At 34.2% G+C, this 57,671-nt stretch carries 49 protein-coding genes, 2 tRNA genes and 1 pseudogene (2 of these 52 cut by a window edge); 31 read left to right on the top strand and 21 right to left on the bottom strand.

All coding sequences use genetic code 11. From position 1 onward, the window contains the following. Positions 1-552, top strand: the end of a protein-coding gene (locus LNP81_RS09700) for a L,D-transpeptidase family protein (protein WP_230035373.1). The gene continues 1,035 nt to the left of window position 1, outside the view; the window shows 552 of its 1,587 coding nt (coding positions 1,036-1,587); its start codon lies beyond the left edge, outside the window; its stop codon occupies positions 550-552. Here LNP81_RS09700 and LNP81_RS09695 read toward each other — a convergent pair. Continuing rightward, positions 541-1,263: a murein L,D-transpeptidase catalytic domain family protein gene (locus tag LNP81_RS09695; protein ID WP_230035371.1), complete on the bottom strand. Its 723-nt coding sequence runs from the start codon at positions 1,261-1,263 to the stop codon at positions 541-543. The two genes, LNP81_RS09700 and LNP81_RS09695, sit on opposite strands and share 12 nt — an antisense overlap. A 649-nt stretch (positions 1,264-1,912) precedes the next feature. Between LNP81_RS09695 and gpmI the strand changes: the two genes are divergently transcribed. After that, the gene (gene gpmI, locus LNP81_RS09690) at positions 1,913-3,430 is read left to right on the top strand and encodes a 2,3-bisphosphoglycerate-independent phosphoglycerate mutase (RefSeq protein ID WP_230040896.1); all 1,518 of its coding nucleotides are present in this window, start codon (positions 1,913-1,915) and stop codon (positions 3,428-3,430) included. Between the two features lie 102 nt (positions 3,431-3,532). On the opposite strand, the gene LNP81_RS09685 is transcribed toward gpmI, so the two are convergent. Next, positions 3,533-4,786, bottom strand: a complete 1,254-nt coding sequence (locus LNP81_RS09685; protein ID WP_230035369.1) for a DUF445 domain-containing protein — start codon at positions 4,784-4,786, stop codon at positions 3,533-3,535. Between the two features lie 266 nt (positions 4,787-5,052). Between LNP81_RS09685 and map the strand changes: the two genes are divergently transcribed. From map to pruA, 7 genes and pseudogenes are all read left to right on the top strand, one after another. Beyond that, complete coding sequence (gene map / locus LNP81_RS09680) at positions 5,053-5,871, top strand: type I methionyl aminopeptidase (protein ID WP_230035367.1); 819 nt, start codon at positions 5,053-5,055, stop codon at positions 5,869-5,871. Between the two features lie 63 nt (positions 5,872-5,934). Continuing rightward, positions 5,935-6,311 (top strand): annotated as a pseudogene (locus tag LNP81_RS09675) (GxxExxY protein). Positions 6,312-6,392: 81 nt separating this feature from the next. After that, complete coding sequence (locus LNP81_RS09670) at positions 6,393-7,166, top strand: class I SAM-dependent methyltransferase (RefSeq protein WP_065452128.1); 774 nt, start codon at positions 6,393-6,395, stop codon at positions 7,164-7,166. A 127-nt stretch (positions 7,167-7,293) separates the two neighbouring features. Beyond that, positions 7,294-10,197: a DEAD/DEAH box helicase gene (locus LNP81_RS09665; protein ID WP_230035365.1), complete on the top strand. Its 2,904-nt coding sequence runs from the start codon at positions 7,294-7,296 to the stop codon at positions 10,195-10,197. Between the two features lie 86 nt (positions 10,198-10,283). Further along, positions 10,284-11,552, top strand: coding sequence for a type IX secretion system plug protein (locus LNP81_RS09660; RefSeq protein WP_230040894.1), 1,269 nt, complete (start codon positions 10,284-10,286; stop codon positions 11,550-11,552). 79 nt (positions 11,553-11,631) lie between these two features. Beyond that, positions 11,632-12,018 carry a Co2+/Mg2+ efflux protein ApaG gene (apaG, locus tag LNP81_RS09655; RefSeq protein WP_065452127.1) on the top strand — a complete coding sequence of 129 codons (387 nt, stop codon included), beginning with the start codon at positions 11,632-11,634 and terminating at the stop codon, positions 12,016-12,018. A 158-nt stretch (positions 12,019-12,176) separates the two neighbouring features. After that, entirely contained in the window at positions 12,177-13,802 is a 1,626-nt protein-coding gene (gene pruA / locus LNP81_RS09650; protein WP_230035363.1) for an L-glutamate gamma-semialdehyde dehydrogenase, read from the top strand. Positions 13,803-13,886: 84 nt separating this feature from the next. On the opposite strand, the gene LNP81_RS09645 is transcribed toward pruA, so the two are convergent. The 3 genes from LNP81_RS09645 to LNP81_RS09635 all read right to left on the bottom strand — a co-directional run bounded on the left by LNP81_RS09645 (position 13,887) and on the right by LNP81_RS09635 (position 17,542). Beyond that, complete coding sequence (locus LNP81_RS09645) at positions 13,887-15,626, bottom strand: CocE/NonD family hydrolase (RefSeq protein ID WP_230035361.1); 1,740 nt, start codon at positions 15,624-15,626, stop codon at positions 13,887-13,889. A gap of 138 nt (positions 15,627-15,764) precedes the next feature. After that, positions 15,765-16,484, bottom strand: a complete 720-nt coding sequence (locus LNP81_RS09640) for a LytR/AlgR family response regulator transcription factor (protein WP_230035359.1) — start codon at positions 16,482-16,484, stop codon at positions 15,765-15,767. Beyond that, positions 16,481-17,542 (bottom strand): sensor histidine kinase, encoded by a 1,062-nt coding sequence (locus tag LNP81_RS09635; protein ID WP_230035357.1) that lies wholly within the window; start codon positions 17,540-17,542, stop codon positions 16,481-16,483. Before LNP81_RS09635 ends, LNP81_RS09640 begins: the two co-directional genes overlap by 4 nt. A 484-nt stretch (positions 17,543-18,026) precedes the next feature. On the opposite strand from LNP81_RS09635, the gene LNP81_RS09630 reads away from it, so the two are divergent. Continuing rightward, positions 18,027-18,695 carry a hypothetical protein gene (locus LNP81_RS09630; protein ID WP_230035356.1) on the top strand — a complete coding sequence of 223 codons (669 nt, stop codon included), beginning with the start codon at positions 18,027-18,029 and terminating at the stop codon, positions 18,693-18,695. A gap of 139 nt (positions 18,696-18,834) precedes the next feature. Here LNP81_RS09630 and LNP81_RS09625 read toward each other — a convergent pair whose 3' ends face one another. Beyond that, positions 18,835-20,250, bottom strand: a complete 1,416-nt coding sequence (locus LNP81_RS09625; RefSeq protein WP_230035355.1) for an alkaline phosphatase — start codon at positions 20,248-20,250, stop codon at positions 18,835-18,837. 165 nt (positions 20,251-20,415) lie between these two features. Beyond that, on the bottom strand, positions 20,416-21,045 hold the full coding sequence (rsmG, locus tag LNP81_RS09620) for a 16S rRNA (guanine(527)-N(7))-methyltransferase RsmG (protein ID WP_230035354.1): 630 nt from the start codon (positions 21,043-21,045) through the stop codon (positions 20,416-20,418). A gap of 107 nt (positions 21,046-21,152) precedes the next feature. On the opposite strand from rsmG, the gene LNP81_RS09615 reads away from it, so the two are divergent. Further along, complete coding sequence (locus tag LNP81_RS09615; RefSeq protein WP_230035353.1) at positions 21,153-22,247, top strand: fatty acid desaturase family protein; 1,095 nt, start codon at positions 21,153-21,155, stop codon at positions 22,245-22,247. Positions 22,248-22,320: 73 nt separating this feature from the next. Beyond that, on the top strand, positions 22,321-23,511 hold the full coding sequence (locus LNP81_RS09610; protein WP_230035352.1) for a pyridoxal phosphate-dependent aminotransferase: 1,191 nt from the start codon (positions 22,321-22,323) through the stop codon (positions 23,509-23,511). 55 nt (positions 23,512-23,566) lie between these two features. Here LNP81_RS09610 and LNP81_RS09605 read toward each other — a convergent pair whose 3' ends face one another. Continuing rightward, entirely contained in the window at positions 23,567-24,622 is a 1,056-nt protein-coding gene (locus LNP81_RS09605) for a serine hydrolase domain-containing protein (protein WP_230035351.1), read from the bottom strand. 365 nt (positions 24,623-24,987) lie between these two features. Between LNP81_RS09605 and LNP81_RS09600 the strand changes: the two genes are divergently transcribed. The 3 genes from LNP81_RS09600 (at position 24,988) to LNP81_RS09590 (ending at position 28,126) form a co-directional block, all read left to right on the top strand. Next, the gene (locus LNP81_RS09600) at positions 24,988-25,446 is read left to right on the top strand and encodes a ferritin-like domain-containing protein (RefSeq protein ID WP_230035350.1); all 459 of its coding nucleotides are present in this window, start codon (positions 24,988-24,990) and stop codon (positions 25,444-25,446) included. 123 nt (positions 25,447-25,569) lie between these two features. After that, complete coding sequence (locus LNP81_RS09595) at positions 25,570-26,115, top strand: dihydrofolate reductase family protein (RefSeq protein ID WP_230035348.1); 546 nt, start codon at positions 25,570-25,572, stop codon at positions 26,113-26,115. Between the two features lie 136 nt (positions 26,116-26,251). Then, a complete protein-coding gene (locus LNP81_RS09590; RefSeq protein ID WP_230035347.1) occupies positions 26,252-28,126 on the top strand; it encodes a peptidase U32 family protein in 1,875 nt (624 codons plus the stop codon). 44 nt (positions 28,127-28,170) lie between these two features. On the opposite strand, the gene LNP81_RS09585 is transcribed toward LNP81_RS09590, so the two are convergent. Next, positions 28,171-28,965 (bottom strand): hypothetical protein, encoded by a 795-nt coding sequence (locus tag LNP81_RS09585; protein ID WP_230035346.1) that lies wholly within the window; start codon positions 28,963-28,965, stop codon positions 28,171-28,173. Between the two features lie 638 nt (positions 28,966-29,603). On the opposite strand from LNP81_RS09585, the gene LNP81_RS09580 reads away from it, so the two are divergent. The 4 genes from LNP81_RS09580 to LNP81_RS09565 are packed head-to-tail and all read left to right on the top strand — an operon-like array spanning position 29,604 to position 32,145. Further along, the gene (locus LNP81_RS09580; protein WP_230035345.1) at positions 29,604-30,092 is read left to right on the top strand and encodes a hypothetical protein; all 489 of its coding nucleotides are present in this window, start codon (positions 29,604-29,606) and stop codon (positions 30,090-30,092) included. Further along, on the top strand, positions 30,089-31,249 hold the full coding sequence (purT, locus tag LNP81_RS09575) for a formate-dependent phosphoribosylglycinamide formyltransferase (protein ID WP_230035344.1): 1,161 nt from the start codon (positions 30,089-30,091) through the stop codon (positions 31,247-31,249). The genes LNP81_RS09580 and purT overlap by 4 nt, the downstream gene beginning before the upstream one ends. A gap of 3 nt (positions 31,250-31,252) precedes the next feature. After that, a complete protein-coding gene (locus LNP81_RS09570; protein WP_230035343.1) occupies positions 31,253-31,570 on the top strand; it encodes a DUF6370 family protein in 318 nt (105 codons plus the stop codon). Further along, positions 31,570-32,145, top strand: a complete 576-nt coding sequence (locus LNP81_RS09565) for a Crp/Fnr family transcriptional regulator (RefSeq protein ID WP_230035342.1) — start codon at positions 31,570-31,572, stop codon at positions 32,143-32,145. The genes LNP81_RS09570 and LNP81_RS09565 overlap by 1 nt, the downstream gene beginning before the upstream one ends. A 212-nt stretch (positions 32,146-32,357) precedes the next feature. On the opposite strand, the gene aceA is transcribed toward LNP81_RS09565, so the two are convergent. After that, positions 32,358-33,638: an isocitrate lyase gene (gene aceA, locus LNP81_RS09560; RefSeq protein WP_230035340.1), complete on the bottom strand. Its 1,281-nt coding sequence runs from the start codon at positions 33,636-33,638 to the stop codon at positions 32,358-32,360. A gap of 226 nt (positions 33,639-33,864) precedes the next feature. Further along, positions 33,865-35,466: a malate synthase A gene (aceB, locus tag LNP81_RS09555; RefSeq protein ID WP_230035339.1), complete on the bottom strand. Its 1,602-nt coding sequence runs from the start codon at positions 35,464-35,466 to the stop codon at positions 33,865-33,867. A 196-nt stretch (positions 35,467-35,662) separates the two neighbouring features. Between aceB and LNP81_RS09550 the strand changes: the two genes are divergently transcribed. The 4 genes from LNP81_RS09550 (at position 35,663) to LNP81_RS09535 (ending at position 39,487) form a co-directional block, all read left to right on the top strand. Further along, positions 35,663-37,144, top strand: coding sequence for a helix-turn-helix domain-containing protein (locus LNP81_RS09550; RefSeq protein ID WP_230035337.1), 1,482 nt, complete (start codon positions 35,663-35,665; stop codon positions 37,142-37,144). Between the two features lie 7 nt (positions 37,145-37,151). Beyond that, positions 37,152-37,511 (top strand): hypothetical protein, encoded by a 360-nt coding sequence (locus tag LNP81_RS09545; RefSeq protein WP_230035335.1) that lies wholly within the window; start codon positions 37,152-37,154, stop codon positions 37,509-37,511. Between the two features lie 468 nt (positions 37,512-37,979). Beyond that, the gene (locus tag LNP81_RS09540) at positions 37,980-38,696 is read left to right on the top strand and encodes a pirin family protein (RefSeq protein ID WP_230035332.1); all 717 of its coding nucleotides are present in this window, start codon (positions 37,980-37,982) and stop codon (positions 38,694-38,696) included. 257 nt (positions 38,697-38,953) lie between these two features. Further along, positions 38,954-39,487, top strand: coding sequence for a YceI family protein (locus tag LNP81_RS09535; protein WP_230035330.1), 534 nt, complete (start codon positions 38,954-38,956; stop codon positions 39,485-39,487). A gap of 155 nt (positions 39,488-39,642) precedes the next feature. On the opposite strand, the gene LNP81_RS09530 is transcribed toward LNP81_RS09535, so the two are convergent. Beyond that, the gene (locus tag LNP81_RS09530; protein WP_230035328.1) at positions 39,643-40,503 is read right to left on the bottom strand and encodes a helix-turn-helix domain-containing protein; all 861 of its coding nucleotides are present in this window, start codon (positions 40,501-40,503) and stop codon (positions 39,643-39,645) included. Positions 40,504-40,719: 216 nt separating this feature from the next. On the opposite strand from LNP81_RS09530, the gene LNP81_RS09525 reads away from it, so the two are divergent. Beyond that, the gene (locus tag LNP81_RS09525) at positions 40,720-41,082 is read left to right on the top strand and encodes a DUF983 domain-containing protein (RefSeq protein WP_230035325.1); all 363 of its coding nucleotides are present in this window, start codon (positions 40,720-40,722) and stop codon (positions 41,080-41,082) included. A 71-nt stretch (positions 41,083-41,153) separates the two neighbouring features. Continuing rightward, positions 41,154-42,029 carry an ACP S-malonyltransferase gene (gene fabD / locus LNP81_RS09520; protein WP_230035323.1) on the top strand — a complete coding sequence of 292 codons (876 nt, stop codon included), beginning with the start codon at positions 41,154-41,156 and terminating at the stop codon, positions 42,027-42,029. A gap of 276 nt (positions 42,030-42,305) precedes the next feature. Here the strand turns inward: fabD and LNP81_RS09515 are convergent, their stop codons facing one another. The 4 genes from LNP81_RS09515 to LNP81_RS09500 all read right to left on the bottom strand — a co-directional run bounded on the left by LNP81_RS09515 (position 42,306) and on the right by LNP81_RS09500 (position 45,292). Continuing rightward, positions 42,306-42,557 (bottom strand): hypothetical protein, encoded by a 252-nt coding sequence (locus LNP81_RS09515; protein WP_230035321.1) that lies wholly within the window; start codon positions 42,555-42,557, stop codon positions 42,306-42,308. A 128-nt stretch (positions 42,558-42,685) separates the two neighbouring features. Then, entirely contained in the window at positions 42,686-43,699 is a 1,014-nt protein-coding gene (galE, locus tag LNP81_RS09510; RefSeq protein ID WP_230035319.1) for a UDP-glucose 4-epimerase GalE, read from the bottom strand. A gap of 16 nt (positions 43,700-43,715) precedes the next feature. Next, a complete protein-coding gene (locus tag LNP81_RS09505) occupies positions 43,716-44,156 on the bottom strand; it encodes a nuclear transport factor 2 family protein (protein WP_230035317.1) in 441 nt (146 codons plus the stop codon). 2 nt (positions 44,157-44,158) lie between these two features. After that, positions 44,159-45,292 carry a DegT/DnrJ/EryC1/StrS family aminotransferase gene (locus LNP81_RS09500; protein ID WP_230035315.1) on the bottom strand — a complete coding sequence of 378 codons (1,134 nt, stop codon included), beginning with the start codon at positions 45,290-45,292 and terminating at the stop codon, positions 44,159-44,161. Positions 45,293-45,427: 135 nt separating this feature from the next. Here LNP81_RS09500 and LNP81_RS09495 point away from each other — a divergent pair, with 135 nt between their 5' ends. Together LNP81_RS09495 and LNP81_RS09490 are read left to right on the top strand one after the other, a co-directional pair. Beyond that, positions 45,428-46,657, top strand: coding sequence for a 3-deoxy-D-manno-octulosonic acid transferase (locus tag LNP81_RS09495; RefSeq protein WP_230035313.1), 1,230 nt, complete (start codon positions 45,428-45,430; stop codon positions 46,655-46,657). 348 nt (positions 46,658-47,005) lie between these two features. After that, positions 47,006-47,218, top strand: coding sequence for a PG1828 family lipoprotein (locus LNP81_RS09490; protein ID WP_055095081.1), 213 nt, complete (start codon positions 47,006-47,008; stop codon positions 47,216-47,218). Between the two features lie 121 nt (positions 47,219-47,339). Here LNP81_RS09490 and LNP81_RS09485 read toward each other — a convergent pair whose 3' ends face one another. The 4 genes from LNP81_RS09485 to mutS form a co-directional block, all read right to left on the bottom strand. After that, complete coding sequence (locus LNP81_RS09485; protein WP_230035312.1) at positions 47,340-47,720, bottom strand: DUF1508 domain-containing protein; 381 nt, start codon at positions 47,718-47,720, stop codon at positions 47,340-47,342. A gap of 425 nt (positions 47,721-48,145) precedes the next feature. After that, positions 48,146-48,231 (bottom strand) — tRNA-Leu (locus LNP81_RS09480). A gap of 14 nt (positions 48,232-48,245) precedes the next feature. After that, positions 48,246-48,318, bottom strand: a tRNA-Gly gene (locus LNP81_RS09475). 149 nt (positions 48,319-48,467) lie between these two features. Next, a complete protein-coding gene (gene mutS, locus LNP81_RS09470; protein WP_230035311.1) occupies positions 48,468-51,074 on the bottom strand; it encodes a DNA mismatch repair protein MutS in 2,607 nt (868 codons plus the stop codon). Positions 51,075-51,231: 157 nt separating this feature from the next. On the opposite strand from mutS, the gene LNP81_RS09465 reads away from it, so the two are divergent. The 3 genes from LNP81_RS09465 to LNP81_RS09455 all read left to right on the top strand — a co-directional run bounded on the left by LNP81_RS09465 (position 51,232) and on the right by LNP81_RS09455 (position 54,590). Then, positions 51,232-51,666: a DUF1573 domain-containing protein gene (locus LNP81_RS09465; protein ID WP_065452097.1), complete on the top strand. Its 435-nt coding sequence runs from the start codon at positions 51,232-51,234 to the stop codon at positions 51,664-51,666. A gap of 78 nt (positions 51,667-51,744) precedes the next feature. Next, positions 51,745-52,287, top strand: a complete 543-nt coding sequence (locus LNP81_RS09460; RefSeq protein ID WP_230035310.1) for an RNA methyltransferase — start codon at positions 51,745-51,747, stop codon at positions 52,285-52,287. Between the two features lie 215 nt (positions 52,288-52,502). Next, on the top strand, positions 52,503-54,590 hold the full coding sequence (locus tag LNP81_RS09455; protein ID WP_230035309.1) for a T9SS type B sorting domain-containing protein: 2,088 nt from the start codon (positions 52,503-52,505) through the stop codon (positions 54,588-54,590). 55 nt (positions 54,591-54,645) lie between these two features. On the opposite strand, the gene folK is transcribed toward LNP81_RS09455, so the two are convergent. Next, positions 54,646-55,779 (bottom strand): 2-amino-4-hydroxy-6-hydroxymethyldihydropteridine diphosphokinase, encoded by a 1,134-nt coding sequence (gene folK, locus LNP81_RS09450; RefSeq protein WP_230035308.1) that lies wholly within the window; start codon positions 55,777-55,779, stop codon positions 54,646-54,648. A 269-nt stretch (positions 55,780-56,048) separates the two neighbouring features. Here folK and sppA point away from each other — a divergent pair, with 269 nt between their 5' ends. After that, positions 56,049-57,671, top strand: the 5' portion of a protein-coding gene (sppA, locus tag LNP81_RS09445) for a signal peptide peptidase SppA (protein ID WP_230035307.1). Its footprint extends 135 nt past the window's final position; 1,623 of the gene's 1,758 nt are visible here — the first part of the coding sequence; it begins with the start codon at positions 56,049-56,051; the stop codon falls past the right edge of the window.

The raw sequence follows: 57,671 nt of genomic DNA, 5'->3' as shown, positions 1-57,671 counted from the left end.
ACGGTTGTTTTTAACCCTACATGGACCGTTCCGCCAACGATATTAAAGGAAGATGTTGTTCCGGCAATGAAACGAAATCGAAATTACTTAGCCAATAAAAACATTACTATATATGACACTGCCGGAAATGCAGTTGACCCAAACAACTGGAACGAAAACAAACCCGGAAATTATCGTTATGTACAAAGCCCAGGTTACAACAACGCTTTAGGGTTAATGAAAATTCTATTCCCAAATCATCATAGTGTGTATTTACATGATACCAATCATCGTAATAATTTTGGAAGAAACAATCGTTCGTTGAGTTCAGGATGTGTTCGTGTAGAGAATCCTCTGGAATTAGCAGAACATATTTTAGATGATTCTGAGAAATGGTCAAAAGATAAAATCGATACTATAATTGCTTCAAAAAAGACAACGAGCATTAGAATTACAAAAAAGTACGCTTTATATCAATGGTACTGGACAGCATGGAGCAAAAAAAATCAGCTCATTTTCAGAGCTGATGTTTATAATCTGGATTCGGATTTGTATGCTAAATTAAGAAATTAATCTTTGTTCCATCGCAAAACTTCTTGACGGATGATAGATATACAAACACGATTTGTCTTTTATAAGTTCAATTATTTCATCCGTCAACTCGATTGGAAGAGCTGGACAACCCTGGCTTCTGCCTAATCTTTTATGATCTCTGATAAAAGATTCAGAAACATAATCGGCGCCATGCATTACAACTCCCCTTTGACGGGCATTACTGTTAATTCCGTTTTCTAAACCATCTAAACGCAAAGAAGCTCCGTGTTTTCCCTGATAAATTTCTCCTGTTGCATAAAAACCTAAACTGCTTTTGAAAGATGAATTTGAATTTGAAAAATTCGATGCAAATTCTTCTCCGGTATTTCTTCCGTGAGCAACTAAAGAATTAAACAGGATTGTATTTGTTGTCAAATCAATTACCCAAAGGCGTTTTGTATTTGATGACAAACTAAAATCAATAACAGTTAAAATATCTTTCTGGATAACTCCTTTTTCTTTTAATAAATAAAACCCTTTTAAGGCCTCAGAAAAAGTTTTAAGTCCCGGCAAATTAAAATTGTTAGAATTTAGCATATGATAAACACTTTCAATTTTTGCTTCGACAGTAAATTTTTCGACTTTAGCAATACTTTTTGTAGTTGCTTCTTTAATTTCGGGAGTGTTATTTGAATCTTTACCAAAAGATAATAGCAAAAACACTAGCAATGGATAAATTTTGTAAATCATTGAATTTCTTTAGGTTAATAAAAAATCTGGGTAAGGCAAAAGTATAAATATTTTTATGTTCTCAAAATATTAGCCTGAAAATCAGGCCTTTTTTGCCGAAATTTTAACATTATTAACATAAAACTGTTATTTCTGTAAGATTTTTTCTTCTGCATACAATCTTAAGATTTATAGCAATTTTCTTAATAAAAACAAAATTTAATGGTAATTTTGAAACTTATTCTTTCATAAATAAAACAATAAACTATCTGTTTTATTGTATCTTATGGAAGTTTCATCAAAAAAAAGTCTTTTTATTCTTTTGAAAATGCTGTTTATGCGAATCGAAAAGATCACCCTAAAATGCCTCCGATAGTTTTTCAGTTTTATATAAAGATCATTTCAATTTCCGAACTTAAAAAACAGATAAAAATCTCAAACACAACACGACTGTTTACCCGAGAATAATGTCGTAAATAATGCTTTATCGAATAAAATGCTGCTAAAAATAAGATTAGAAAAAGAGCTTAGCATGAATTTATTTTAAAAAATAAAGAATTCTTTAATTAATTTATTATTTTTTAATACACTTCATTTTATTAAACATAATTGTACAAATGCTTTCGTGCACATTTTAGAAATGACTTATCTTTGTAAAAAACTAAAAATGATGAATAAAAAAGTAATACTTATGATTTTAGATGGTTGGGGAAAATCTCCTGACCCTAAAGTATCTGCAATAGACAATGCAAAAGTTCCTTTTATAAACAGCCTTTACCAAAACTACCCAAGCGCACAACTTAGAACCGACGGATTGAATGTTGGTTTACCTGAGGGACAAATGGGAAACAGTGAAGTAGGTCACATGAACCTGGGTGCAGGAAGAATTGTATATCAGGATTTAGCCAAAATAAACTTAGCTGTAGCACACCAAACACTTGCCAAAGAACAAGTTCTTGTTGATGCTTTTACTTATGCTAAAGAAAACAATAAAAAAGTTCACTTTTTAGGATTAGTTTCTGATGGTGGTGTTCACTCTCATACTTCTCACCTACGCGGATTAATTGATGCGTCGCAAGAATATGGGTTAGACCAGGTATACATTCATGCTTTTACAGATGGTCGTGATGTTGATCCTAAATCAGGCGCAAAATATATTCAGGATTTAGAAGAACATATCAAAGATACCCCTGTAAAAATCGCTTCAATCATTGGTCGTTATTATGCAATGGACCGTGATAAACGTTGGGAACGTGTAAAATTAGCTTACGATTTAGTTGTTAATGCAATAGGAACTCCGTCTAAAAGTGCAGTTGCAAGCATGCTTGACAGTTACTCACACCATGTTACAGATGAGTTTATTGAACCAATTGTAATGGTAGATGAAGAAGAAAAACCTTTAGCTACAATTGTTGAAGGTGACGTGGTGATCTTCTTTAACTTTAGAACTGATAGAGGTCGCGAACTTACAGAAGCACTTTCACAACACGATTTTCATGAGCAAAACATGCACAAGCTAAACTTGTATTATGTAACGCTTACCAATTACGATGAAACATACCAAAACGTAAAAGTAGTTTACAATAAAGATAATATTACCGAAACTCTTGGTGAGGTGCTTGAAAAAGCTGGCAAAAAACAAATTCGTATTGCCGAAACAGAAAAATACCCACACGTAACATTTTTCTTCTCTGGCGGTAGAGAAACTCCTTTTGAAGGTGAATCCCGTATTTTGAGAAATTCTCCAAAAGTAGCCACTTACGATTTACAGCCAGAAATGAGTGCTCATGAACTTACAGCAGCTCTTGTTCCTGAATTGAATAAAAAAGAAGTTGATTTTGTTTGCCTAAACTTTGCAAACGGAGACATGGTAGGTCATACCGGAATCATGAGCGCGGCAATTCTTGCCTGTGAAGCGGTTGATGCTTGCGTAAAACAAGTTATAGAAGCGGCTCTTGCCAACGATTATACCACGATTGTAATTGCCGATCACGGAAATTGCGAAACCATGATCAATCCTGATGGAAGCCCAAATACTGCACACACAACGAATCCTGTGCCGATTATCTTGGTTGATAAAGAATTGAAAAATATCGAAAATGGTGTTCTTGGCGACATTGCTCCTACTATTTTAGAACTAATGGGAGTTCAGCAGCCAAACGCAATGACTTGTCATTCGTTGTTGTAGAAACACTTCATTTTTTTTAAAACCATATAAGTGATATAAGTTCATTTAATAAGCTGCCTAAAGCTTATAATAACTTATATTACTTATATGGTTTTATTTTTTTTACACAAAATAGTGATACGTCCATTCGACGCAATAAATTAGAATTCCTATTAAACCTCCAACAAGCGTCCCGTTGATTCTAATGTATTGAAGGTCCTTCCCTATTTCTAATTCTAATTTTTCTGAAACTTCTTTACCATCCCAACTTTTTACGGTAGAAGAAATTAAATCTCCAATCACTTTTTTATTGTTTAAAAGAATAGACAGTAAATCGTTCTTGATAAAATTATTGATCTTATCGATCATCACGGGATCTTCTTTTATTCCGTTTCCAAAACCCTGAATCAAATTCGAAATACTATTTTTAATAGAAGATTGATCTCCTTTGTCTAAATCATTCGAAATTGATAGTTTTATTTCATCCCAAATTCCGTTGATATAATCCTGAACTTCTTTTTTGCCTGCAAAACCCAAAATCATATTATTGATCTTGATTCGCATTTCTTCGGAGTTTTTTACTTTATCCAGAAAATCATAAACATATTCGTCTATTTTTATTCTTACTGCGCTTTCCGGATTTTTAGCTTCATGTAAAAACTCCGCCAATCCATTAAAAACACCTTCAGAAATCTTTTTATCGGCCAGACCAAAACTTAAGAACGGCGTAGATTCTTTTACTTTTTTACGAATCAGATCTTTGTTATTACTCAGTTCCGTACTCATTACATCCAGAAGATTGGTAAGCAATTCATCTTTTACATTCCCTTTTTGCAAAGGTTCTAAAGCCAATGCTACCCAATCTCCAAAATTGATTCCTTCCAGTTTTTCCTTAAATTGATATTGAATAAATCGCTTTATATCTTCATCTTTTATTGTTTTTAAAATTCCGGGGATAATATTCACCGCCACCAGATTGGCAATTTTATTAGCATTTTCTTGTTGGGACAACCAATCTGACGCTTTTGTAGCAAAGTTGAATTCTTCTAATTTAATTTCTAATTTTTCACGATTCAGAAATTCTTCCGAAACAAAATTCCCGAGATTTTCACCAATCTCATTTTTCTTGGTCGGTATAATTGCCGTATGCCAAATTGGGATTCCTAACGGATGACGAAATAATGCCACAACAGCAAACCAATCGGCAATTCCACCCACCATTGCCGCTTCGCTAAAAGCCTGCAACATGGGAATTTTAAAATAAATTGCAATGATAAATAAAAGCACTGCGACACCTAAAAGTGCCAAAGCGCTGCCTTTCATTTTATTTAAAGCTTTCTTTTTTGATATATTTTCCTGATCTATAGACGTTTCCATAACTTATTATTTTTTAACACTTACTAATTTACGTTTTTTTTCTGTCAACCCGAAACGTTATTCATTGTCGTTTCTTCACGAATTTCACGAATTAACACTACTTGTATGTGCTTTAAAACTAATTTTTAATAATTTCATTCGTTTTGAGCTGATTATAAAAATTAATTCGTGCCAATTCGTGAAATTCGTGGCGAAAAATTTTAAACTTCTCAACCTAAAAAAAATAATATTAAAGTCGTACTTTTGCCAACTGAAAATCCGAAATTATGATTATAGTAAAATCACGTGAAGAAATCGAATTAATGCGCGAAAGTGCTTTGATCGTATCTAAAACATTAGGAATGATTGCTTCTGAAATTAAAGAAGGAGTTACCACATTATATTTAGACAAATTAGCTGAGGAATTTATCCGTGATCACGGTGCTGTACCAAGCTTTTTAGGATTATATGATTTTCCGAATTCACTTTGTATGAGTCCAAACTCACAAGTTGTACACGGAATACCTAATAATACACCTTTGAAAAGCGGTGATGTTATCTCGGTAGATTGTGGCGCTTTCAAAAACGGATATCACGGTGATCACGCGTATAGTTTCGAAATTGGAGAAGTTGCTCCTGAAGTTAAAAAACTTTTGCAGGTAACGAAAGAATCTCTTTACGTAGGAATCAGAGAATTTAAAGCTGGAAATCGCGTTGAAGATGTTGGAAATGCGATTCAGAAATATACTGAAGGACACGGTTACGGAGTTGTTCGCGAATTGGTAGGTCACGGTTTAGGGCAAAAAATGCACGAAGAACCAGAAATGCCAAACTACGGAAAACGTGGTCGCGGAAAGTTATTTATCGAAGGAATGGTTGTTGCAATCGAGCCAATGATTAATATGGGAACAAAAAACATCAAACAACATAAAGACGGCTGGACAATTACCACTGCTGACGGAAAACCAAGCGCGCATTTCGAGCATGATGTAGCTTTAATTGATGGAAAACCAGAATTGTTATCGACTTTTCAATACATCTACAAAGCTTTAGGAATCGTAAGCAATGAAGAAGATGAATTCAGAAAAGTTCCGTTGGTACTATAACACGAATTGCTCGAATTAGCACGAAATAATATTTTGTCGAAATTTCACTGATGATTGATGATGATGAGCGAATTGTATTTAAAAAAAGAATCTTATAAAATTATAGGAATCTGTATGGAAGTCCATAAAATTTTAGGCAAAGGACATAGTGAAAAAGTTTATGGTGATGCTTTGGAATATGAATTTCAAAAAAATGGCATACCCTATAGCCGCGAATTGAAATACAATATCGCGCATACAAAGACATCATTTTATCAAGCTATTATTTCGCCGATTTTGTGGTTTTTGATCAAATCATTTTAGAATTAAAAGCAATTGTAGCTCTTTCGACCAGCGAAATAAAACAAACATTAAATTATCTGGCAGCATCAAAAAACAAACTAGGTTTACTAGTAAATTTTGGAGAAGATAGCCTTAAATATAAAAGAATAATACTTTAACCCAAATCTAAGATTCGTGAAATTTCACCGTTACATTAATCCGTGTAAATTTGTGAAATTCGTGTTCAAATCTATTAAACTGTGAAGAAACTTTTTAAACTCGTACTCAATACAATACCGCGTCCATTATTAATTCGTTTGAGCTATGTGGCTCGTCCGGTTTTGGCATTTTCATTAAAAGGAACAAAATATACCGATCCTATTGATGGGAGAAGTTTCAAATCGTTTTTGCCTTATGGATATGGAAAACAACGTAACAATGTACTTTCGCCAAGTACACTTTCGTTAGAAAGACACCGTTTGCTTTGGTTGTATTTAAACGATCAGACAGATTTTTTTACAGCTCCAAAAAAAGTATTGCATTTTGCTCCGGAACAAGCTTTTTACAAAAGATTCCGTAAGCAAAAAAACCTTGATTACACGACAACAGATTTGTTTTCGCCTTTGGCCGATGTAAAAGCAGACATTTGTAATTTACCTTTTAAAGACAATGAATACGATGTGATTTTGTGTAATCACGTTCTGGAGCATATTCCGGATGACACAAAAGCCATGCAGGAATTATTTCGCGTGCTAAAACCAGGCGGAATGGCGATTCTTCAAATTCCGCAAGATTTGTCGAGAGCGGTAACTTTTGCTGATGATACTATTACAGACCAAAAAGAACGCGCTAAAATATTTGGACAATACGATCACGTTCGTATTTACGGCCGCGACTATTTTGATAAATTACGAAGCATTGGTTTTATCGTAATCGAAGAAGATTATACCAATAAAATTACACCTGAATTAGTAGAGAAATATTGTTTGGCAAAAGGAGAAATTATTCCGCTTTGCTTCAAACCAGAAAACTAAATCGTTCGGATTTTTCACCACATAAGTGATATAAGTTCATTTAAAAAAGTTTTCAGAATAGCAGTATTTTGAAAACTTTTTTAGTTTAAGCCACTTCCCAAATTACAACCAACCTAACCGCCTTATCTTGGATCTTTCAAATTCATTTCAATTTTGTTTTGATATCAGTTTTGAAAAAAATCTGAATCATTATATTCCAACTGCTTACATCGTTGAGAGTACCGATGACATTAAATATTTAAATAAAAAAGCAACTAAAGACGTACTTGAAAGTTTTTTTATTGTTTTTGATCAATTAGATCCTGACACAAAAAAAATATTGACGGCTTGCGAATCTTTAAAACCTGACTTTATTTTTAAAAAATTCAGTACAAAAGTCAAATCGGCAAAAACAATTGCTGATTTGCAAAAAGATTCTAAAATTGAATTTGCCATTCGTCAGCATTTGCAATTAAATTTAGGCTCTTTTTATAGTCTTATTGTACAAAAACAATTTCCGTTATCCCTAAATATGAGTGCTGAAAAGGATTTTTACAGATCCAGAGTCAACACCGCTCCGCTGCATTTTGAACCTCAAATTGAATTTAACAAACATGCTGAAGGGATTACGTATACTTTATCTTTAAAAGAAAACGAAACTTCATTTTTACCCATGAACAGCAGTGTCGAAATACTGCTGGATCAGCCAAGCTGGTTAATTATCGATAAAAAATTAGGACAGTTAAAGGATCTTAATTCTAAAAAACTTACGCCGTTTTTAAAGAAACAGTCAATTGAAATACCTTCAAAATTAGTTGATGATTATTTTAAAAGTTTCATTCCTGAAATAGCAAAAAAAATAGACATAGACGCTACTGGTTTTGAAATTGAACATCGTGATCAAATTGTTACAAGCACGATTCAGCCTGTTTTTGATTTCTTTAAAAACTGCTATTACCTCAACCTTTATTTTGATTATAACGGTTATTCATTTGATAGTAGTAAAACCAAAAAAACACATTCGTTTGTTGATTTTAGTGTTGCCAACGAACCTAAAATTATTCAGTTTAAACGCAGTGCTGATGAAACTTTATATACAAACAAATTACTTGAGCTTGGTTTAATAAAAATCAAAAACGAATTGTTTGGATTAAATTCTGATGCAGAAAATCCAGATCCTTATGTAAACATTCAATTTGTTATTGATCGCAAGGAAGAGCTTGAAAATTTAGGATTTACGATCTGTAATTTAAAACTGGAAAGCAAAGAAATCATTACAGAAAACCATACTGTTTCTGCTTCGAAAGAAGAAACAAAAGAAGATTGGTTCGATATCAGAATAGTTATTACGATTGGCGCTTATACGATCAATTTCAGTGAAATTATTCCGAACATAAAAAGCAAAGAAAGACTCTTTTTATTGCCTGACGGAAACTATTTTCTGATTCCGTTAGAATGGTTGAGTAAATATGGTTCGCTGGCAAAGTTGGCCAAAACAGAGAATGGAAATTTACTTCTGCGTAAAAGCAACTTTGCTGCTCTGGATGCGATTCCGGAAATCAAAGATGATATCATTCACAAGGCCGAGTACGTATCTTCTGATTTATTAAAAGCAGCTTTACGACCTTATCAAATCGATGGTGTAAAATGGCTTCTGGGTCATTTTAACTCCAATTTAGGTGCTTGTCTCGCTGATGATATGGGACTTGGTAAAACATTACAAACTCTTGCCGTTCTGGTTGCCGTACAGGAACAACTGGGATTTACGACTAAAACCACCAATTTTGATTTGTTTCAGAATGAAACTACTATTGAAAGAGAACCTTTAAAAGCTTTAATTGTTTTACCTTCTTCATTGGTTTTTAACTGGTACAATGAAGCGGCAAAATTTACACCGCATTTTTCGAAAATGCAATATGTGGGCAATGACCGAAAATTATTGGCCAGCAGATTAGCTTCAACTGATTTGATTTTTACGAGTTATAGCATTGTTCACCGTGATATCTCAATTTTAGAAAAATACAATTTCCGTTATTTAATTTTAGACGAAAGTCAATACATTAAAAATAAAAACTCTAAGATTTTTAAAGCAATTACTAAAATAAATACGTCTCATAAAATTGCCTTAAGCGGTACTCCTATCGAAAATTCGTTAGATGATTTATGGTCGCAAATGCAATTTATAAATCCGGATATTTTGGGTAGTTATGATTTTTTTGCTCAGAATTTTAAAATTCCGATTGAGAAAAAACAAGACGAAAACAGTTTATCTGAACTAAAAAACATCATTCAGCCTTATATTTTAAGGAGAACCAAAGAACAGGTTTTGAAAGATTTACCTGAATTAACCGAGCAGATTTATTATTGTGATATGGATCCTGAACAGGAAAAATTATATGAAAAAGAAAAATCTAAAGCACGGAACTTTTTACTAAAAACAGACGGATCGAGCCCGGACAAAATTAGTATTATAAATACGCTGATGAAGTTAAGACAACTGAGTAATCACCCAAAAATGGTGGATCAGGAATCTGAAATTGATTCGGGAAAATATAATGCCGTCACTAATTATCTGGAAACTTTAGTAAAAGAGAAACAAAAGGCGATCATTTTTAGTTCGTTTGTGACTAATTTGCATTTTTATACAGATTGGTGTAAGGAAAACAAAATAGACTTTTGCGAGATTACCGGAGAAACTCCTGCTAGTAAAAGAGAACAACAGGTAAAATTGTTTCAGGAAAAAGAAAAGCCTTTGTTATTCTTTATTTCGCTCAAAGCGGGCGGCGTTGGTCTTAATATTACCAAAGCTTCGTATGTTTTATTTTTAGATCCGTGGTGGAATCCTTTTGCTGAAAAGCAGGGAGTTGGGCGAGCGCACCGAATTGGACAATTGAACAAAGTAAATGTTATAAGGTTTATTTCGAAAAATACGGTTGAAGAAAAAATTATCAAACTACAGGAAAACAAAAAGTTATTATCTGATTCGCTTTTAGAAGAAAGTTATATTAATGACGAAATCGAAGTGAACTTAGAATACATTTTGAGCTCTTAATAAATTTGTTTTCGAAAGCAGTAAAAGCGGCATCTTATTACATTATATAATAATTCTTATATTTACAATCTTACAATTGTAATATGATGCCAAAATTTTTGTTTAGAAATCTTCTTCTTATTTTCATTTTTGCTTCGGCCACAGCCCTGGCGCAAGGAATACAAACCGAGATTGATCCTCCATACAATATCAAAACTGTTTCGTTTGTTCAAAACGGCAGTAATGTAGTACCTATATTTGAGTTAGGCGACAATTTTACCTTTCAGTTTGATGATTTGTTTGGTAATGAAGCCAATTATTATTTTGAAGTTATCCATTGCGATTATAACTGGAAACCAACTGATATCCCAAAAACAGATTACATTAGCGGTTTTGATAACCAAAGAATTACAGATTACTCTAATTCTTTTAATACGCTTCAGGTATACTCTCATTATCGACTTTCTTTTCCTAATCAGTTTACATCTCAATTACGAATTTCGGGAAATTATATGCTGAGGATTCTAAATGAGGACAGAGAGCTCATTTTCTCCAGAAAATTTATTTTATATGAAAATCATGCTACAGTTTCGGCTCAGGTAAAACGAAGTCGTGATGTTACGAATATTGATTACAAACAAAATCTTGACTTTGCCGTATTATCGAATGATATTACTTTTCAAACTCCGTTACAAAATGTAAAAATCTTATTATTACAAAACGGCAATTTTAATACCGCTATCAAAAATGTTCCTCCTCAATACACAATAGGGAATCAATTGGTTTACAAATACAATCAGGAAACTCAATTTTGGGGCGGAAATGAATTTTTATATTTCGAAAATAAAGACATTCGTGCAGCAAGCAATAATGTGGGAAGAGTTGGCGCCAATAACGACATTTACAATTCGTACTTATATACAAATCAGGCAAGAGCCAACCAAATTTATACCGTGTATCAGGATGTAAATGGAAATTTTGTGGTGAAAAACATCAACGCTTCAAGCAACGACATTGAAGCCGATTATGCCTGGGTTTATTTTACTCTTTCGGCCCCGACCTTCAGATCAACAAACAAAGACATTTATATTACAGGAATGTTCAACAACTATAGTTTATCGCCAGAATACAAAATGGAATATAATACTGAGAAAGCTGTTTTTGAAAAAGCGGTCATGATTAAACAAGGTTTTACTAATTTTCAATATACAATTGCCGATAAAAAAGGTGTTATTGATTATGAAAATGCGATTGATGGAAACTTTTATCAAACTGAAAATGAGTATACCATATTGGTTTATTACAAAGAAAGTACAGATCGTTATCAGAGAGTTATAGGAAAAGGAAATGCCAACTCGATAAACATCGTAAATTAAAACATTGTTAAGGATTTAGATTGAAAGATTTTTTTTTGTAGCTTTGCAACTATAACCCACACATATTTACTACTTTAGTATGGTTTCTCAGATAACAAGAGGCATAAAAATATCTGTTTTGACTAGTTTTGAAGGTACTTACTTCAAGAACTACAAGATCCACTTTGCTTTTAGTTATGTAGTTACAATCGAAAATCACAGCAAAGATTCAGTTCAGTTAACTTCTCGTCACTGGGAAATATTTGATTCTTTAAACGATCTTGAAGTTGTAGACGGAGAAGGCGTTATTGGTAAAAAACCGGTTTTGAAACCTGGAGAAAATCACACTTATAGCTCAGGTTGTCTATTGTCATCTCCTTATGGTGCAATGAAAGGTTATTTTAATATGATCAATTTTACCTCTACAAAAACATTCAAAGTAATTGTTCCTACTTTTAGAATGTGTGCTCCTTTTGCTTTAAACTAAAAAAAGTTTAAAAAAGCCTGCTCTTTTTTATCGTTATCTTAATCATAAATTTGTCAAATTATTAATTTATCCTTTGTACTTTTGTGCAGCGTTAGATTATTCGTAACAAATCAAATCATCTAACCCTTAAATTGTCTAATTATCTAATTTTAAATAAAATGCTAAAAGGATTCTTTCATGTACCAAAAGCGGTAAACGAGCCAGTAAAAAGCTACGCACCTAACTCACCAGAAAAAGCAGCTGTTCAGGCAGCTTACACAACATTGTGGAATTCTAAAATTGACGTTCCGTTATACATTGGAAGCGAAGAAATCAGAACTGGAAATACAAGAACAATATCAGCTCCTCACGATCACAAACACATTGTAGGAACTTATCACTTAGCTGAAAAACAACATATTGAAAAAGCAATTGCTAATGCTCTTGAATCAAGAACTGCATGGGCAAATATGGCATGGGAACAACGTGCTGCTATTTTCTTAAAAGCTGCTGAACTTATTGCAGGACCATACAGAGCGCGTATTAACGCTGCTACAATGATTGGACAATCTAAAAATATTCATCAGGCAGAAATTGATGCTTCTTGCGAATTGATCGACTTTTTACGTTACAACGTAGAATTTATGACGCAAATTTACGGAGATCAGCCTAAGTCTGATTCTACTACATGGAATCGTTTAGAATACAGACCTCTTGAAGGTTTTGTTTATGCGATTACTCCTTTTAACTTTACTGCTATTGCTGCCAATCTTCCTGCAAGTGCTGCAATGATGGGTAACGTTGTGGTTTGGAAACCAAGTGATAGCCAGGTTTTTTCTGCAAAAATCATCATCGATATTTTCAAAGAAGCGGGTGTTCCTGATGGCGTTATCAACGTTGTTTTTGGAGATGCTTTAATGATTACTGATACTGTTTTAGCAAGCCGTGATTTTGCCGGAGTTCACTTTACAGGATCAACTCATGTATTTAAAGATATCTGGGCTAAAATTGGTGCTAACATTCACCACTACAAGACATACCCAAGAATCGTTGGTGAAACTGGTGGTAAAGATTTTATCATTGCTCACCCAAGCGCTAATGCAAAACAAGTTTCTACAGGAATTACTCGTGGTGCATTTGAATTTCAGGGGCAAAAATGTTCTGCAGCTTCAAGAGCTTATGTTCCGCAAAGTTTATGGCCAGCTGTAAAAGAGCAATTAATTGCTGATGTAAAATCGATGAAAATGGGTTCTCCGGAAGATTTCGGAAACTTCATTACTGCAGTTATTAACGAAGGTTCTTTTGATAAATTGGCTGGTTTTATCGATCAGGCTAAAAAAGATGCTGATGCTGAAATCATTGCTGGTGGAAATTACGACAAATCTGTAGGTTACTTTATTGAACCAACAATTATTGTAACAACAAATCCTAAATATACTACAATGGAAACCGAATTATTCGGACCAGTTATTACTATATATGTTTACGAAGATGCAAAATGGGAAGAGACTTTAGAATTAGTTGATACTACATCTGAGTATGCTCTTACAGGAGCTGTATTTAGCCAGGATCGTTATGCTATTGAAGTAGCTACTACGAAATTGCAAAATGCTGCAGGTAACTTCTACATCAACGACAAACCAACAGGAGCTGTTGTAGGTATGCAGCCTTTTGGTGGTGCAAGAGCTTCAGGAACTAACGATAAAGCAGGTTCTGCATTGAACTTATTACGTTGGGCTTCTCCTAGAACGATTAAAGAAACTTTTGTAACTCCTGAAGATTACAGATACCCTTTCTTAGGATAATTTCTGATTTTAGAGTTCCGATTTTAGATTTATAAAAAAGCCGCAAACTTCATTTTGAAATTTGCGGCTTTTACTTTTGTTGTTTTACTTCCAAATCGGGATTTTTACAAAACTATCATTATACCATTTTACTTTTAAGGGTTCTTTGGCATCTTTAATGGTTTCATCGATAACTGTTTTTCCTGTTCCGTAATTGAGTTCTGAAAAAGGGTTTTTATTTACGTTTAATACCACCACTAAACGACTTCCTTTACTTAATTGTTTACTGACCAAATGTGTATTCGAAAAAGGAATCGATTCTATTTTATTGGGTTTTAATAAATTTCTTGTTGTACTATCTTTGGCATAACTCGCACGGCCCAAAAAATAAGACAAATGAAAATATTCTCCATTTGGTGTTAATTCATATAAAGTAACACCAATATCCATATCTTTTTTATTGATGCTTGCCTTTATTTCTCCTAAAAATGATCCGTTTACCAATATCGACTCTCTAAAAGGATCACTTATAAAAATATATCCGTTTGTTGTATCAATTTCTTTTTTGATAATAGGATCCGGGTAATATTCATTGTTTTGAGTTTGTCTGTCGGCAAAATCTACTTCCTGCGATAAATAACTACTTTTAGTTGGCCTTTTAGCATTCAAAGCATAAAATTTTCCGGATTTATTATTCGTTAAATACAGCTTCAGGAAACCATTATTCATTTTATCTAGAGACGCAGCGCTTCTCCATTCATTGGCTCCCATTACCTGATAGTTAATCCTGTCTTTTAAAATTTCTGGTTTTGGTCCGTTTTTTAAAATGTAATCGAACCATTCATACGTTATTTTTTTGGTATTAATTAAAGCATCTGCATCAACCTTATAACCATTTATTACAGGAGAACCGCCTTTTTGTGCCCCAAAATGACTGTACGGACCAATGACTAAATAAGAATTGGCTTTAGGATTGTATTTTTGAAGTTCTCTTAAATAATACAAACTCGAATTTTGGGAATCGTTATAATAACCGTCGATAACTAAAATCGGAATATTTATTTGGGCAAAGTCCTTTTTGTATGGCGACATTTTCTGCCAATATTCATCAAACGAAGGGTGTTGTATCCATCGCTGAAATAGTCTGTTTGGAGTTCCGTCAATGCTGTCCATTTTTTTGTAGGCAAGTCCGGTTTCCCACCATTTAAACTGCATATTTCTAAATCGCTGCCTGTCATTTCCTGCCACTGTATCGAGATATTTGTTACTGCCCACATAAAAAGACCATTCGTAATTGGGATTTATAAACACATTGTTTTCCATTGGCAAACCCATTCCGGCTCGATTAGCAACATAAGGAACTATCGTTTTAAGCGCAGGATGCATTTTTTTGCACGCTGCCCATTGCGTCATTCCATTATAACTGCCACCAAACATTCCGATAATTCCGTTACACCATTCTTGTTTGCTAATCCAATCGATAACATCATAAGTATCATTGGCTTCATTTTCATAAGGAAATATTTCATCAGGACTAAATCGTTTACCTCGCGAATAGGTAATAACACCCACATAATCTTTATCTGCTGCCTCTTTCAAAGATTTGATCCCTTTTCCTTCTTCTGCATAAATCGTATGTTGAAGTATAACGGGTTTAGGAACCCAAATTCCTTTTTTATGCACTACAATTGCCGATATCAAAGCGCCATCACTCGTTTTGATCATTACACTGTCCTGAATATCATAAGCACTTTTTAGATCTTCGGATTTGGTTTTATTAGTTTGCTGAGAAAATGTATTTGATATCATGAGAATAAGAAATACAAAATTTAAAATTGTTTTCATGGAAATAGTTTTATTAGGAAGCTTTATTTTAAGCTTGGTTGTTTATAATAAACTGATTCATTAAATCTAAAAAAAGCATACAGAAGCCCTCAACTAATAGCATTAGCTGTACGCATTAAAATAATTTTGAAAGATGATTTAAATCCCGTTCCTATTTTTGAACCTCACGGATTGGCGGTTTGACACTTCTAATAGTTCTCCGGTTTTTAGTTTTACTTCTAACCTGCCGCTATCTGTTGTATTGATTGCCTGGATGTATTTTATATTTATAATCTCGGTTCTGTTTATTCTAAAGAAAATAGTTTCGTCTAAAATTTCTTCCCATTGACGAAGAGAACGTCTTTGAAGTGCTTTTTTGTCCTGAAAAAATAATCGGGTATAATTCTCTAAAGATTCAATTAAATAAATTTCATCTAATTGAATAAAGAACCGCTTTTCTCCATCTTTTATAAAAATCTTTCGATCTTTTGCGACAGCATCATTTAAGGAAGATTTTAGCTGGATCGTATCTCTTATTTTTTGAATTGCTTTTGCAAAACGTTCTTCTCTTATAGGTTTCATTAAATAATCTAAAGCATTTACTTCAAACGCCTGTATTGCATATTGATCATAAGCGGTAATAAATAAAACTGCCGGAACGTGATCTAAAGATTCTAACAAATCGAAACCGGATTTTTCAGGCATCTGGATATCAAGAAAAATTAAATCAGGCATTTCTTTTTCGATCAATATCTTAGCATCATCGGCATTTTCAGCTTCACCAATAAGCACAAAGTCTTCATAGTTTTTTAAAGCTATTTTTACTTCTTCTCTAGCTAAACGTTCATCATCTATTATAATTACTTTTATCTTTTTCATTTTGATGGTATTAAAATAGTGCACAAAACCGTTTCATCTTCCATCTGAATAATCTCAAAAGAAGCATTTCCGTTATATTGCAACAACAATCTTTCCTTTAGATTATTTAACCCAATACCTGAATTTGTAATTTCATTACTTAGTTTTCCTGAGTTTTGAACAGTAATCTTTATAAAATCGTTTTCCATTTCAACTTTTACAGTAATAAAACCTCCGCTTTTTCTTTTTTCGATGCCATGTTTTATGGCATTTTCAACTAATGCTTGAATACTAAAAGGTAGAATTAAATGTCTGGATAAGTCTAAACTGGTTTCAATCTTAATCTGCAAACGTTCCTCAAATCGTATTTTTTCTAATTCCAGATAATCCCGCACCAGATTAATTTCGCCATCTAGTGATATCAATTTCCCAATGTTGCTATTTAGAGAATTTCTTAAAAGTTCAGACAATAGATCAATAGCTCTTCTGGCGGCATCCGGATTTTCTATGACCAGGAATTTTATATTGTTTAATGAATTAAAAAAGAAATGAGGATTGAGCTGTGCACTCAGATTATTAAGTTGTGCTTCTTTTATTATAATGGATAACCGGGCATTTTCTTTTACTGTTTCTAATTCGAGTCTTGAATAGTGATAAAGATGGTACGCCAATACCCAAATAGACATTAATCGTGTACCGGTGATAAAAACCTGTAATTGTACTGATTGAAAAAACGTTAAAAAAGAAACAGTTTCATTTTTAAAAATTAAAAGACGTACCAAATAAAGCTTACCAACAATCAACGCCATATACAATAAGGAAAGCACTAGAATACTGAATATAATTCTTGGCAACAGCATTTTCAGATTCAGTTTATTCCATCCGTTTTTTAAGGCGAAATTTCGATAAATATGAGTTAGCGTAATACCAATTGACACATCAAGTATTAAATCTATTACGCCCATTTTCCATATAAAATTACCTGTCAGGAAAGCCGATAATCCCCAATATAAAGAAGCAGTAATCCAACCTATGAGTTGAATTTTCCAATATGTCGATAGTATAGTCTTTGTTTTCAAAGGTAAAATTTGTTAGTGCTGTAGTAAAGGTATTCCTCTAATACAGATTGACCAAATAAAAGTACAGGAACGAAAAATAATAGTGGATGAGTGCATATCGATTCTTTAATTTGATACAATATCATGATTAGTCATTATTACACTCTCTTTTTTTTGACCAAATCCAAAAAAACAACAAACTACTAAAATACAATGACTTATAATTAAATCATAAAAGCCAAAAGCAATTTATCGTCCCTCTTACATTCTTAAAATATTTAAATTTGTAATACTTTTCTTATTATATTGATTATCAATAGTATAGAGCTTAAAAAACCCTATTCTGTTATTTTTAAAACTTTTCGTTACACTCTAAAAATATATCTCAACATACTTTTACATCAGATTTAAAGCGGAAGAATTTACAGAGAAATAAACAAACTCAGGACAAGCTTTACAAATCAAATTTTACAACAATTTAGAAAAAAACATAAAAAAACAAACGATGAGAAATTTACAAAACACACCTCCTGTAATTGTACAGGCAAAAAGTATTGGGCATCCAATTGACTTTAAATGGAGTAAAAACAAGATAGAACAATTTTTAGATCCTTTAGAAGGAAATGACGAACTTGAACATGCTTTAATGCAAATTAATCATAAAGCTTCTGTGGGACTTACAGCAGCTTTACTCGAATGGATATATTGGAGATATACAGGATACACCAAAATGAACAATGATACGCAAAAGAGAATCGAGGCTTTATGGTGTTCTATTGGTAATATCGAAAATACAAAACCTTTAGTTTTTGATGCTAACTTTGATATTTCGGCTTCCGGAACTGTAAACGGACCTTTATGGATAGCCCTTATGAATGTAACAATGATCGATGTTATGTATAGAAAAGGATCATATGCTATTCAGAACGAACTTATTGGACTAGTATTATTAGCGCGTCACATTACACCAAGAAAAAGAGTTTTTGACAAATGGCTCAACAGAACACTAGCCGTTTTAAAACGTGATTATCCATGTCAATATAACAATGATGATTTAGAACAAAACTTTGAAGCAGTTTACGATTCATCACACGAACCTGTAATTTGCCGTGATTTTTTCTTTAACCCAGAGTTTGAAAATTCTACCGAGGCAACAGAAAAAGCAATAAACTAGCTCATTCATAATTTAGATACTAAATCCAATCAATTTTTGTGCTTTCCAAAAAGAGCATCTTAATTGATATTCTTTTAAAAACTAATCCCACAAACTTCAACTATTTTTGAAATTTGTGGGGTTTATTATTTTAAATCAACTAAAACTTATTTTCGACTTCCGCAGCCTGCAACATGAGGTAATGCAAATCGGTATTTTTTACGAAAGGTTTCAAAAGTTCACTTCCGGGACCAAACATGGCCAACTCTACATAATCAGCAGAATGATCCATACTAATCCATCCTACAGAATTTATTTTTCCCTGCATTTCTGCAAAAGCTTTATAGGGTAATTTTTTATAATTATATAGTCCGTCTTCTTTATGCAATCCGTCGTAATAGCTTAGTACCGTTTTTGCCTCTTCGTCTGAAACCGAATGTCCATTTGCTTTTTCGATAATTTCCTTTACTTGTGCAACAGAAGATTGAGGCTTTATCTGATTCAAAATCCATTCATTTGTCTGAGTATATTTCTGGATACTATCAAAATTATCATTGGCGTCTTTACCGTAAATAATCCCAGGATTAGCATTTCCGTGATCTGTTGTAATAATTACCAATGTTTCTTTGTCTTTTTCAGCAAAATCTATGGCAATTTTCACAGCCTCATCAAACTCAATCTGATCATGAATTAAACCAGCAATATCATTTCCGTGAGCCGCCCAATCGACTTTTCCGCTTTCTATTTGCAAAACAAAACCATTTTTATGATTTTTCATTCTGTCAATAGCTTTTTGCGCCATCTCGGCAAGACTTGGAACGGTTTTTTGTAAATTTTGATCACTATTTCTATCTACATAATAAGGAACACCATCTTCTGCAAACACACCCAAAATAGGCTGAGAATTCGAAGCCGAATCCATATCTGCGCGATTTTTCACCACCTGATATCCTTTTGCTTTAAAAGCAGCAAACATATCTTTTTTATCTTTTCTGGATTCAGCACTAAAATAGTTTGAACCTCCGCCCATCATAACATCAAAACCAAGATCTAAATATTGTTCAGCGATATCGTCCTGTGCGTTTCTGCTTTTACTGTTTACGCAAAAACCCGCCGGAGTAGCGTGAGTAATAGGAACTGTTGTAACGCAACCCGCCATTTTTCCTGCCTTCTTGAACTTTTGCCAAATGGGTAAATGAGGTTCTCCCTGCGGACTCACATTAAGGACTCCGTTGTTGACCCTAAAACCACCACCCCATGAAGAACTCGCAGCCGAAGAATCTGTAACAATAGAACTCGCAGAAGCAGTATCCATCAAAGCTCTGGAAACTCTGTTCTCTTTATACAACTGAATCCAGTTAGAACCTTTTCCTGTTTTTCTGTTCAGGAACAAATCGGTCATATTAAGTGTTCCGGTACTCATTCCGTCACTAACGAGTAAAATAATATTTTTGGCTTTCTTATTTTTATTTAACTCTTCTAAATCTAAAATATTTGCAGAACCCTGAAACGGATTCATAACCGCGGCTCCGATCGTTAATAAAGAACCATTTTTAAAGAACTTCCTTCTATCCATTATTACTTTATTTATAAGTATTTTCAAAGATAATTAAATACGCTCAACCACAAAATTATCATTGTGTTATGATAATTACTCAAAGGCATCTTAACTAATGGCAAACAAAAAACCGACAGAACGCTTATTAAGCACGCTGTCGGTTTTCTTATTTTTTAAAGAATATTAAACGGTAAACTTCAAAGGCAAATGCACTACTTTTTTGGTTTCAAAAAACTCATCTTCAAAAATCGTAGACAAATCGTATAAAGTTGCTTTAGGGAAATCCTTTAATTCCTCTGTCAAATCTCCGCCTTTTAGGTATAGAATTCCGTTTTTCAACGTATGCTTTTGCTGCTTTTTGATTTTAGTTTTAATCCAGGAAACAAAATCCGGCATATTGGTTACGGCACGGCTTACAATAAAATCGAAATCACCTTTTACCAATTCAGCACGCAATTGTTCTGCTTTTACGTTCTTTAATTCTAATGCATCAACAACACCCTGAACTACTTTTATTTTTTTGGCAATAACATCAATTAAATAAAAACGCGTTTCAGGAAAAAGAATCGCCAATGGAATTCCGGGAAATCCTCCGCCTGTTCCAACATCAAGAACAAATGTTCCTGGTTCGAATTTCATAATTTTTGCAATTCCAAGCGAATGCAAAACGTGTTTTGTATATAATGCATCAATGTCTTTACGCGAAATAACATTGATTTTTTCATTCCAATCGTGGTATAAAAAGTCTAATTTTTGAAATTGTTCGATTTGAATGTCGGTCAAATCAGGAAAATATTTCAATATCTCATCCATTGCTCTAATTTTTTAACAAAAGTACTACTTTAGAGTTGAAATATTTAACTCAATTTTGCAAATTGAAAATTTATAATAATTACCTTTGAAAACTATTTAAATTAATTATGAATAACACTGCGCCTACATTTGCTAAGCAAGACAATCTGAAGTTCTTCAGAACACTTAACTCACGAGTAAACAATTACTTCAAGGAGAACAACATTCAGAAAACCGGAAACTGGAAGCTGCACTTAAAAGCAATTATTCTTTTTGCAGTTTTTCTAACGCCTTACTTTTTAATTCTAACTCTTCCTATGCCATTTTGGGCACAATTGTTATTAAACATTTTGATGGGAGTTGGAATGGCCGGAATTGGAATGAACGTGATGCACGACGGAAACCATGGATCATACTCTTCTAAATCATGGATCAACAAGATTATGGGCGGAAGTATTTATATTCTGGCAGGAAATGTTCACAACTGGCAAGTACAACACAATGTGCTTCACCATACTTATACAAATATTCACGGACATGATGAAGATCTTGACGCCGGAAGAATTATTCGTTTTACACAAAATGCTGAATGGCAACGTTTTCATAAATTCCAACACTATTATTCTTTCTTTTTATACGGACTATTGACTTTCAATTGGGCTTTAACCACCGATTTTAAGCAAATGAAAAACTATCTTAAAAGAAAATTATCTTATGGAACACCTCAAAGTCCTGTCAAATTATGGACTGTTTTGGTGATCACAAAAATAATCTACGTTTTAATCTGGATGGTTTTACCAATGGTACTTGGCGTAACATGGTGGAAAGTTGTTGTTGGATTTTTCGTAATGCATTACGTAGCCGGATTAATTTTAAGTATTGTTTTTCAATTGGCACACGTAGTAGAAGAAACTTCAAACCCGGTTCCTAATGAAGATGGAGAAATGGAAAACACCTGGGCGATTCACCAATTGTATACGACGGCTAACTTCGCTCCAAAAAATAAAGTAATCAACTGGTTTACAGGAGGATTAAATCATCAGATTGAGCACCATATTTTCCCGAATATCAGTCATATTCATTACGGAAAAATTGCCGAAATCGTAAAACAAACTGCAATCGAATGCAACTTGCCTTATCATGAATTCAGAACCATGAGAGGAGCGGTTATAGCACATTACAAGCATCTTAAAGATCTTGGAATGAAACCGGAACTAGCATAGAACTAAAAAAAATCTATTAATAATTAACCTTCCTTAATTAAAGTTGAAATTAAGGACATTCAAAATTTTTATAATGAATCATATTCTTTCAGACAGAATCAACAACTTAGCGACATCACAAACCTTAGCAATGGCTGCTTTAGCACGTGAGTTAAAAGCACAAGGAAAAGACATTATCAGTTTAAGTTTAGGTGAACCAGATTTTAACACTCCTGACTTCATCAAAGAAGCTGTTAAAAAAGCAGTAGACGAAAATTACAGCACCTATTCTCCGGTAGAAGGTTATTTAGAATTGAGAGAAGCAATTTGCAAAAAATTCAAAAGAGACAATAATTTAGAGTACAAACCATCACAAATTGTAGTTTCTACGGGAGCAAAACAATCTTTGTACAACATTGCACAAGTAATGCTAAACGATGGTGACGAGGTTATTTTACCTGCACCTTACTGGGTTTCTTACTTCGAAATCGTAAAACTTTCAGGCGGAGTTCCTGTTGAAGTGCCAACATCTGTAGATACTGATTTCAAAATTACACCAGAACAATTAGAAGCTGCCATCACGCCAAAAACAAAAATGATGTGGTTCAGTTCTCCTTGTAACCCATCCGGATCTGTTTACAGCAGAGAAGAGCTTACAGCTCTTGCAAAAGTGCTAGAAAAATACCCAAATATATACGTAGTTGCAGATGAAATTTATGAGCACATCAATTTCTCAGGAACTTTCTGCAGCATCGGTTCAATCCCGGGAATGCTAGAAAGAACCATTACTGTAAACGGAGTAGCAAAAGCATTTGCTATGACAGGATACAGAATTGGTTATATTGGAGCACCGGAATTCATCGCAAAAGCGTGTACAAAAATTCAGGGACAAGTAACTTCAGGAGCAAATTCTGTAGCGCAACGTGCTACAATTACTGCTGTAGAAGCTGATCCAAGCGTTTTAAACCACATGGTTCAGGCTTTCCATACCCGTAGAGATTTAGTGGTAGGATTACTTAAAGAAATTCCTGGAGTAAAAATCAACGTTCCTGAAGGAGCATTTTACGTATTCCCAGACGTTTCTTCTTTCTTCGGAAAAACTTTAAGAGGAACAGAAATTAAAGATGCAAACGACGTATCGATGTACCTTTTGGCTGAAGCTAATGTAGCAACAGTAACCGGAGACGCTTTCGGAAATCCAGACTGTATTCGTTTCTCTTACGCAACAAGCGACGATATCTTAAAAGAAGCATTACGCAGAATCAAAGAAGCTTTGGCTGTGTAATATCATAAATAATAATTCAAAAGGGTGTTTTTTTTCTAAAACACCCTTTTTTCATTTAGTCAATTAAAAGCGAAGCAATATCTCTCGTAATCGAAGTGGGAGAATTACAATCACAATTACTTAGACCTATTACATAAATATGTTCAGTGGGCTCATAAACTCCCATTGATTTAAAGCCAAAAATACTTCCTCCATGCTCGCGAACGATTTTGTCTTTTACTTTTTCAAGATGCCAGCCATATCCATAATCGATATTTGCCCCATTAATTAACTGATAATTAGTAAAAGCTTTTTCAGTAAAAACAGGATTTAATAAAGCATTAGAATTTATCGTGTTTTGCCATTTTAGCATATCATCTACATTCGACATTATCGAACCGGAAGCATAGGGTATCGAAAAACTAATATAATTTGCATTTACATAATGTTCTTTATCACGATAACCTGAAACCCTGTTTTTAATAATCTTTTCATGGCTTGCATAAAACGTATTTTTCATTCCTATTTTCTTAAAAATATTTTCAGTTACAAACTCCTCATAAGTTTGTCCTGATACAATTTCAATAATATAACCTAAAAGTACATATCCTGAATTACAATATTTATATTGTTCTCCAGGTTTAAAATCACTTGGCTCATTCTTAAAAAAATTCACCAATTCCTCTGGAGACAAATCTCGTCTGGCAATATCTTTTATAGACTTCATATTCGTAAAATCCCTAATTCCCGAAGTGTGTGTTAGCAAATGATGTATTGTAATTGCATTCCCATTAGGATAATCCGGAATAAATTTCTTAATTTCATCGTTCACATTTAGTTTTCCTTTTTCAGCAAGCATTAAAACAGAAACTGCTGTAAATTGTTTCGTCATTGATCCAATTTCAAAAACAGATTCAGGTCTCATCTTAACATTCATTTCTAAATTAGCCATTCCAAAAGCCTTCCTGTAAATAATTTTTCCGTTTTTTGCAGCCAAAAAAACTCCTCCGGGACCTTCAGCTTTAAATTTTGAAGTAATCAAACTATCTATTTTATTTTCTCTATGCTGGGCAAATAATGCTGATGAGAAAATTAAAAATGCTGCAACATAAAAAATTGAAATTGATTTCATTTATCCGTTTAATTAATAATTAATGAAACTTTGACGACTTAAACAAACTTCAGGTTACAAAACAAAACTTCAGAATTAAAATATTTGTGGGGTTGCCTTCGGCCGGGCTATCCTTTTCAATCTTTTGCTTTAAAAAAAAAACAAAAGGATTTCCACTTCTATCCCTAACCCAAACCTTCATGCAAGAAGCTTTAGTATAAAATTCAAGTTAAATCTGCTCCATCTGCCAAATCTGCGAGAAAAATTAAATTTACTTTCAAAATTCCCATTCCACAATTTTATAAACACCCGTTGTAATTCTATAAGACATAACGCTTTATAAAATCCCAACTTTGTATTATACATTAATATAAAAATTATTTATTATGATACATACAGATGAAACCACAGAAAAAGCAGTTAGCACATTAGAAGGATTAATTTCGATTCTTGAAGATGGAAAACTAGGATATACTAATGCCGCAGAACATGTAGACAGCCCGGCAATCAAAACCGACTTTTTAGAGTATGCCCGCGAACGTGCCTTATTTATTGTAGAAATACAAGACGAAATCAACAAACTGGGAAAATCAACTGATACTTCAGGCGGCGGACCATTAGGAGCGATACACCGTGCCTGGATCGATATTAAATCTTCTTTCACAAGCGGAGATACAGAAGCGATCATTAATGCTTGTATTACCGGAGAAGAAGCTGCCATCGAAAAATACAAAATTGCTCTTGAACACAACCATCTTGATTCAAGTCAAATTGGTATTGTTTCAAAACAATTAAACAGTATCGAAAATACTCTGACTAAAATCAAAGCAAAAAAACTGTCATAATATTTGGCACTATATTTTTGAGAAGAAAACTACTTGGTTAATAAACTAAGTAGTTTTTTGTTTTTATAAACTCTCAAATTCTATATTTTTATCGCCAATACTTAAAACAAAATTTATCAAAAAATGAAAAAAGTAATTTTAGATCTGGCAGTAACATTAGACGGTTTTATCGAAGGTCCTAACGGCGAAACTGACTGGTGCATCATGGACGACGATATGGATTTTGATGGTTTTCTATCTAGTATAGATACTATTTTTTATGGCAGAGTAAGTTATGATATGTGGGGAAATTATCAACCGGATGAAAATGCAAGTCCAGCTGAAAAATCACTTTGGAAAGAAGTACATGCTAAGGAGAAATGCGTTTTTTCCAGCCAAAATATAAAAGACGAGAATGCTACCTTCATAAATGCTGATATCGCAAATACAGTAAACGAAATCAAAAAACAATCCGGAAAAGACATCTGGTTATATGGCGGAGCAAGCCTCATTAAAACTTTTATTCAATTGAACCTTATTGATATCTATAGAATATCTGTTCATCCAACAGTTTTAGGAAATGGCAAACCATTATTTGAAGACCTAAAAAACCGAATAGATTTAAAATTACTTAAAACCAATATTTTCAAATCAGGAGTTGTGCAACTTATTTACGAACCTGCTAAATAAAAAACTTCATTTATCATCATTCCATATTAGTTAACTATTTCAAAAAAAGTCACTTCAGCATTAGCAAACTCGAATTATTTATAAGAACTTTGCAAACTTTTTTCCATGAATACCACAAAAGCCTAAAGTTCTAAAAATGAAGAAGAAAATTGAAATATTAGCTCCTGCTAAAGATTTAATTGGAGGAATGGCCGCCATCAACAGTGGCGCCGATGCAGTTTATATTGGGGCTCCACAATTTGGAGCACGTTCTAATGCCAACAATTCTATCGAAGATGTTGCTGCATTGGTAAAATATGCGCATTTATTTAATGCTCAGGTTTTTGTAGTAATGAATACCATTTTGTACGACAACGAACTCGAAACGTGTCGCTCAATGATCTGGGAACTATACGATATAGGTGTCGATGCCCTGATCATTCAGGATATGGCTATTATGGAAATGGACTTACCTCCTATCGTACTTCACGCCAGCACACAAGCCAACAATCGTGATGCTGATAAAATTAAATTCCTTAAAGATGCCGGAATCAAACGTGTGGTTTTAGCCCGCGAATTAAATCTGCATCAAATTAAAACAATATACGACGAGGCAGATGTTGTATTAGAATTTTTTGTAACCGGAGCTTTATGCGTTTCCTTTAGCGGAAACTGTTATATGAGTGTGGCCAACGGAGAACGCAGCGCCAATCGTGGTTCTTGCGCACAAAACTGCCGTTTACCGTATAACTTAATCGACGGAAACGGAGAAACTTTAATCAAAAATAGTCATTTACTTTCTATCAAAGATTTAGATATTTCAGATCAAATTCCAAATCTTGTTGAAGCCGGAATCGTTTCTTTTAAAATCGAAGGAAGACTTAAAGATGTTGTTTACGTTAAAAATAACGTATCCTTTTTACGTCAAAAACTGGACAGTTATTTAGAAGGAGCCGGAAGCGAAAAATACATGAAAGCTTCATCTGGAACTTGTACCTATACTTTCGATTCTTCTTTAAACAGAACTTTCAACCGTGGTTACACCGATTATTTTGTAAACGATAGAAATCACAGTATTGGTTCCTGGGAAAGCCCAAAATCAAAAGGACAATACATTGGTAAACTAATCCGAACTGTTGGAAACGCTTACGAAATCGAAAACGGCGAGTTACTAAACAACGGCGATGGACTTTGTTTCATCAACGAAAACAACGAAGCCGACGGAATCTATGTAAACAAAGCCGAAAACGGTAAAATATATCCAAACGTTTTAAAAGAAGTAAAAGACGGAACTTTCATTTACAGAAATAACGACGCCGCTTTTATCAAAATAGTAGAAAGAGAAGACAGTGCCGTTCGTAAACTAAGCACTACTTTATTACTTACTGAAACCGAAACTGGTTTCGAACTAATCGCAACCGATGAAGACGGAAATGTAAGCACCGTAAACTTAGAACATTCAAAAGAACAGACTAAAACCGGCGAATCAATCGAAGAAAACATCAAAACGCAATTGGCAAAAACAGGCTTTACCCCTTATACTGCCAATGAAATTAATATCATGTTTTCTCAAAACTGGTTCCTTCCTATTTCAAAAATCAACGAAATGAGAAGAACCGTTTACGATCAGTTAACCGAGATTCGTTTAGCAAATTACAAACGCGAAGAACACCAATTGGTAAAAACGTCACATCCGTATCCTGAAACCAAACTGGATTTCATGTACAACGTTTCAAACAAAACTGCACGTAAATTCTACGAGCGTCACGGTGTAACCGAAATAGAAAAAGCATTCGAATTACAATGGGATCCGGGAAAATCTCGTGTAATGACCACAAAATATTGCATCAAATACGAATTAAAAAAATGCCCAATACACCAAAAAGATATCATGGGTGTAAAAGTAAAAGAACCATTGGTTTTAAAACAAGGCGAGCTCGAATACAAACTAAAATTCAATTGCAAACCCTGCGAAATGGAAATCTGGGAAAAAGATGCCGAATTCGAAATCGAAGAAGATCAATTTCACTAAAAAGCAAAAAAGCGATACCTTACAGTATCGCTTTTTTTATTTATTTATTTTTTCTTAGCAGTGGTTTTTGATCCTGCTTTTGGCGTTGCCTTAGTTTTTGTCGCTTTTACCTCTGATTTCGGTTCAGCTTTTGGTTCTTGTTTCTTTGGTTTCACATTATATAAAGCCACAACTTTCTCAATGTCGTCATATTTATATTCTTTATCTTCAATCTTTTTAGCGATTTCCGGACTATCCTTAAAATAATAAACTCCATATTCCCTAAAAAAAGCATTATATCCTGCCGAAAGAGCATTCGAACTCATAGAAACCAATACAGGATAATCTTCATTACTTCTCTTCAAATAATGGTAAACTTCTTTAGTAACCACCTTCATCTTCTCCTCCTTTACCTTTTCTTTTGTCTTTTCATCTTCCACCTTCACCTCTTTTATTCCGTATTGCTCTCCTCCCATATATAAAGAAGCTTTCCCTTCGATCATTTTACAGATCCAATTTTCATCAATAATCTTAAATTCTGTACCCTTTTTTTTGTAAACCTTCGTTTTTGTCCATACAAAAGTGTACCAAAGTTTTTTATTTGCATCAAAAATCTGAATTGAATCTAAGTCTTTACTAGCAAATTTTTCATTCTCTTCACCAACTTTAATCTTTACTTTTTTATCAGCAAAACCAGGAAACTTAACAATCCCGCTAATTTTTTGTTTGTCTTTTTTAAAAACAATCGCATCAGCTTTTTGTTCTCCCATTCCTAAGTTAAATGTAATTCCTGCCGATTGTGCTTGTAAAAGAGATGTAACGCACAAGGCACTCATCACTAAAAAAATATTTAATTTCATTCTTTTGGGGTTTTATTTATAAGCTGGCAAATATAGAAATATCGCATCGTTTTAAAGAAAGTTTCAAAGCCGCCAAACATGAAGTTATGCTATAATTATTAACAAAAATTTACACATAAAAATAATTTGGGCGTGTCCCTCCGGGCCGGGCTATCCGCTGCAAGTCCTCGCACTTCCTTCGTCAGGCTGTGGGCTTTCCACTTCTATCCCTCACGCATTCAGGTTCCAAAATAACTTTTTGTTACTAACACTAATTATCCTCGCAATCTTGTCATTTCGACGCAGGAGAAATCTTCACAAGTAACTCCGAAACGACAATCCAATCTTTGTCGAGCTTCTCGCGAAGATTTCTCCTGCGTCGAAATGACATACTTTATGGTTACTTTGTCTAAAAATTAAATTTCCACTTAAATTAAATCTGCCGAATCTGCAAAATCTGCATGAAACTCTTTGCGCTCTTGCGTAAACCTTTGCGGTAAAATATAGATTGTGTAGATACTTGCGAATAATTTTCCTTTGCGTGCTTCGCGTAATCCTTTGCGAACTCTGCGGTTAAAATATTAAATCTGCTGAATCTGCAAAATCTGCGTGAGAATAAATTCCATTTTATTTATCTTTACTCTCAAAACTGAATTTAAATGAAAACCAAAAATAGCATCCAAAAGTATTCAATTATAGCTGGATTTTTTGTGTGTCTTTTTTTTCCTTTATTAATATTTTCAGACAGCTATTTTATTTTTCAATGCATACAAATTTGCAATTTCGGTATGTTTTGGAATCCAATTTTCTGGGGGATTTTGTTTCCAATATTTATAGTTTTTCTGTTTTGGAATACAGCTATAAAAATAAGCCCATCATTAAATCAAATACATTACCTCAAAGCTTGTTCACAATTTTCTTTTGGAGTAAGTTCAAAAATTATAATCGCTCTTTTAGCAATATATGTTATTGGGTTATTCGTAAATGGAATTTCATCAGTATTTAATTCACAAATTCCTTATCAAATTTTATTCTCATTATTAATGATTCTATTTCTATCATTTATATTAATGATTCTAACTTTTATAAGCAGTTTAATAATTGTAAAAGCGAGCCAAAATTCTCAATCTCTAAATCAAACAAAATGAAAATACTACTCCTCGGTTCAGGCGAATTAGGCAAAGAATTTGTCATTGCCGCACAACGAATCGGACAAACCATAATTGCTGTAGACAGTTACGAAAATGCCCCAGCCATGCAAGTTGCTCACGGATTTGAAGTCATTAATATGCTCGACGGCGAAGCCTTAGACCGAATCGTAGCCAAACACCAACCCGACTTTATAGTTCCCGAAATAGAAGCCATTCGCACCGAACGTTTTTACGATTACGAAAAACAAGGCATTACCGTTGTTCCTTCGGCGAAAGCAGCAAATTTCACTATGAATCGCAAAGCCATTCGTGATTTGGCCTCAAAAGAATTAGGATTAAAAACAGCCAAATACCAATACGCAACTTCTGCCGAAGAATTGCAAAAAGCCGTTCAGGAAGTTGGAATTCCCTGTGTGGTAAAACCATTAATGTCATCATCCGGAAAAGGGCAATCAACCATAAAAACCGAAAATGATATCGAAAAAGCATGGCAATATGCAGTTGCAGGTTCTCGCGGAGATGTTATCGAAGTTATTGTAGAAGCTTTTGTAGATTTCCATTCAGAAATTACACTTTTAACAATTACGCAGAATAATAATCCAACCTTATTTTGTGCGCCAATTGGTCACAGACAAGAACGCGGTGATTATCAGGAAAGCTGGCAACCCGCAAAAGTTTCTGAAGCCGATTTGTACGAAGCGCAGGATATGGCCGAAAAAATAACCGAAGCACTTGGCGGAGCAGGTCTTTTTGGCGTTGAATTTTTCCTAACCAACGAGGGCGTTTATTTCTCAGAACTTTCTCCTCGCCCACACGATACCGGAATGGTAACTTTAGCAGGAACGCAGAATTTCAACGAATTCGAATTGCATTTACGTGCAATTTTAAGCCTTCCAATTTTCGAAATTACATTAGAAAAGGCCGGAGCAAGTGCCGTAATTTTAGCCTCTGAAGATTCTGCAAATCCCACTTTTACCGGAATCGAAAAAGTAGCCGCTTTACCAAAAACCGATTTCAGGATTTTTGGCAAACCAACTTCAAGACCGTATCGCCGAATGGGCGTTGTATTAAGCCATGATTCACTGGCAACTCCAATCGAAGAAGTTGTCGAACGCGCCAAAGCAACCTCTAAATTAATAACTGTAAATTCTTAAAAAATGAAAAAAGCAATCTTTATAGTATTCCTATTTATCGGAATCGCAACTCAGGCTCAGGATAAAAAAACAACCGAAAAACCACAAATTGTCGAAACCGCTTGTGGCGAATGTCAATTTGGGATGAAAGGAAAAAGCTGTGATTTAGCCGTTCGCATTGACGGAAAACCTTATTTTGTAGACGGAACCACGATCGACGAACATGGCGATGCACATGCTGAGGATGGCTTCTGCAACAAAATCCGCAAAGCTTCTGTAACCGGAAAAGTAGAAAACGGTCGTTTTAAAGCCACTTCATTCACTTTGATAAAAGAACAATAATGGAGTTAATTCTTGAAAACATTGCCAAACACGTTTCATTGACTGCAGAAGAGCAAGCACTTTTTTTATCTAAACTAGAAACAAAAACGTACAAGCCTAAAACGATTTTATTAAACGCAGGTGAAGTCTGCAAACATTCCTATTTTGTAAACTCGGGAATTTTAAGAAGCTTCAATATCAACGATAATATTGTCGAACATGTTTTATCTTTTGCCTGCGAAGGTTGGTGGATGAGCGATATGTACAGCTTTTTTTCGCAAAAGCCCGGACAGCTTTTTATAGAAGTTCTGGAAGAAGCCGAAGTAGTTTCGTTATCCAAAGAAAATCAGGAACAATTGTATTTGGAGATTCCAAAATTAGAACGCTTTTTTAGAATTTTAATCGAAAATTCATTAGTTGCCAATCAGCAGCGATTAATGGACAATTTAAGTTTACCTGCAGAAGAACGTTTCGAAAAGTTTACTACCAAATATGGTTCTCTGGTTCATAAAGTTCCTCAAAAACAAATCGCTTCTTTCATTGGCGTAACACCGGAATTTTTCAGCAAAATGAAAGCAAGGCTTTTGAAAAAATAGTTCTTATAGCCACAGATTGCACAGATTAAAATGATTTTTTGTTCGCCACGAATTGCACAAATTTTCACTAATTAAAATTCGCGTGAATTAGTGACCCGAGCGATAGCGAACAGGCGAAGCAAATTCGTGGCAACATTCTTTTAATCTTTTTAATCCGTGAAATCTGTGGCAAAAAACAAAAACACGGCTAAACAGCCGTGTTCTTTATTGAATTAAAATTGCTCAACCTCTGTAGAATGTTCCATTGCCGTTATGGTTGATTTTCCTATCATTACCGTGTTTTGAACAGCATCAAAATAAGAAGTTCCCACAAAAGCCTGATGTTTTACCGCTCTGAATCCACTTTGTTGTAAAGCAAATTCTCTTTCCTGCAATTCAGAATAACCCGCCATGCCGCGTTCTTTGTACGCTTTAGATAATTCGAACATACTCGTATTCAAAGCATGGAATCCCGCCAACGTAATAAATTGGAATTTATATCCCATTGCCGCCAGATCTTCCCTGAACGTTTCCATTTCAGCCACTGATAATTTTGCAGCCCAATTGAAAGATGGAGAACAATTGTATGCCAACATTTTATCCGGGAATTCCTTTTTCATCGCATCGGCAAACTTTTTAGCATAAACCAAATCCGGATTACTGGTTTCCATCCAAATCAAATCAGCATAAGGCGCGTAGCTCAAACCTCTTGCAATTCCCTGATCGATTCCGCTGTTTACATAAAAGAAACCTTCGTTGGTTTTTTCGCCTGTAATGAATTTAGCATCTCTTGGGTCTGCATCGCTGGTTAATAAATTAGCCGCATCAGCATCTGTTCTGGCAACAATTAAAGCTGAAACTCCCATAACATCAGATGCTAAACGCGCTGCAATCAGTTTATTAATTGCTTCCTGAGTTGGTACCAAAACTTTACCGCCCAAATGTCCGCACTTTTTAGCAGAACTCAGCTGATCTTCAAAATGAACTCCTGAAGCCCCCGCTTCAATCATTGACTTCATTAATTCGAAAGCATTTAAGTTTCCGCCAAAACCAGCTTCAGCATCAGCCACAATCGGAACTAAGTAATCCTTTTTATCTTCCACTCCGTTTACCGTCTGAATCTGATCAGCGCGTAACAAAGCATTGTTTATTTTTTTAACTACCATTGGTACACTATTTACTGGATAAAGCGATTGGTCCGGGTACATTTCTCCCGCCAAATTTGCATCGGCAGCTACTTGCCAGCCACTTAAATAAATCGCTTCAAGACCAGCGTCGACTTCCTGAATCGCCTGATTTCCTGTCAAAGCGCCCAAACCAGCAACATAATCCTGATTTTTTAACTTTCTCCATAATTTTTGCGCTCCCATTTTGGCAATAGAATGCTCAATTTGATACGAACCCTGAAGCGTAATTACTTCTGTAGCTGTATAAGGACGTTCAACACCTTTCCATCTTGGGTTCGTAATCCAATCGTTAATCAATTCCTGAATTCTGTCTTCTGTTGTTTTCATAAATAGTTTGAGTTAAAGTGGTTAGTAAGTAAATAGTTTGCAGTCACAGTTTTTAGTCACAGTTTTAAACTGAGAATAAAAAAGTATTAATTGTTATTGAGTTTATAATCTGCGAAGATTTTATAATCTCATTTTATCTGCCTGATCTGCAAAATCTGCGTGAAAAAATTATTCGCCCGTAGATATCGCAGATACCGCAGATTTTTAATTCTAAATTTTTAATTCCTTATAGGTATTTGTAACATGGAATCGTCAAAAAATCAACGAAATCAGGATTTACAACCAATCTTTCTAAAACTTTTTCAGCCAAAGGAAATTGACGCTTTTCGTGATTTTCTTCACCTAGTTCGTCTTTTATTTTCCTGAATTCATCTAAAGCCAATTCGTGATAATACGCCAGATCTAATTTTTTGCCATTATCCAAAACCACCTTATTCTGAAGCCATTGCCACAATTGCGATCTCGAGATTTCGGCTGTTGCAGCATCTTCCATCAAATTGTGCAAAGCTGCAGCTCCTTGTCCGTTGAGCCATGAAGCCAAATACAAAACTCCTACGTTGATATTTTTTCGAACACCATTTTCAGTGATGATTCCAATTGGTGGTTCAATTAAATCAGCTTCTGTAATTTTTCGATGTTCCCTTTTTATATGAATTTGGTTTGGAGTTGGCATTCCTTTATCAAAAATTTCTTTTGCAATTGCCACCAAATCCGGATGTGCAACCCAGGTTCCGTCATGACCGTTTCGAACTTCGCGTTCTTTATCGGTTTTTACTTTTGCAAAAGCAACGGCGTTCGCTTCTTCATTATTTTTAATCGGAATTTGAGCCGCCATTCCGCCAATCGCATGAATGCCGCGTTTATGACATCTCTGAATTACCAGATTTGAATATGCATTCATAAAAGGCGAAGTCATATTTACCTGATCGCGATCCGGAACGATAAACTTTGAATTCTTTCTAAACTTTTTGATATAAGAGAAAATATAATCCCAACGTCCGCAATTCAAGCCTACGATATGTTCTTTCAATTCATAAATAATTTCATCCAACTGAAAACTTGCTGTTATGGTTTCTATTAAAACCGTCACTTTTATCGTTCCTCTTTCCAGTTTCAAATAATCCTCAGTAAAGTCAATTACATTATTCCACCAGCGTGCTTCGAGATAATGTTCTAATTTTGGAATGTAGAAATACGGTCCTGAATTGTTTTCTAAAAGCCTTTTGTGATTATGAAAAACATACAATCCAAAATCTACCAAAGAACCTGAAACCTCTTTTCCTTCAATCAAAAGATGTTTTTCCGGCAAATGCAAACCTCTCGGACGTACAATTAGTGTAGCAATTTTTTCATTCAAATGATAGGACTTTTGCTTCACCAAATCGGTATATGTAATGGTTTTGTTTACCGCATCGATTAAATTTAGCTGACCTTCCATTAAATTTTGCCAGGTTGGCGAAGTGCTGTCTTCAAAATCGGCCATAAAAGTTTTTGCCCCTGAATTCAATGCATTAATAATCATTTTACGATCAACCGGTCCGGTAATCTCTACTCTACGATCTAACAAATCTTTAGGAATTGCTCCGGCTGTCCAATTACTTTCTCTGACACTTTTAGTTTCTGGTGTAAAAACCGGCATGACGCCCTGATCAAAAGCAGTTTGTTTTTGTTCGCGTTGCAACAATAACAGTTTTCGTTGCGATTCGAATTTTCGATGCAATTCGGTTATAAAAACAATTGCTTCTTCGGTCCAGATCTTTGGATAAGAAAGCTTCTTTTCGTCTAAAAATTCCATTGCCGTTTCGGTAATTTCTAATTGGTTTTTCATAGCTGTGGATTTTATTTTAATTAGTAATAATCAAACCGACTATATCTTTTTCAAGAATTAAATTCATAACGACCTGATATCTAATATTTTCTACACCACAATATTAGAAAAAAGTTTTTTACAAAACAAGCGAACGTTCGCTAAATATTAGAAATAATTTTTTGGCGATTATTTTTAATATGACTATATTTGATACATGGATATCGAAAAAGACTATATAAAGCTGATCTTTGGGCTAAAACTCAAGCAAGTCAGAACGCAAAAAAATCTTTCTCTTTTTGGCTTAGCCAAATTGACCAATCTTTCAAAATCGTACTTAAACGAGATTGAAAAGGGAAAAAAATATCCAAAAACAGATAAAATTTTACTTCTGTGCGAGCATTTAGAAACAAGTTATGACCAAATGGTGTCTTTAAAACTTGATAATAATCTCGCTCCGATTGGCGAAATCCTGAAATCTGGCATTTTAAAAGAAATTCCGTTAGAGCTTTTCGGGATTCAGGAAGCTGATTTAATTGATATTATTGCCAATGCACCAGCCAAGGTCAATGCGTTTATTAGTACGATTATCGAAATCGCGCAGCATTATAATTTAAGTCGTGAAAGTTTCTTTTTGGCCGCTTTACGATCGTATCAGGAAGCACACAATAATTATTTCGAAGATCTGGAAGAAAAGGTCATTTCTTTTTCGAAATCATTTCAAATCAATTTAGATTCTAAAGTGACTATCGAAGAATTAGAGGCTATATTAAAAGAAGAATACGATTATAAAATAAAAGAAATAGTGTTTTCTGAACAGGAAGCTTTGGGCGATTTACGCTCTATTTATGTTCCTAAAAGCAAAACATTATTACTCTCTACAGAACTAGATAATCCGCAGAAAGCTTTTATTTTAGCCAAAGAAATTGCCTATAATTATTTGAAAATTTCAGATCGCTTACTGACTTTTAGCTGGATTAAGTTCGAAAATTTTGATCAGGTTCTGCACAACTTTTATGCTTCGTATTTTGCGGGAGCTTTGTTATTGCCAAGACAATTGGTTGCCAGCAAAATCAATGATTTCTTAAACAACGAAAAACCTAATCCTGAAGAATTTGTATCGCTAATTGAGAGTTTTGAAGTTTCGCCAGAATCTTTCTACCAGAGACTGACGAATTTATTGCCAAAGGATTTTCATCTTAAAAACTTGTTCTTTTTAAGAATGTCCCATAAAATTGGTTCTGATAAATATCAAATCAAAAAAGAATTACATATTACCAATCAGCAAGAACCGCATGCCAACGAAACTGACGAGCATTATTGCAGAAGATGGGTTTCGGTAAAAACGATCGACGAAGCCATTAAACAAAATAAACCTCATTTTTTTGATGCTCAAATTTCAAGTTATGCACATAGTGGCAATGAATATTTGGTTTTTTCGTCAGCAACAAAAGATCCTTTTATTGAACAAAATATACGCAGCATTTCTGTTGGAATCCTGATTACTCCGGCAATGAAAAAGAAATTCAAATTTATCGAAGGCAAACCTTTGGTAAAAAGAATTGTGGGTGTTACCTGCGAAACCTGCGATGTAAAAGATTGTTTCGAAAGAGCTGCACCGCCAATAGCATTAGAGAAGAAAAGACGTCATGAGAATACAGATGCGGTGGTTCAGCAGTTTATAAATCAATATAGCTAAAAATAGTATGAAATACCTGACTTTAATAATAACGCTGTTTTTTATTACTCCAAACCAGCAAACAGACAAACTTACTGGCCGTTATAATTATTTAATACAAGATGACAATGTCTATGTTCAAAAAGATAAAATTACTTTTAACGATAGTGTTTTTGTGTTTGACAACAAATATCTGCCAAAAGGAAAAATCTCGTATGGCAACGTAATATTATTGGATAATTTTATCAATAGAGATTTAATCATAAGTATTCCAAAAGATCAAATCAAAAAAGACACTATTTTATTTTACATGCATGACAAGCAAAGTTCGACTTCGAACTACCTTGATGAAGTCGTTGGAAAAGGAAAATTGATTAGGATTAAGTAATTTAGCTTCTTTTGATCCCGCGAAGTCACAAAACGTTTTATTTCCCTTTCAATATAATTATCTAAGCATAATTTTGTCATCTCGACGAAGGAGAGATCTTCGCGAGAAACTCTACAAAGATTAGCGACTTTCTGCGCGGAGTTACTTGCGGAGATCTCTCCTTCGTCGAGATTGACAAAGCTACGTGGTTACTTTGTCGCTTTGCATCGATACATCTTCTGAAAATGAAACTTCTAATTTAGCCCCGATAGCACTGGAAATCCTTTTGTGTCCGCCGCGGCGGACATAAAAAATTGGAAGGAATAGCGGGACCAGACGTCTTTTGAAAACCAAAATTTCTGCTCCATAAAAACCTTAGCCTCTTAGCCCCTCAGAACCTTAGCATCTTTTTTCTTAATCTAGGTTAAGTGCCTTTCATTGACCTTGATGGTATCTTTGTATTATAAAAATAACAAAACACATATCATCATGGAAAATATAGTATTACACAAAGCAGAAACAAGAGGAAACGCAAATCACGGATGGCTTAACGCTTATCATAGCTTTAGTTTTGCAAGCTGGTACAACCCGGAAAGAATTCAGTTTGGAGCTCTTCGTGTTTTGAACGATGACACAATTGCTGGCGGAATGGGTTTTGGAACTCATCCTCACGATAATATGGAAATCATTACGATTCCGCTTGAAGGAGATTTAGCGCACAAAGACAGTATGGGAAATACTGAAATCATCAAAAATGGAGATATTCAGGTGATGAGTGCAGGAACTGGAGTTCAGCATAGTGAGTTTAACCCAAATGCAGATCAGCAAACTAAATTATTGCAAATCTGGTTGTTTCCTAACAAAAGAAATGTAGATCCTCGTTACCAACAAATAACTTTGAATATTGCGGACAGACACAATAAATTAGCTCAAATTTTATCTCCAAATGCTGACGATGAGGGAGTTTGGATTCACCAGGATGCTTGGTTTAACATGGGTAATTTTGACTCAGGTGTATCTACTGAATACAAAATCAAAAAAGAAGGAAACGGAGTTTATGCTTTCATATTAAAAGGAAATGTTACCATCAACGGTCAGGAATTAAACACTCGTGATGCTGTTGGAATTTCAGGAACTGATACTCTAAACATTCAGGCAAATACAGATGCTGAATTTTTATTGATGGATATTCCGATGAACTATTAATTCAAAGATTACAATTAATATTTTTTTCTCAAGAAACGATATATAAGTTGATATTCAGATTATTATCGTTTCTTTTTTTACTAAACTTTTCCTAAAGGATAATTTTAATCTACATGAGAATTGTATTTTTAAGATAATCAATTTAAAAAAATAAAAATCACATTTTTCATTTCTTAATCTAGGTTAAGTGTGTTTCGAGTACTACGGAGGTAACTTTGTCCTATCAAAATGAAATTAATTATTTAAAAAATAAAATTATGGCAACTACAAAATGGTCAATTGACCCAACACATTCAGAAATTGGTTTTAAAGTTAAACACATGATGTTTACAAATGTTTCAGGAAAATTTGGAACATACGACGCTACAATTACTACAGACGGAGACAACTTTGAAAATGCAGCTATCGAATTTTCTGCTGATATCGCTTCTGTCGATACTGCAAACGCAGACAGAGACGGACATTTAAGAAGTGGTGACTTTTTTGATGTAGAAAATCATCCAAAATTAACTTTCAAAGCTTCATCATTCAAAAAAATTAATTCTGGAAGCTATGAAATCACTGGAGATTTAAACATTAGAGGTGTTTCTAAAACCGTAACTTTTCCTGTAGAATATAGCGGAATCCTGACTGATCCTTGGGGAAATACTAAAGTAGGTTTAAGTATAGAAGGAAAAATAAATCGTAAAGACTGGGGTTTAAACTGGAACTCTGCTCTTGAAACCGGTGGTGTTTTAGTAGGCGAAGAAGTAAAATTAAACATTGAATTACAATTTGTAAAACAAGCTTAATCCGACAATAATAGAATTTAATTTGGTTGGTTTAAAATCCTGTACTTTTTATGAAGTGCAGGATTTTTTTTTGGAGCGAGGGCATCGACTTCGCTCAGCCTGACAATCGTATACTTAAGAGTTTCGTGTGTCAGGCTGAGCGAAGTCGAAGCCCCTCATTTTACATTTCGAAATTCTGTGGGAGACAATCCGGTTTGTTTTTTGAAGAATCGCGAGAAATACGAGTAATCTTCGTAACCTACTTTAAACGCCACTTCATTTACTGCTAATTGCTTGTCAATGAGCATTCTTTTTATTTCTAAAACTACTCGATCTGTGATTACTTCGGTTGCTGTTTTTTGCAGAATTTCATTGCAGATTCTGTTTAAGTGTTTTAATGTGATATTTAATTTTTCGGCGTAAAAAGAGGGCAGTTTTTCTTCTCTGAAATATTGTTCCAAAAGTATTTCGAACTTATCGATTTTAATATTATACGAATGCGCTTGATGCGAATAGGTTTCGTTGTATTTACGCGCAATTTCGATGTGAATGCAATCTAACAAATTCAGCATTTTATCAAGCTGATATTTGTTCTCCTGATTATTTTCCTGAATTAATAAATCAAAATAAGGCTGAATCTTTGGGATTTGATTTTCTTCAAAAACCATTTCCGGCCGATTATGAATGGAATGATAAAAGTTATACTCGTTGATGTTTTTCTGTCCGAAATACAAATTATATAATTCCTGCGAAAAAATGATCACAAAGCCCTCTATATCTTCAGACAAATTCCAATGATGCATTTGCCCGGGCTGCAACACAAATAAACTTCCTTTTTTGATTTCGAATTGATCAAAATCGACTTCATGCTGTCCTGAACCTTTGGTAAAAAACACCATTAAATACGAATCGTGTCGATGTGGCTCTTCGATAAAACTGTGACTTTTTAAATGCTCCTTGAATGTATTTACGTAAAAATCACGATGAATATCATTGCAGCTAAAATTCTGAACACTATAAACAGGATATCTTTTCATACGAGGTTAGATTTTAGATTGCAGATTTTAGATTTTAGATTTTAGATTTTGGATTTTGGATTTTTTGGAATTCGGAATTTCAGTTTTGGAATTTGGATTTTTTTTATTGGAATTTCAATCCCAAAATGTCTTTATTGTGCTATAAGTAGCGAAGATATAAAAAAGACTTTTAATAGATTCCAAATTACCTTTGTATAAATAAAAAACAACAAGATCATGTCAAGTGCATTAACTCATATTTTAAGTAACGAATGTCCTATTTGTCATAAAGGAAAAGTATTTAAAGACAAAAGTATTTTTTTGACTTTCGGTCTTCCAAAGATGAATGAATACTGTAGTCATTGCAATTATAAGTTCCAGAAAGAACCTGGTTATTTCTTTGGCGCCATGTACGTAAACTACGGATTAACAGTCGCTCAGGGAATCGCCACGTATTGCGTCGCTCAGTTTTTCTTCGAGAAAAATTTCGATTTAAGAATCATTCCTATTATTGCGGTTGTAATTATCATACTCACTTCGTTCAATCTCCGATTTTCAAGATTAGCATGGATTTACATGTTTAAGGATTATACGAAATAAAAAAGTGTTATTTTTGCCTTTCAATTGAAACTAATTTTCAATTTAAAAAAATTCAACTTTAAATTAGAGAAATGAAAGCATACGTATTTCCGGGTCAGGGCGCACAGTTTACAGGAATGGGCAAAGACTTATATGAAAGTTCGGCTTTAGCCAAAGAATTATTCGAAAAAGCCAATGAAATTTTAGGTTTTAGAATTACAGATATCATGTTCGAAGGTACTGCCGAAGAACTAAAAGAAACCAAAGTAACTCAGCCGGCTGTTTTTTTACACTCGGTTATTTTAGCTAAGACTTTAGGCGAAGATTTTAAACCAGAAATGGTTGCAGGACATTCTTTAGGAGAATTCTCTGCATTGGTTGCTAACGGAACTTTATCTTTTGAAGATGGTTTGAAATTAGTTTCTCAACGTGCTCTTGCGATGCAAAAAGCATGCGAAATTACTCCGTCTACAATGGCTGCTGTTTTAGGATTAGCCGATAATATTGTTGAAGAAGTTTGTGCTTCTATCGATGGGATTGTAGTTGCAGCCAACTACAACTGCCCAGGACAATTAGTTATTTCAGGAGAAACAACAGCTGTTGAAAAAGCTTGTGAAGCGATGAAAGCTGCCGGAGCAAAACGCGCATTAATTTTACCTGTTGGAGGAGCTTTTCACTCACCAATGATGGAACCAGCAAGAGAAGAATTAGCGGCCGCTATTGAAGCAACGACTTTCTCCGCTCCTATTTGCCCAGTATATCAAAACGTTACTGCGAATGCAGTTTCTGATGCAAACGAAATCAAAAAGAACTTAATTATACAATTGACTGCTCCTGTAAAATGGACTCAATCTGTACAACAAATGATCGCTGACGGCGCTACTTTGTTTACTGAAGTTGGTCCTGGAAAAGTGTTAGCAGGTTTGATCAATAAAATTGATAAAGAAGCGGTTACTGCGAATGCTTAATTTTTAGTATTCAGTTTTCGGTCGCAGTTTTCAGTTTAAAAACTATATCTATAAAAAATCCTCATAACTAAATTTATGAGGATTTTTTTTGTTTGTAGTTATGTTTTTTATAGACAATGTATATCGTAGAGACGCACTGCAGTGCGTCTACACAACGTCTATAATTATAGATTTAGAAGACGTAAGACGCACTGCTGTGCGCCTCTACAATGACAATAAACAAAATCCTCATAAATTATTTATTCATGAGGATTTTGTTTATTATTTATTTTAAAATTATTTCCAAGGATACATTTTTATTCTTTTAGCCATTTCATCCTTAAATTCTTCAGGTGTTAAACCTTTTTTAAACTCCTTATCAAAATCAAACGTCTCGCGATCTATTCCTGGTTTTGCAATTTTATCTTTTCCCCACCATTCTCTGATTCTTTTAATTGATTCCGATTTTGCTTCCTCTACTGTCAATCCTTTGGCAAATTCTGCATCAAAATCAAAACTGTCTTTTTTACTTTCTTCTTTCAAACTCACAATTCCTACATTTTAATCTTACAAATTTAAAAAAAACAACTTAAAATAAAAGTCCCAAATAAAATTTATTTGGGACTTTTTGTTTTATCGTCAGCAATTGTAAACCGTGACTGAGACTGAATACTAAATTAAGAGCGAACTTTCTGCTCCCATTTCCAGGCGCTTGCCATGGCTTCGTCTAAGCTTAATTCAGCTTTCCAGCCTAAAACATTATTTGCTTTATCTGTGTTTGCGTACGCTTCGGTAATATCACCTTCACGACGAGGCTTAATTGTGTATGGTAATTTTTTATCGCTTACTTTTTCGAAACTATGAATTACTTCAAGAACCGAACTTCCTTTTCCGGTTCCTAAATTGAAGGTTTCTACTTTTTGTAAATTCTTTTTATTGAATAAACGCTGTAATGCAATAACGTGGGCTTTTGCTAAATCGACAACGTGAATATAATCACGAACTGCAGTTCCGTCAGGAGTTGGATAGTCATCTCCAAAAACAGATAATTCTTTACGTAAACCAACACCTGTTTGAGTTATAAAAGGCACTAAATTTTGAGGAACTCCCAATGGTAATTCTCCAATTTCGGTACTTGAATGTGCTCCAACCGGATTAAAATAACGCAATAAAATGGCGCTAATATTAGTAACCTTAGCAGTATCTGTAATAATTTCTTCTCCTATTTGCTTTGTGTTTCCGTAAGGAGACATTGCTGCCTGCACAGGAGCATCTTCTGTAATTGGCATTTTTTCGGCTTGACCGTAAACTGTACAAGAAGAACTAAAGATAAAACTTGCCTCTGGTTTTTGCTGTAATTCCTGCAGCAAATAAACTAGCGAAGCAATATTGTTTTCATAATATAATAACGGCTGCTCTACACTTTCACCAACTGCTTTTGAAGCTGCAAAATGAATTACTCCGGTAACATCATTGTGTTTTTTAAAAAAATCCTGAACCGATGCTTTTTCTCTTAAATCTAATTTTTCGAATAAGGGCGTTTTTCCTGTAATGGCGGTAATTCCTTTTAAAACATCTTCTGAAGAGTTCGAAAGATTATCAATTATCACTACTTCAAAGCCTTCATTTTGCAATTCGACTACGGTGTGAGAACCAATAAATCCTAATCCTCCTGTTACTAATACTTTCATTTTGTGGTTGTTTTTATTATGTAGTTAATTTGTAAGCTTGTCTGGCAATCAAAATCCAGTTATGTTTTTGCTTTTGCCAAACAAGCATTATTCCTATTTTAATATCTCTGTCGATTCCGTCATCTTTGGTATGAGCAGACAAAACATGTCGCACTATCGCCACATCATTCTGAATCGATATGGTTTGATTCTGAAACTCAATAGTAACAAAATCAGATTTTCCGCTTACGATTCCATCTATAAATTCTGCCTGGTTTTGAAAATTACCATTCGAATGAACATAAGTCAATTTATCTGAAGTTAATGCTTTTAATTTCGTCCCATCAGCATCGATCATTGCTTTACGCAAAATTTCAACCTGATTAGTAATAGCAGTTTCATCTTTTGTATTCGATTTTTGAGCAAAAGCCGAAAACGAAATCAAAACCGTCAAAATTAAAACACGTAAACTTCTCATAATTACTTATTCAAAAATTCTAAAACAGAATCTGTAATAAATTTAATTTGCTCATCATCCAATTCTGTATGCATTGGTAAAGCAATAACTTCTTGCACCAATTGATTGGTAACGGGAAATTGCTCTTCTTTATAACGAGGATCAACATACGCTTTTTGAGAATGCAAAGGAATTGGGTAATAAATAGCACATGGAATTTGCTTATCCTGCAAATGCTGCAATAAAGCATTTCTGTCTGCATCGATAATTCTTAATACATATTGATGGAAAACGTGATCATTTTCGTTTGCATCAAATTCCGGCGTAATGATATGTGCATTTCCGGCAAAAGCTGCATTGTATTTTGTAGCCGCCAAACGACGTGCTGCATTATATTCGTCTAATAAAGGCAATTTTGCATTTAAAACTCCAGCCTGAATACTGTCTAAACGTGAATTTACACCTACAACATCATGATGGTAACGCTCGTACATTCCGTGATTTACAATTCCGCGGATAATGTGTGCCAATTTATCATCATTTGTGAAGATTGCTCCTCCATCTCCATAACAACCTAAGTTTTTAGATGGAAAGAATGAAGTTGCAGCCACGTGACCAATTACTCCTACTTTGCTTTTTGTTCCTGATTTCGAAATATAATCAGCTCCAATGGCTTGTGCATTATCTTCGATTACATATAAGTTATGTTCAGCCGCAATTTCCATAATCGCATCCATATTGGCAGCGCGACCAAATAAATGTACCGGAACAATTGCTTTAGTTTTTGGCGTAATTGCTTTTTTAATAGCTTCGATATCGATGTTCATGTTCGTGATATCAACATCAACCAAAACTGGAGTTAGTTGCAACAACGCAATAACCTCAACAGTTGCAGCAAAAGTAAAATCGGCAGTAATTACCTCATCGCCTGGTTTTAAATCTAATCCCATCATAGCAATCTGCAAAGCATCTGTCCCGTTTGCACACGGAATTACGTGTTTTGCTCCCAAATAATCTTCAAGATTTTTTTGAAATTGATGTACTAAAGGTCCGTTTATATAAGTATTTGTATCTAAAACTTCCTGAATAGAAGCATCAACGGTAGTTTTTATTTTTTCGTATTGACTTTTTAAGTCAACCATTTGAATTTTTTTCATTTTCAATATATTTTAAAATTAAAGACCTGTTTTGTAATCAGAATCTCTAAAAGGAGGAACAAAAATAGTTATTTAATACCTTCAAACCAATGAAAATAATCGAAAGAAGCGTAATTTAGCCACAAAAATAAACAGATGCTTTTTCTATATAATTTAGTTATTTCTATTGCGGGGTTTTTTCTGAAAATTGTAGCGCTTTTTAGTCCGAAAATTAAACTTTTTGTAGCCGGTAGGAAAAATGTTTTTTCTATTTTACAGGAAAAAATAAAACTCTCAGATAAAACGATTTGGTTTCATTCGGCATCACTTGGCGAATACGAGCAAGGTTTACCGGTAATCGAAAAAATCAAAGAAAAATATCCAAACCACAAAATTATTGTTACTTTTTTCTCGCCCTCAGGTTACGAAGTGCGTAAAAATAACACAGTTGCCGATGTAACTGTATACCTTCCGTTAGACACTAAAAGCAATGCGAAGAAATTTTTGAAATTAGTGCACCCGGAATTAGCCTTTTTTATTAAATACGAATTTTGGCTCAACTACCTAAAAGAACTGGAAACAAGCAAAACACCTACTTATTTAATTTCGGGAATTTTCAGAGATAATCAGATGTTCTTTAAATGGTATGGTGGTTTTTATCGAAAAGCATTAAAGGCATTTACCTATTTCTTTGTTCAGAATGAAAGTTCGAAACAAAAAATTGAAGCGATAGGATTTCATAATGTTATTGTTTCCGGTGATACACGTTTCGATCGCGTCAATGCTATTTTAGAAAGAGACAATACACTTGATTTTATCGAAAACTTCAAAAACAACTCGCCTACCATAGTTATAGGAAGCTCCTGGCCAAAAGATGAAGCTCTATTAGCGGAATATATTAATCAGGCGCCGGACCATGTAAAATTTATTATTGCTCCACATAACATTAAAGCAGATCAAATAGCAAGTTTAAAAAGTCAAATCACAAAATCGACTGTATTATTTTCCGAAAAAGAAAATCAAGACCTATCCACATACAACGTCTTTATTATAGATACAATCGGGTTATTGACTAAAATTTACAGCTACGGAACGATAGCTTATGTTGGCGGAGGTTTTGGAAATCCGGGAATTCATAATATTCTTGAACCGGCAACATTTGGAATCCCGATTGTAATTGGCCCAAATTACTCCAATTTTGCAGAAGCAGTTCAATTGGTTGCGCTTCAAGGATGTATTGTAATTTCTAACAGCAATGAGTTGAAAGAAAATCTGGATCGTTTGCTTAATGATAATAATTTCTTTGAAGAAAAAAGCAGCATTTGCAAATCTTATATTCAGGATAATACAGGAGCAACAAATACCATTATGAATATCGTTTCTTAAGCGATTTATTCAAACAATATAGTATTTACTGTCGTTATTATTTATAAAAGAGCTTAAACAGGCTCTTTTTCGCTTTTTTAGCTTATCAAATAATGAATCAAAAACAAAATAAACTGCAAGGAAGAGAATAGAAACAGCCAATTCTCTTATTGAATATTCAACAAAAAATAATTTATTCGAAAAATACAACAATATAACATAATTTTGGCATTGTGGCATATTATTTGATAACTAAGATAATCGTGAGCAATGAAAATATTTTAAAAAAAAAATAAAAAAATATTTTACATATTAAAAAATTTATATCTTTGCCACGAATTAATAATTAACCTTTTATAATAAAGTAAGATGAAAAAAGTATTTTTAAGTTTAGCTGTTGTTGCTGTTTTAACTGTTGTTTCTTGTAAAAAAGCTGATGCTGCAGCTACTGAGTCTGTAGATTCTACTGCTGTTGCTGTTGATTCTGCTGCTGCTGTAGTTGATTCTGCTGCTGCAACTGTTGATTCTGCTGCTGCTAAAGTTGATTCTGCTGCTGCTAAAGTAGAAGAAGTAAAAAAATAATTAGAACCTAAGTTCTAAAAATTTTAAAACCATCCTTGAGATGGTTTTTTTTATGATTAATTTTCCAATTAATCACTCAACAATAAAAAAAGCGACCACTTAGTGATCGCTTTTTTTATTTCTAAATTTCCTCTTCAACTTCTTCCTCGACAACCTCGTCTTCAAAAATCGATTCACTCGACGAGAAGTCCAAAATTTCAGATCTTGCACCGTACGTCACAATTTCTTTTATCCCTTTCTGCAAAAGCAACTCAGTAGTGTATTTACGACTTGTTGCAAAGTGAACCTCACCCAACATCAACTTAAAGAAATACTTTCCTCCAGAGCCTTTAAATTTCAAAAACCTGGCCTGATCTATATTCGCTTTAAACTTTTCAATATCCTCTTCACCTTCAAACTTCAATTCATAACTCAAACTCGTAAAGATCACTTTACCCTTCCTCGAAGTAAATACGAATTTATACTCGTCGTTGAACCTTTTACTAATTACGAAAGCACCCATTTATTATTTTAGATTTTAGATTGTTGATTTTAGATTTATTAGAATTTTAGATTTTAGACTGATTAGAACCTCAAAACCAACCATAAATATTACGGAGAAATATTAAATTTACACTCCTTTTTTTTACCGCAGAGAACACAATCCCGATAGCTATCGGGATTCGCAGAGTTCATCAAGATTTAAGTTTTGTTACACAATTGAAGACCGCAAAGCTTTGTGTACCGAAACTCAATGTCAAGTTTTTTTTTAAAAAAAGATTTTTTTTTCTCATTTCAGAAAAGAAATCCTCGAAATAACAAACAGCACTTTTAATCAGTACGCAAAAAAACTCAGGACCTCAGAATCTCAGAATCTTAGAAACTCAAAGACTTAGAACCTTTAAATTCCCACAATAAAAAAAGCCTCTTCAAAAGAAGAGGCTTTAGTACTCAGAGCGGGACTTGAACCCGCACGAACATTGCTGTTCACTGGATTTTAAGTCCAGCGTGTCTACCAATTTCACCATCCGAGCATTATATGATGTTGAGCGAAAAACGGGGCTCGAACCCGCGACCTCGACCTTGGCAAGGTCGCGCTCTACCAACTGAGCTATTTTCGCATTTCAAATTCTTATAAGAACTACAATACTTGACTTGTTCTGTATTGCGACTGCAAATTTAGGACATTTATTCAATTACACAAGCGTTTTTTGAAAAAAAATTATGCTTATTTTATAACTTTCTGATAACCTAAACTTTAAATCTGAAATTATTTTTTAACCAACATTCTTTTAATCTCGTTAAGCTTCATCAATGCTTCTACTGGCGTTATTGCATTTATATCAAGACTCATGATCTCTTCTTTTATTTCTTCTAACAAAGGATCATCCAGATTAAAGAAACTCATTTGCATCTCGTCACTAGCTTCTTTTATTCCGTTTAGCGCCTCGTTTGAATGATTCTTTTCTAATTTCTTTAATAACTTTTGCGCTTTCAAAATTACAATTTGAGGCATTCCCGCCATTTTTGCAACGTGAATTCCAAAACTATGGGCACTTCCTCCTTTTACCAGCTTTCTGATAAAAAGAACAGTATCTTTTAATTCTTTTACCGCAACATTATAATTCTGAATTCTCGGTAAAGATTCCGTCATTTCATTCAACTCATGATAATGCGTCGCAAACAAAGTTTTAGGTTTTCCGGGATGTTCATGCAAAAATTCAGCAATCGCCCAGGCAATAGAGATTCCGTCATAAGTACTGGTTCCTCTACCAATTTCATCCAACAGCACCAAACTACGATCCGAGATATTATTCAAAATAGAAGCCGTTTCATTCATCTCAACCATAAAAGTAGATTCTCCCATCGAGATATTATCCGACGCTCCTACTCTGGTAAAGATTTTATCTACAATTCCCATTCTCACGCTGTCAGCCGGAACAAAACTTCCCATTTGAGCCAATAATACAATTAAAGCGGTTTGTCTTAAAATAGCCGACTTACCCGACATGTTGGGACCGGTAATCATAATAATTTGCTGCGTTTCTCTGTCTAAATAAACATCGTTGGCAATATAAGGTGTTCCTACCGGCAATTGTTTTTCGATAACAGGATGCCTACCGTTTTTGATTTCCAGTTCGAAAGTCTCATCAATTTCAGGACAAACGTATTTATTCTCAACAGCCAATTGCGTAAACGAACACAAACAATCTAATTGCGCTATCAAATTAGCATTCATTTGAACCGGCTTGATGTAAGTCGCAATCCAGGCTACTAATTGCTCAAAAAGCTCTGATTCGATTTTATGAATTTTCTCTTCGGCACCCAGAATTTTTGTTTCGTATTCTTTTAATTCCTCTGTAATATAACGTTCGGCATTTACAAGAGTTTGTTTACGAATCCATTCTGTAGGTACTTTATCTTTATGCGTATTTCTTACTTCAATATAATATCCAAAAACATTATTGAAGGATATTTTTAAAGAAGAAATCCCGGTTCTTTCTGATTCTCTTTTTTCGATTCCTTCCAGATATTCTTTCCCAGAAGTTGAAATATCACGTAAATCATCTAACTCTTCACTAATACCTCTTGCAATCGCATTTCCTTTTGCAATAGCAACAGGCGCATCCTGATTTAAAGTCGTTTTAATCTTCTCTCTCAATAAATCACAAGCATGCAAACTATCCCCAATAACTTTTACAGCTTCCTGCGGACTTGCCAATGCCAGAGTTTTTATTGGGATAATAGCGTCCAGGGATTCTTTTAAATAAACAATTTCTCTCGGTGAAACTTTCCCCGCAGCGATTTTAGAAATCAAACGCTCTAAATCTGAAATTTGCTTAATTTGATACTGGATATTATATAAAACTTCAGAATTTGATTTCAGATACGAAACCACATCGTGACGTCCTTTTATTTTATTACTATCTTTTAATGGTAAAGCCAGCCAACGTTTCAGTAAACGACCTCCCATTGGCGAAAGCGTTCTGTCGATAACATCTAAAAGCGTTACTGCATTTGGATTATAACTATGATACAATTCTAAGTTTCTAATCGTGAAACGATCCATCCATACATAAGCATCTTCGGCAATACGCTGAATCGCGGTTATATGCTGTACACGATTATGCTGTGTCTCGGACAAATAATACAAAATCGCTCCCGAAGCAATAATTCCTTCTTTTAATTCTTCTATTCCAAAACCTTTTAAAGAAACGGTCTGAAAATGTTTTGTCAGCGTCTCTAAAGCATAATCTTCTTTATAAATCCAGTCTTCCAGATAAAAAGTATGAAAATCTTCTCCAAAAGAAGCTTTAAAATCTCCTTTATTATTTTTAGGAACCAGAATTTCGCTTGGGTTAAAATTCTGCAATAATTTATCTATATATTCTGCATTTCCCTGAGCCGTTAAGAATTCTCCGGTTGAAACGTCCAGAAAAGAAACCCCAATATTTTTATTAGCAAAATAAACTGATGCTAAAAAGTTGTTTGTTTTTGATTGTAAAACCTCATCATTTAAAGAAACTCCCGGAGTTACCAGTTCAGTAACGCCACGTTTCACGATAGTTTTGGTCATTTTAGGATCTTCAAGCTGATCACAAATCGCTACACGAAGTCCCGCTTTAACCAATTTTGGCAAATAAGTATTAATAGAATGATGCGGAAAACCAGCCAAAGCTGTCTCGGTTTCAGATCCTGCACCTCTTTTGGTCAGGGTAATTCCAAGGATTTTTGATGCTCTAATAGCGTCTTCTCCAAAGGTTTCGTAAAAATCACCCACTCTAAAAAGCAGACATGCATCAGGATATTTTCTCTTGATTTCGTTGTACTGTTTCATTAAGGGTGTTTCTTTCACCACTTTCTCTTTAGCTGCCAAATTATTGTGTTTTAAATGAAAAATTAAGACAGCGAATTTATAATATTTTAAAGGAATATCGAAGTGGATCAAAAATTAAAATATTTTAAGATTTTTTTATATTAACATATTAGATTTTTCTATAGATTTGTTCATAATTAAAACAAAGATTCTAAAGATGAAAAAAATAATTTTATTCGCTATGTTAGCTGTGGTTGGAATTACTGCTTCTAACGCTCAAGCTAAAAAAACAACAGCTAAAGCTGCTAAGGTTGCTAAAGTTGAAGGAGCTGGAATGGCTTTCGAAACAGAAACTATCGATTACGGAACTATCGCTCACAATGCTGATGGAAAACGTGAATTCGTTTTTGTAAACAACGGAACTAAGCCATTAATCATTACAAATACACAAGGATCTTGTGGTTGTACTGTACCAACAACTCCAAAAGAGCCAATCGCTCCGGGTGCTAAAGGTATTATTGGTGTAAAATATGCTACTGACAGAGTTGGTACTTTTACAAAAACGGTTACTGTAACTTCTAATGCTGAAGGACAACCAACAAAAGTACTTACTATTAAAGGTACAGTTTTACCAGATCCTGTTAAAAGCTAATCTGAAAAACAAAATAAAATAAATCGAAAAAGCTTCCTTATCTTTGGAAGCTTTTTTTATGACCTGAATACAACACCAATGAGAAAACTCGAAAATAGCGAACTGGACAGAAAATCGATTGAAGATTTTAAAAAATCAGACAAAACCCCTCTTATAATAGTGTTAGACGACATTCGCAGCCTACACAATATCGGATCTGTATTTAGAACTTCTGATGCTTTTTTGGTCGAAAAAATAATCTTGTGCGGTATTACAGCTACTCCTCCAAATAAAGAAATTCATAAAACCGCTCTTGGCGCTACTGAAACTGTAGCCTGGGAACATCATGAAAATGTATTGGAAGTTATTGAAAATCTTAAAAAGAAAAACGTAATAACAATGGCTATCGAACAAGTCGAAAGTTCTGTTTTTCTTCAGGATTTTAAAGTCGAGAAAAATCAAAAATATGCTCTTGTTTTTGGTAATGAGGTTTATGGCGTTGCTCAGGAAGCAGTTGCCATTTGTGATGGCTGTATCGAGATTCCTCAATTAGGAACCAAACATTCCTTAAACATTGCTGTAAGTGCAGGAATTGTAGTGTGGGATTTATTTCAAAAACTAAATTGGCCAAACACTATTTAAAAGAAGAATTTACGCTCATAAAATGTTATTTTAGTGAAGATTTAAGGCTTAAATGTTAGAAATTTAAATATATTTTTTTGCTATTATAAAATTGATACTTTTATAAAATGAAAAGTATCAATTTCTTAAAAATAATCATAATATTTTTTGTTTTAAGCTTTAATAAGACTTATTCATTTGAAAAAATTAGATCCTTAAACATAAATCTAATTACATTGTCAAATGACACTATTAAATCAAATACAAAAAAGAGCTCAAATTTAAGTCTTGCTATCATTCCTCCGGTAATCAAAGCTACCGGAGATCAATTGTACTGTCCACAAACCAGTATTAATGTTGTTACCAGTATTTTAATTACCCATGATCCATTAGAAACAGGAACCGAAGCCGGTTATGTTCAAATCTCTTCGGGCTATTCAAGTGGTTTAGATCAATTAGCTCTTTCAAACGTTGCAGCACATCCTTCAATCACGACGAGTTGGGATGCTACTGCCGGAAAATTAAAAATATCAAGCGCAACAGGCGGCAATGTTTTGTATTCTGATTTAGAATCTGCTATCAAAGATGTGGTATTCTCTAATTCTTCGGCTGCCGCTTCCGGAACCAAAACTTTTTCTATCACGATTGGTAATGCCAATTATCTTCCATCGACTCAACATTATTATTTATTTATTCCCAGCATTGGCATTTCATGGACCGCGGCAAAAGCTGCTGCCGAAGCCAGTGATTATTACGGATTACAAGGTTATCTCGCCACTATTTTATCTGCTGATGAAGCTAAACTGATTGGCGAACAAGCTTCAGGAACGGGCTGGATTGGCGGAAGCGATGCCGAAACGGAAGGTGTCTGGAAATGGGTTACAGGACCTGAAGCCGGAACAATTTTCTGGAATGGAACTGCAAACGGATCTACACCAAATTTTGCTTTCTGGAACAACGGAGAACCAAATAATCAGGGTGGAAATGAAAAATATGCACATATTACCCAACCCGGAGTTGGAATAAAAGGATCCTGGAATGATTTATCTAATACCGGAGATACAAACGGTAATTATCAGCCCAAAGGATATGTTGTAGAATATGGCGGAATGCCTGGCGAATTGACTTTAGAAATCGCTGCGAGTACCAAAATTACAATTCCCGTTGCAACACCTGCCGCAAATCCGAGTCCTGTGTGTGATTCCGGAAGTTTTACATTTAGCACTACAGCGACAGCTGGCTCAACCATTAGTTGGTACGATGCTGCTGTTGGAGGAAATTTATTAGGGACAGGAAACACTTATACAACTCCTACTCTAACTACCACCACAACTTATTATGTTGATGCCGGTTGCGAATCGAACAGAAAATCGGTTGTGGCAACTGTAAACATTACGCCTTCAACACCGGTTGCAGTATCTTCAACAGTCTATAATTGCGGACCTGGAAGTGTAACTCTCGAAGCCAATTCAAATATGGGCACAATCAGTTGGTTTACATCTTCTACCGGAGGAAATAGTGTTTATACAGGAAATAGTTTTGCAACGCCTGCCATTTCGAACAATATTACTTATTATGCACAGGCCTCAAATGGCACTTGCATTAATACCACCCGAACACCAATTAACATTGTAATCTATACACCTCCTGCCGTTACTGATGAAACTGCAATCTTATGTCAGTATCAAAAAGTTAATCTTGATGCAGGAATTGCCGGAATGACCTATAAATGGAGCACTGGTGAAACCGCACAAATAATCACCGTTACAGCCAGCGGAACGTACACCGTTGACGTTACAAGTCCTGCTCCCGAAAATTGTACCAGTAGAAAAACGATTATTGTTGACGAACATTTAATTCCAGTAATTAAACGAGTTACAGTAAACGGTACAACAGCTACTATTTATCTTGCCAACGATGCTGATTATTATGAATATTCAGTTGATGGGTTAAATTTTCAGGATTCTAATGTATTCTATGATATTCCTGCAGGTTTAAGAACTGCTTTTGCTCAAGGCAAAAATGGCTGTGGAGGCGATACCTTAAATTTTGTTGTTCTGGTTTTTCCTGAATTTTTTACTCCAAATAATGACTCTTTTAATGATGTCTGGGAAGTTGCCGGAATGGAAAATTATCCTCAGGCAGAAATAACTATTTTTGATCGGTATGGAAAACTTATAGCACAATTAAAAGGCTCTCAAATGAGTTGGGACGGCACTTTCAACAAAACACCTCTACCCGCTTCTGATTATTGGTACGCCTTAAAAATTGACAATACACATCCTGTTTTTAAAGGTCATTTTTCTTTGAAGAGATCTAATTAGGAAATGTGTCAATTAGATAATGAGATAATTGAAATACATTGCGAGAATTATCCAATTAATTTATTTTTTTCTGAATTTCATCTAATATAAAAAGATAGTCCTCGTGTTTTTTTACAAAATCACGATCTGAAACATCTATAATAAGGACATTGAGGTCTTTTTGGGATTTAATATAATCCAGATATCCATTATTGATTTTATCCAAATATTCTGCCTCTATATTTTGTTCGTATGTTCTACCGCGTTTTTTGATATTCTGAAGCAAGCGCTCTGAATTCTGATACAGATAAACGTACAAATCCGGTTTTGGCATTTCTTTATAAATAATATCGAATAAGTTTCGATACAAACGATATTCATCTTCTGCCAGGGTAATTTTAGCAAAAATCAACGATTTAAAAATATGATAATCGGCTACGATAAAATCTTTAAACAAATCAAACTGCGCCAAATCATCTGATAATTGCTGATAACGGTCTGCCAGAAAAGACATTTCAAGCGGAAAAGCATATCTGTTCTGATCTTTATAAAATTTAGGTAAAAAAGGATTATCCGCAAAACGCTCTAAGACTGTTTTGGCATTAAAATCTTCGGCAATTTTTTGAACCAAAGTCGTTTTTCCTGCTCCAATATTCCCTTCAAAAGCAATATAATTAAAGGTTTCTAAGGCAATTTCGCGTAAAGGATTTTTCAAATCCTGAACTACTGTACAAACACTATCATCTGGTGAAATAGCAATTAATTCTGAAACCGTTTTTTGAAAAACAGGATGTTTCCAATCCAGTTTTAAATCCTGAACCGGCAACAAAACAAAATTCCTGTTCTGCATTAAAGGATGCGGAATCTTCAGTTTTTCAGAATCAATAATTTCATCATCAAAAGCAATCAAATCAATATCGATAATTCTGGATTGATAGCCTTCCTGATTCGAACGGATTCGTCCTAAATGTTTTTCGACTTTTAAAACCTGATTTAGTATTTTTTGTGCTGATGAAGTAGTATGTAAAACCAAAGCACAGTTATAAAAAGCATCGCTTTCAAAACCCCAGGCGGGAGTTTCGTATAGTTTTGAAACCCTGATTACAGTTCCTACTTCCTGATGTATCAAATCGATACAACTCTCGATGTTTGCTAACCTGTTTCCCTGATTACTCCCTATAGATAAAACGACTTGATGCTGTGACTTCATAATAAATGCAAATTAACTAAAACTATTTTAGAATTACCCATATTATTTAATTCCAGAATCAGAAGTTACCAACTGTTTCTTATTTTTTATTTCTTATAACTTCCTAAAAAATTGCTGATATCCTTCAAAATATCCTATCTTTAATTTAGATATTTAAAAATGTAAAAAGTACAACTATTTGATCTAATTGTATATCCTAAATAATTTGTTTTTAGAGTACATTTGTAACAAACCAGCCTTTTTCGCTACTTATTAAAAAAAATATACTTATGAAGTTTTTAGGAAATGTAATTGCCACAGTTGTCGGTATTTTTGTATTTATTATGTTCTTCTTTTTTGGAATAATTCTTATTGGAGCTATTTTTGGAGGAGACGATACTGTTTCTGTCAAAAGTGATTCTGTTATAGAATTAAATTTAAAACAAATTCAAAACGATTATGCCGGAAAATACAAAGATCCGTGGGTAACTGTTTTCTCTGACAAAAAAGGAGTTGGTTTGACCGATGTTATCAATGCGATCGAAGCAGCAAAAACAGATGATAATATTAAAGGAATTTCAATACTTAATGATGAATCATCTTTAGGATTAGCTCAATACAAAGATTTGAGAAACGCACTTGAAAGTTTCAAAAAATCAGGAAAATTTGTTTGGGCTTACGCCAATACCTATTCTCAAAAAGAATATTATTTAAACTCTGTTGCCAATACAGTTTATATTAATCCTGCAGGTGATTTAGATTTTAAAGGACTTTCGTCTGAAGTAATGTTCTTTAAAGATTTTCAGGATAAATCAGGCATTCATATGGAAGTGATTCGTCACGGAAAATACAAAAGTGCTGTTGAGCCGTTTTTAGAAAATAAAATGAGTGATGCCAACAGAGAACAAGTTACGGCACTTTTAAATTCGATCTGGACAACAGTTTCTACTGATATTTCTAAAAGCAGAAACATTCCGCTTGATAAATTAAATGAAATCGCAAACGGTTTATTGGCCAGAACTCCAGAAATGGCAAAAGCACAACATTTGGTAGACATTGTCGCTTACGAAGACGTATACCATAATGCCATCAAAAAAGCCTTGAAAGTAACCGGCGATGACGATTATAATAAGATTTCGATTTTAGATTATACTCAAAATAATGTTACAACTGCTTTAACGAATACAGCAACGGATCAAATTGCGATTATTTACGCTCAAGGTGAAATACAAAGCGGCGAAGGAGATGTTACTGTGATTGGTGAAGGTTCTATGCGTCGTTCGCTACAAGAAGCACGTAAAAATGAAGATGTAAAAGCAATCGTGCTTAGAATTGACAGTCCCGGAGGAAGTGCTTTAACTTCTGACCTAATCTGGAGAGAAATTGAAATTACCAAAAAAGTAAAACCTGTCGTAGTTTCTATGGGAAATTATGCGGCTTCAGGAGGATATTATATCGCTTGTAATGCCAATACCATTTTTGCAGAAAGCAATACTATTACCGGTTCTATTGGTGTTTTTGGAATTTTACCAAATTTTAGCCCTTTAGCCAATAAACTAGGAATTAATACTGAGCAGGTAAAAACACACGAAAACTCGGCTAATTATAGTCCGTTTGTGCCTGTTGACGAAAAATTTAAAGCTTTTACTTTAGAAGGCGTTGAGCACATTTACAACACTTTTGTAACGCATGTTGCCGAAGGTCGAAAAATGACTTTTGCTCAGGTTGATGCTATTGCACAAGGAAGAGTATGGTCAGGATCTGAAGCATTGAAAATTGGTTTGGTGGATAAAATTGGAGGATTGAATGATGCTATTGCCGAAGCTGCAAAAATTGCGAAAGTAAAATCATACAGTACACAAAATTATCCTGAATACGAGAAAACATTCAATGATATCCTTTCAGGTTTGCCT

The sequence above is a fragment of the Flavobacterium piscisymbiosum genome (assembly GCF_020905295.1).
Taxonomy (GTDB): domain Bacteria; phylum Bacteroidota; class Bacteroidia; order Flavobacteriales; family Flavobacteriaceae; genus Flavobacterium; species Flavobacterium piscisymbiosum.
The sequence above is the reverse complement of the archived record's forward strand: the minus strand, read 5'-3'. Positions and strand labels throughout refer to the sequence as shown.

Coding starts and splice junctions, on each gene's coding strand:
- LNP81_RS09530 (WP_230035328.1), bottom strand. CDS start 40,503: ATGAAAAGATATCCTGTTTATAGTGTTCAGAATTTTAGCTGCAATGAT.
- LNP81_RS09615 (WP_230035353.1), top strand. CDS start 21,153: ATGAATAACACTGCGCCTACATTTGCTAAGCAAGACAATCTGAAGTTC.
- LNP81_RS09660 (WP_230040894.1), top strand. CDS start 10,284: ATGCCAAAATTTTTGTTTAGAAATCTTCTTCTTATTTTCATTTTTGCT.
- LNP81_RS09625 (WP_230035355.1), bottom strand. CDS start 20,250: ATGGATAGAAGGAAGTTCTTTAAAAATGGTTCTTTATTAACGATCGGA.
- LNP81_RS09570 (WP_230035343.1), top strand. CDS start 31,253: ATGAAAAAAGCAATCTTTATAGTATTCCTATTTATCGGAATCGCAACT.
- LNP81_RS09465 (WP_065452097.1), top strand. CDS start 51,232: ATGAAAAAAATAATTTTATTCGCTATGTTAGCTGTGGTTGGAATTACT.
- LNP81_RS09610 (WP_230035352.1), top strand. CDS start 22,321: ATGAATCATATTCTTTCAGACAGAATCAACAACTTAGCGACATCACAA.
- LNP81_RS09545 (WP_230035335.1), top strand. CDS start 37,152: ATGAAATACCTGACTTTAATAATAACGCTGTTTTTTATTACTCCAAAC.
- LNP81_RS09500 (WP_230035315.1), bottom strand. CDS start 45,292: ATGAAAAAAATTCAAATGGTTGACTTAAAAAGTCAATACGAAAAAATA.
- LNP81_RS09605 (WP_230035351.1), bottom strand. CDS start 24,622: ATGAAATCAATTTCAATTTTTTATGTTGCAGCATTTTTAATTTTCTCA.
- LNP81_RS09580 (WP_230035345.1), top strand. CDS start 29,604: ATGAAAACCAAAAATAGCATCCAAAAGTATTCAATTATAGCTGGATTT.
- LNP81_RS09495 (WP_230035313.1), top strand. CDS start 45,428: ATGCTTTTTCTATATAATTTAGTTATTTCTATTGCGGGGTTTTTTCTG.
- LNP81_RS09525 (WP_230035325.1), top strand. CDS start 40,720: ATGTCAAGTGCATTAACTCATATTTTAAGTAACGAATGTCCTATTTGT.
- aceA (WP_230035340.1), bottom strand. CDS start 33,638: ATGAAAACAACAGAAGACAGAATTCAGGAATTGATTAACGATTGGATT.
- LNP81_RS09550 (WP_230035337.1), top strand. CDS start 35,663: ATGGATATCGAAAAAGACTATATAAAGCTGATCTTTGGGCTAAAACTC.
- LNP81_RS09490 (WP_055095081.1), top strand. CDS start 47,006: ATGAAAAAAGTATTTTTAAGTTTAGCTGTTGTTGCTGTTTTAACTGTT.
- gpmI (WP_230040896.1), top strand. CDS start 1,913: ATGAATAAAAAAGTAATACTTATGATTTTAGATGGTTGGGGAAAATCT.
- LNP81_RS09460 (WP_230035310.1), top strand. CDS start 51,745: ATGAGAAAACTCGAAAATAGCGAACTGGACAGAAAATCGATTGAAGAT.
- LNP81_RS09485 (WP_230035312.1), bottom strand. CDS start 47,720: ATGGGTGCTTTCGTAATTAGTAAAAGGTTCAACGACGAGTATAAATTC.
- LNP81_RS09645 (WP_230035361.1), bottom strand. CDS start 15,626: ATGAAAACAATTTTAAATTTTGTATTTCTTATTCTCATGATATCAAAT.
- LNP81_RS09595 (WP_230035348.1), top strand. CDS start 25,570: ATGAAAAAAGTAATTTTAGATCTGGCAGTAACATTAGACGGTTTTATC.
- LNP81_RS09685 (WP_230035369.1), bottom strand. CDS start 4,786: ATGGAAACGTCTATAGATCAGGAAAATATATCAAAAAAGAAAGCTTTA.
- LNP81_RS09640 (WP_230035359.1), bottom strand. CDS start 16,484: ATGAAAAAGATAAAAGTAATTATAATAGATGATGAACGTTTAGCTAGA.
- LNP81_RS09590 (WP_230035347.1), top strand. CDS start 26,252: ATGAAGAAGAAAATTGAAATATTAGCTCCTGCTAAAGATTTAATTGGA.
- galE (WP_230035319.1), bottom strand. CDS start 43,699: ATGAAAGTATTAGTAACAGGAGGATTAGGATTTATTGGTTCTCACACC.
- LNP81_RS09630 (WP_230035356.1), top strand. CDS start 18,027: ATGAGAAATTTACAAAACACACCTCCTGTAATTGTACAGGCAAAAAGT.
- LNP81_RS09600 (WP_230035350.1), top strand. CDS start 24,988: ATGATACATACAGATGAAACCACAGAAAAAGCAGTTAGCACATTAGAA.
- folK (WP_230035308.1), bottom strand. CDS start 55,779: ATGAAGTCACAGCATCAAGTCGTTTTATCTATAGGGAGTAATCAGGGA.
- LNP81_RS09540 (WP_230035332.1), top strand. CDS start 37,980: ATGGAAAATATAGTATTACACAAAGCAGAAACAAGAGGAAACGCAAAT.
- map (WP_230035367.1), top strand. CDS start 5,053: ATGATTATAGTAAAATCACGTGAAGAAATCGAATTAATGCGCGAAAGT.
- aceB (WP_230035339.1), bottom strand. CDS start 35,466: ATGAAAAACCAATTAGAAATTACCGAAACGGCAATGGAATTTTTAGAC.
- LNP81_RS09565 (WP_230035342.1), top strand. CDS start 31,570: ATGGAGTTAATTCTTGAAAACATTGCCAAACACGTTTCATTGACTGCA.
- pruA (WP_230035363.1), top strand. CDS start 12,177: ATGCTAAAAGGATTCTTTCATGTACCAAAAGCGGTAAACGAGCCAGTA.
- rsmG (WP_230035354.1), bottom strand. CDS start 21,045: ATGGATGAGATATTGAAATATTTTCCTGATTTGACCGACATTCAAATC.
- fabD (WP_230035323.1), top strand. CDS start 41,154: ATGAAAGCATACGTATTTCCGGGTCAGGGCGCACAGTTTACAGGAATG.
- LNP81_RS09535 (WP_230035330.1), top strand. CDS start 38,954: ATGGCAACTACAAAATGGTCAATTGACCCAACACATTCAGAAATTGGT.
- LNP81_RS09505 (WP_230035317.1), bottom strand. CDS start 44,156: ATGAGAAGTTTACGTGTTTTAATTTTGACGGTTTTGATTTCGTTTTCG.
- LNP81_RS09585 (WP_230035346.1), bottom strand. CDS start 28,965: ATGAAATTAAATATTTTTTTAGTGATGAGTGCCTTGTGCGTTACATCT.
- LNP81_RS09695 (WP_230035371.1), bottom strand. CDS start 1,263: ATGATTTACAAAATTTATCCATTGCTAGTGTTTTTGCTATTATCTTTT.
- apaG (WP_065452127.1), top strand. CDS start 11,632: ATGGTTTCTCAGATAACAAGAGGCATAAAAATATCTGTTTTGACTAGT.
- purT (WP_230035344.1), top strand. CDS start 30,089: ATGAAAATACTACTCCTCGGTTCAGGCGAATTAGGCAAAGAATTTGTC.